The following is a 56665-nucleotide window of genomic DNA, read 5'->3' as shown; positions in this document are numbered from 1 at the left end:
ACGATGGCGATGTCGATGTCCGGCGCCGGGCCTTCGGCAGCCGTGGTCACGATGCGCTCGCCGGGCAGCTCGGCCCGCAGCGCGCGGAGCCACGCCTCTTGCTCGTGTTCGTCGAAGCGGGCGGCGAGCAGGGCGGTCATGAGGGCCGTGCTGCGTCGAGCAGGCGCTGCAGGGCCTGCTCGACCGTCTGCCGGCGCACCGCGGCGCGATCGCCGTGCAGCTGAAGCCGCCGGGCCTCGGTGGGTTGCCCCTTGGTGGTGATGGCGAGCCACACGGTGCCCACCGGCTTGTCCGGCGAGCCGCCGGTGGGCCCGGCAATGCCGGTCACCGCCACCGCCAGGTCGGCATGCGAGCGGGCCAGCGCGCCTTCGGCCATGGCCAGCACGACCGCGCGGCTCACCGCGCCGTGCGCCGCGATGGTGGCAGCCGGCACGCCCAGCAGCTCGGTCTTGGCCTCGTTGCTGTAGGTCACGAAGCCGCGCTCGAACCAGTCGCTCGAGCCGGACACGGCGGTGCAGGCCGCGGCGATGAGGCCGCCGGTGCAGCTTTCGGCGGCGGCGAGCTTCCAGCCGCGCGCGCGCAGCGCGTCGGCGAGCGAGAGCACCTCCGCTTCGAGTTCGCTCATGCTGTCGAGCATCGGGGTTTCCTCCTCAAGCCAGGCGCTGCCACAGCGCCATGACCAGCAGCGCGCACAGCGCCGCGACCAGGTCGTCGAACAGGATGCCGAAACCCTGGCTCCAGCTGATGCCGGGGCGGCGCGAGCGCTTGAACAACCGGTCGGCCCAGGCCACCGGCCCCGGCTTGGCGGCATCGAAGAAGCGGAACAGCACGAAGGCGGCGACCTGCGGCAGCAGCATCTCGTGCAGCACCACGCTCCAGCCGGCGTCGAGCTGTGCTCCCGAGGGCGTGACCAGCAGCAGCATGGCCCAGAACGCGAGGATCTCGTCCCACACGATGGAGCCGGGGTCGGCCACCGCCATGTGCTGCGCGGTGCGGGTGCAGGCCCACCAGCCCACCGGCAGGCCGGCGGCTAGCAGCAGGGCCCATTGCAGGTCGCCGAGGGCCACGTCGAGCACCACGAAGCTCAGCCAGGCCCACAGCGTGCCGATGGTGCCGGGCGCCTTGGGGCTCAGGCCGCTGCCGAAGCCGAGGGCCAGCAGGTGCGCCGGGTGCTTCAGCATGAAGCGCACGGTCGGCTTGTAGATCGGTGCCGCGGGCATGGCGGTGGCGCTCACGTCGCGTTCCTCAGGTGCGGAAGTGGTCAAACGAGCTCCAGATGTTGTCCACCGGCTGGCCGCGATGGCTGAGCAGCTGGAGGTCGCGGCGCGCGTCGATGCGGCCGATGCAGGCCACGCCGGTACCTGCCTGCCGGCCGGCTTCGAGCACCTGCTGGTGCGCCGCCGCGGGCGCGGTGAACACGAGTTCGTAGTCGTCGCCGCCGGCCAGCGTGCACTCGCGCTGCACGGCCAGCGGCTGGGCCGCGAGCACGGGGCTGCGCGGCACCGCATCGACGTCGATCGCCGCACCCACTCCCGAGCGTCGCAGCAGGTGGGACAGGTCGCCCAGCAGCCCATCGGACACGTCCACCGCCGCGCTGGCCACGCCGCGCAGCGCGAGGCCCAGCGCCACGCGCGGCTGCGGCAGCTCCATCGCGCGGCGCACCTGTTCAAAAGCCGCGCCGTCGAGCGCAATGCGCCCGCGGAACACCTCGAGCGCCAGCCGCGCGTCGCCCACGCCGCCCTCGGCCGGGTAGCTCACCCAGACCTCGTCGCCCGGCCGTGCGCCGCTGCGCAGCAGCGCGCCGCCGGCCGGCGTTTCGCCGAACACGGTGATGCAGACATTGAGCGGGCCGGCGGTCGTGTCGCCGCCCACGAGCTCGCAGCCGTGGGCATCGGCCAGGGCGTGCAGTCCGCGCGAGAAGCCTTCGAGCCAGTCGGCATCGGCGCGCGGCATCGACAGGGCCAACGTGTAGGCCACCGGCCGTGCGCCGCACGCGGCGAGGTCGCTCAGGTTGACCGCCAGGGCCTTGTGCCCCAGGCGCTCGGGCGCCACCGTGGACAGGAAGTGCCGGCCCTCGACCAGCATGTCGCACGAGATCGCCAGTTGCATGCCGGGCCTTGGCGCCAGCAGCGCGCAGTCGTCGCCCGGCCCCATCACCGCATTGGGGGTGGGGCGGCGGAAGTAGCGCTCGATCAGTTCGAATTCGCCGAGGGATGCAGCACTCATGGCGGCCATTGTGGCGCGATCGCCGGCGGTGTCGCGTTGTCCTGCGGCTACCATGGCGGGCTTCCGTTTCGGGCCCTGCACATGCACCGACACCCACGACCCGCCCTGTGGCTGGCCTCGAGCCTGCTCGCCGCCGCCGCGGCCACCAACCCGGCCCGCGCGCAGGACGTCGACTCGATGAACGAGCGCCGCGACGACGACGGCAAGGCCGTCTGGTCGCTGGGCCTGGGCGTGGTGGCGATGCGCCTGCCCGACTACCGCGGCTCCGACGAGAGCCGCAACCGCGTGCTGCCGTTCCCGGCGTTCTTCTACCGCGGCCCGCGGGTGCAGGCCACGCGCGAGGGCATCCGTGCCGAGCTGTTCGAGGGCAGCCGCTTCGAGCTCGACTTGAGCCTCGCCGGCAGCCTGCCGGTGCGCAGCGAAGGCAACCGCGCGCGCGCAGGCATGCCCGACCTCGATCCGACGGTGGAGTTCGGCCCGTCGCTCAATGCCTGGCTGTGGCGCAGCGAAGCGGGCGACAGCGAGCTCAGCCTGCGCATGCCGTTGCGCGCGGCGATGAACGTCGACCGCGACGGCCTGCACATGCGCGGCTGGCAGTTCGGGCCGCGGCTGCAATGGCGCACGCGCTCGCTGCCCGGGCTCGAGGGCTGGCGCATCGGCGTGTCGGGCGGGCCGCTGTGGGGGTCGCGCCGCTGGCATGCCTACTTCTATGAGGTGGCGCCGCAATACGCGCGCACCGACCGGCCGGCCTACGAAGCGCACGGCGGCTACGCAGGGCTGCAAGCCACGCTGTCGGCCTCGCGCAGCTTCGGGCCGTGGAGCGTGTTCGGCTTCGTGCGCGCCGACAGCCTGTCGGGCGCGGCCTTCGAGGACAGCCCGCTGGTGAAGCAGCGCAGCAACACCGCGGTCGGCTTCGGTGTGAGCCGCAGCTTCTGGGGGTCGTCGGACGCGAGGCCCTAGGTGAGCCCGCGCAGCAGGTTGGCCAGCTCCACCGCGGAGCGCACGTCCATCTTCTCGAACACGCGGGCGCGGTGGACCTCGACGGTGCGCACGCTGATGTTCAGCTCGTCGGCGATGAGCTTGTTGGGCCGGCCCTCGATGACCAGGCGCATCACGTCGCGCTCGCGGTCGGTGAGCTCGGACAGCCGCTGGCGCACCGCGTCCTGCTGGCGCTGCGCCAGCAGGACCTCGGCGCTGCGCGCCAGTGCCTGCTCGACCCGGTCGACCAGCGCGTTGTCGGAGAACGGCTTCTCGAAGAAGTCGAACGCGCCGCGCTTGACCGCGGCCACCGCGGTGGGCACGTCGCCGTGGCCGGTGAGGAAGATCACCGGCATCAGGTCGACCAGCTTGCGCTCGATGAGCCGCTCGAAGAACTGGATGCCGCTCATGCCGGGCATGCGCACGTCGAGCAGCAGGCAGCACGGGGCGTTGGGCTTGAACAGGCGCGCGCCTGCCGGGCCGGTGCTGCGCGACTCGAGCATGGCCTCGAACGCCTCGGCCGACGCATAACCCTCGGACAGCAGGCGGCGCGAGCGCAGCAGCCAGGCCAGCGCGTCGCGCACGACGTCCTCGTCGTCGACGAGGTAGACGGTGGGCAGACCGAGGGAAGCGGAGGTGCTCATCGCATCAGGGCCTAAGGTGGTGGTGGAGCTTCGGTCGCGGCGCTCGGGGCGGCGGCGCCGGCCGGGTCGTCGGCCGGTGACAGGGCCGCCGGTAGGGTAAACCGAAACTCGGTGCCCGCGACCTGCCCGCCCGCGCCGGCGAGGCTCTCGAACACCAGCGCGCCGCCGTGCTGCTCGATCACGGTGCGGCACAGGCTCAGGCCCAGGCCCATGCCTTCCGACTTGGTGGTGAAGAACGGCGTGAACAGCCGCTGTGCCACCTCCTGCGGAATGCCGGGTCCGCGGTCGCGCACCGCAATGCTGACCCAGCGCGACTCATGACCCGAAGCGGCCACCGCCCGCACCTGCAGCGTCAGCACCCGGTCTTCGAGCGGCGTGGCCACTTCCATCGCCTGGATGGCGTTGCGGGTGAGGTTGAGCAGCACCTGCTCGACCATCGTGCGGTCGCAGGTCACGCGCGGGACCGGCTGCGGCAGGTCGAGCTCGATGCGGGTGCCGCTCTTGCGGGCCTGCAGGCGCACCAGCGGCAGCACCGCGTCGATCAGGTGGTCGGCTCGCAGCGACTCGCGCAGCTGTTCGCGCCGCCGCACGAAGTTGTGCACGCTCTTGATGACGCGCCCGGCACGCTCGGCCTGCTCGGCGATGCGGCCGGTGGCCTGCCGGATCAGGGCCAGGGTCTCGTCCGCTGGGCTGGTCGGGATCAGGTTCAGCGTGCCTGTGGCATAGCTCGCGATGGCTGCGAGCGGCTGGTTCAGTTCGTGGCTCAGCAGCGAGGCCATTTCGCCCACCGTGGCCAGCCTCGCGGTGGCCTGCAGCTTTTCCTGCTGCTGGCGCGACAGCTCTTCGGCGCGGCGCTGCGCGCGGATGTCGAGCGCAGCGCTCATCCAGCCGCTCTGCCTGCCGTCGGCGTCCACCAGCGGCGCCTCGTAGATCATCACCGGGAACCGTTCGCCGTTGCGGTGCATGAAGACGGTTTCGAAGCCTTCGCGCGGCGGCGCGTTGCCCGACAGGCGCACCCGCTGGCGGCGGGTGTATTCATCCACCATCTCGGGCGGCCAGTAGGGCGGGATGGTGCTGCCCAGCAGCTCCCTGGAAGAAAACCCCACCATCTCGCAGAACGCCGGGTTCACGTACGTGATGCGGCCCTGCAGGTCGCGCGCGCGCAGGCCGGCCACCAGCGAGTCTTCCATGGCACGGCGCAGTGCGAGTGCCTCGGCCAGCCGGCGTTCGGCGGCGGCGCGCTTGCGCACGTCGCGCACCAGCAGCCACACCAGTCCCGACAGCGCCAGCGACAGGCCGAGCACCAGCGCGGTGGCGAGGTTGGGAATGAGCCGAGGGCCGCCGGTGGCGCTGTCGACCCGAAGCGCCAGCGTGAGGCCGGGCAGGTCGACCAGGCGCTCGGCCACGTACACGCCCGCCCCGCGCGGCAGCCCGGCTCGCGCGAGCCGGGTGCCGTCGCCCTCGACGAACGAGATCTCGTGCGTGCGGGTGAAGCTGGGGTTGGTCATGTGCTCGAGCGCCACGCCGAGCGAGATGGTCGCGATCATGGTGCCGCCCGGGGCGCCGTTGTGCAGCACAGGCAGGCACACGTCGGTGACTTCCATGCCCAGCCCGCCCGGCAGCGGCACGAAGTAGCTGCGCGAGAACGTCGGCCCCGCCAGGCGCCGCGCGCCGGTGCAGGCGACCTCGGCTTCGAGGTCGAGGTCCTCGCGCGAGATCGTCGAGAACAGCGGCGGGTGGTAGGGCGAATCGACCGCCTCCTGGATCGCGAAGCGCATGTCGCGCCGCTCCAGCCGCATGAGTTCGCGGCGGTTGCGCATCAGCGTGGAGGCGTCTTCGCGCCACTGCGGCAGCGAGGGGTCGTTCCACAGCAGCGCCTGCAGGCTCTGCACGTCGCCGGCCAGCGCCTGGCGCACGTCGGCAGCCGCATTGGCCGCCACCAGTTCGACCTCTTCCTGGGCTCGGGTCTGTTCGTAGTTGGCCGTCAGCCACAGCAGCAGGACCTGGGCGACCAGCAGCAGCGCCACCAGCAGCACCCATGGCCAGGTGCGCCGCCAGCGACGCCAGCGCACCGCGGCCGGCCGCGGCTCCGCCGGGGGGGCGGGGGGCGGTGGAGGGGGCAACAGGGGCTCGGTGGACAAGGCGGTGCTCGCGCGGCGTGCGTCACGCCCTGGAGCCAGTATTGCGGACCGCTGCACAAAACAGATACGCAATTTCGCGCATGGCTGGCCAGGCCGGCTTGCGAAACACTGCGGTCCGGCCCAGCAGGGGGAGCGCGCCGACCGGGTGTGCCGGCCATGCATGGCGTGATGCCGAAACGGCTGTCAATGAGCTGTCCTGGCGCCCGGGCGCCTTCCTACAATGGTTCTCCCCGCTTGACGGGGCGGCTCCTGCCGGCGCCAAGTAGAGCGCGGCCCACAACAGACACGAGACATTTGCGATGCCCACTCCTGAAGAAAAACGCGCAGAACTGCGCCGTGCCGCCCTCGAATATCACGAGTTCCCCACGCCCGGCAAGGTGGCCATCGCGCCGACCAAGCAGCTCATCAACCAGCGCGACCTGGCCCTGGCCTACTCGCCCGGCGTGGCGGCGGCCTGCGAAGAGATCGTGGCCGACCCGGCGAACGCCTTCCGCTACACCTCGCGCGGCAACCTCGTCGCGGTGGTGACCAACGGCACCGCGGTGCTCGGCCTGGGCGACATCGGCCCGCTGGCCTCGAAGCCGGTGATGGAAGGCAAGGGCGTGCTGTTCAAGAAGTTCGCCGGCATCGACGTGTTCGACATCGAGGTCAACGAGAAGGACAACCTCGACAAGCTGGTGGACATCATCGCCGCGCTCGAGCCCACCTTCGGCGGCATCAACCTCGAGGACATCAAGGCGCCGGACTGCTTCTACGTGGAGCGCAAGCTGCGCGAGCGCATGAAGATCCCGGTCTTCCACGACGACCAGCACGGCACGGCCATCGTCGTCGGCTCGGCCATCATCAACGGCCTCAAGGTGGTGGGCAAGGACCTGAAGAAGGTCAAGCTGGTCACCTCCGGCGCGGGCGCCGCGGCGCTGGCCTGCCTGAACCTGCTGGTGAAGCTCGGCATCCCGCGCGAGAACATCTGGGCAACCGACCTCGCCGGCGTGGTCTACAAGGGCCGCACAGAGCTGATGGATCCCGACAAGGCGGAGTTCGCGCAGGAGACCTCGCTGCGCACCCTGGCCGAGGTGATCGAAGGTGCGGACATCTTCCTGGGCCTGTCCGCTGCCGGCGTGCTCAAGAAGGACATGGTCGCCAGGATGGCCAAGAACCCGCTGATCCTGGCGCTGGCCAATCCCAACCCGGAGATCACGCCCGAAGAAGTGAAGACGGTGCGCGACGACGCCATCATGGCCACCGGTCGCACCGACTACCCGAACCAGGTCAACAACGTCCTGTGCTTCCCGTACATCTTCCGCGGCGCGCTCGACTCGGGCGCCACCACGATCACCGACGAGATGGAGATCGCCGCGGTGCATGCGATCGCCGAGCTGGCGCAGGCCGAGCAGAGCGAAGTGGTGGCGGCTGCCTATGCCGGCGCGACGCTGAGCTTCGGGCCCGAATACCTGATCCCGAAGCCGTTCGATCCGCGGCTGATGATCAAGATCGCGCCGGCGGTGGCCCAGGCCGCCGCCGACTCCGGCGTGGCGCTGCGTCCCATCGCCGACCTCGACGCCTACCGCGAGAAGCTGCAGACCTTCGTCTATGCCTCGGGCACGACGATGAAGCCCATCTTTGCCGTCGCCAAGCGCGCCGCCAACAAGCGGGTCGCGTACTGCGAAGGCGAAGAGGAGCGCGTGCTGCGTGCGGTGCAGGTGGTGGTCGACGAGAACCTGGCCCGCCCGACGCTCATCGGCCGGCCTGCCGTGATCGCCCAGCGCTGCGAACGCTTCGGCCTGCGGCTGCAGGCCGGCCGCGACTACGAGGTGGTCAACACCGAATACGACGAGCGCTACCGCGACTACTGGCAGACCTACCACCGCATGACCGCGCGCAAGGGCGTCACCGCCCAGCTCGCCAAGATCGAGATGCGGCGCCGCCTCACGCTGATCGGCGCGATGCTGCTGCACAAGGGCGAGGTGGACGGCATGCTGTGCGGCACCTGGGGCACCACCGCGATGCACCTGCCCTACATCGACCAGGTCATCGGCCGCCGGGCCGGCGTCAACACCTACGCCTGCATGAACGGGCTGATCCTGCCCGGTCGCCAGGTCATGCTGGTGGACACCCACGTCAACTACGACCCGAGCGCCGAGCAGATCGCCGAGATCACCGTGATGGCGGCCGAGGAGATGAAGCGGTTCGGCCTGCGCCCGAAGGCGGCCCTGCTGTCGCATTCGAACTTCGGCTCCAGCAACCAGCCGTCGGCCGTGAAGATGCGCGAGGCGCTGGCGCTCGTGCAGCGCCTGGCTCCCTGGCTCGAGGTGGACGGCGAGATGCACGGCGACGCCGCGATCGACGCTTCCTACCGCAGCGAGCTCATGCCCAACAGCACGCTGTCGGGCGAAGCCAATCTGCTGGTGCTGCCGAACATCGACGCCGCGAACATCAGCTACAACCTGCTGAAGCAGGCCGCCGGCGGCGGCATCGCCATCGGCCCGGTGCTGCTGGGCGCAGCAAAGCCGGTGCACATCCTCACGCCGTCGGCCACCGTGCGCCGCATCGTCAACATGACGGCCCTGACCGTGGCCGACGCCAACGCGGCGCGCTGACACGGGGCGGTAACAAGCACGGCGATGCGCCAAAAACGGGCCGGTGGGCGACCACCGGCCCGTTTTGCATTGCACGATGACGGCGGCCCCGTGACGGAGGGACGCAAGCCCCGGCAGAGCCTTCGATGCGATGGAAGTGTGCGATCGCAAACTTGGGGCAAAAGCCCGACATTGCTGCCGCAAATTGTGGCAAACCCTTGAGCTTCCCGCCCCATTTCGATACCATGTCGGGCTTCAGGATTCAGGGAAAACCCCGTGCTGTTCTTTGGTCGGCCACCGTCGTGGCAGTCACTCCGGTCGTTCGGAGGACTCGTCGCCCTGGCGGGAAGCCTGGCACTGGCGCCGGTCGGCGCTTCGGCCAAGGAAGCTGCCCAGACAACGGACACGACGGTTTCGCTGCAGACACTGCCCCCCGAAGCGCAGGCGACACATCGGTTGATCCATGCCGGCGGTCCGTTCCCTCACGCAAAGGACGGGTCCGTGTTCGGCAACCGCGAACGCCTGCTCCCACGGAACCGTCGCGGTTACTACCGCGAGTACACGGTCAAGACGCCGGGGGCCAGGAACCGGGGTGCCCGGCGCATCGTCTGTGGTGGGGAGCAACCCCGAGCCCCTGAAGCTTGTTACTACACCCAGGACCACTACGCGAGTTTCCTCCGCATCGCGCCCTGAGTGGTCGGAGCTTTGAACCAGGAGGATCGTGACCATCATGCTGTTGCAGACAGTCCGTCCGAACATCGTCCAGGCCATCCGCGCCTTTCGCGTGGAAGACCTGGCGCAGGCCGCCCAGGACACCGGCCAACACTTCCTCTACGCCAACCTGGGCAACGCCCAGTCCAAGCAGGAGGTGATGGAGTCCATCGCCGAGGCCTTCCTGTTTCCGCAGCACTTCGGCAAGAACCTCGATGCGCTGTACGACTGCATGACCGACCTCGTCAACAAGGCCGGCAGCCAGCCGGGCTTCGTGGTCGTGCTCGAGCAGCTGCCCGACAACGCCAAATTCGACCGCGAAGCACGCGAGCAGCTGCTCGACGTGTTCCGCGACGCGGCCGACTTCTGGGCTGAGAGGCGAATACCGTTCAGGTGTTTCTATTCTTTTCAGTAGCCCGTTCCCAGGACAATGGCCAGTGGGAACGGGCGACGGAAACGGCCCAGAACGAAGAACCGGTGGCTCCGGCAAAAACCTCCAAGAACGCCAAGCCGCAAGCGCCGAGCTTCGGCGCCAACATGCCGCTGATGAGCAGCGCGTTCGACACCGCCATGTGGCTGGCAGCCGCCTGACGGCGTCTGCCTCGGGCAACGCGCACCACGAACAGGCGACCGGCAGGTCGCCTGTTTTGCTTTCAGGCTGCAGTTGCGAGTTCGGTGGCCAACGCGACGAACTCGGCCACCGGCACTTCCTCGGCGCGCCGCTGCAGGTCGAAGCGGCCGCCGTAGCCGCGGGCCTCGAGCCATCGGCCGAGGCTGTGGCGCAGCAGCTTGCGCCGTTGTGAAAAGGCGCTCGTCACCAGCTCGCCCAGCAGTGCGGGGTCGACCGCCACGACCGCCGGCAGCGGCAGCATCCGCACGACGGCCGAGTCCACCCGGGGCGGCGGGTCGAAGGCTTCGGGCGGCACGTCGATCAGCGACTCGATGTCGTAGCGCCACTGCAGCATCACCGACAGGCGCCCGTAGTCCTTGCCGCCGGGTGCGGCCGCCATGCGGTCCACCACTTCCTTCTGCAGCATGAAGTGCTGGTCGATCACCTGCTCCACCTGTTCGAGCAGGTGGAACAGGATGGGCGTGGAAATGTTGTAAGGCAGGTTGCCCACCACACGCAGCTTCTGGCCGGACTGCTGTGCGAGCGCGGCGAAGTCCACCGTCAGCACATCGGCCTCGACGACGTTCAGCTCGGGCCGCTTGCGCAAGCGCGCGGCGAGATCGCGGTCGAGCTCCACCACCGTGAGGCGCTCGCAGCGTGCCACCAGCGGATCGGTCATTGCGCCGAGCCCCGGGCCGATCTCGACCAGCGCCTGTCCCGGTCGCGGGTCGATCGCACGCACGATCGCGTCGATCACCGCGCTGTCGGACAGGAAGTGCTGGCCGAACCGCTTGCGGGCCTGGTGCTTCACGAGTGCTGCGCCCCCTGCAGGTTCACTGCGGCGGCTCCCGCATCTCGACATAGGCGCGGGCGCGGATGTCGCGGGCCCACTCGTTGTAGGCCTCCTCGGACTTCTGCTCGCGGATCGCGTTGCGTGCCACGTCGCGTTGCTGCTTCGGATCGAGGGTGACCGAGCGCCGGTCCATCAGCTGGATCAGGTGGACGCCGAACCGCGACACCACCGGGTCGGCGATCTGTCCCGGCTGCAGGCGGTTCATCGCCTCTTCGTACTCGGGCACGAACTGGCCCGGCGACACCCAGCCCAGGTCACCGCCCTGTGCGGCACTGCCGTCGTCCGAGTTCTCTCGCGCCAGCTGCGGGAAGCTCGCCCGGCCTTCGATGATCTGCCGCTTGAAGTCGGCCAGGCGCTGGATGGCCTGTTCCTGGCTGACTTGCGGCGAGGGCCGCAGCAGGATGTGGCGGGTGCGGGTCTGGACGATGGTGAGGCCGTCGTTGGCCCGCTTCTCCACCAGCTTGAGCACGTGGAAGCCGGCGCCCGAGCGCAACACCTGCGGCACCACGTCGCCGGCGTTGAGCGAGCGCACGGCGTTGACGAACAGGTCGGGCAGGCGGTCGGCGGGCCGCAGGCCGAGCTGGCCGCCCTGCTCCTTGGAGCCGTTCGACAGCTCGCGTACCAGCGCGTCGAATGCCTCGCCGCCCTGGGCCCGCTGGAGCGCCTGTTCGGCCCGCTCCCTGGCCTGCGTGGCTTGCGCAATGCTGGCGCTCTCGGGCACGGCGATCAGGATCTGGGCGATGTTGTATTCGGCGGCCGAGGCCGCGCTGCTGCGCTGCTTGTCGAGCCAGGCGTCGATCTCGGCATCGCTCGCCTTGATGCGCCCCTGCACCTCGCGGTCGCGGATGCGCTCGAGCATCAGCTGGTCGCGCAGCGTCTGGCGAAACCGGGTGATGTCGATGCCGTCCTTGCGCAGGCGCTCGGCCAGCTCCGTCACCGACACCTTGTTGTTGGCGGCCACGCTGGCGACCGCACGGTCCAGCTCGGCTTCATCGACCCGCACGCCGTTCTCGCGCGCATAGGTGAGCTGCGCACGTTCGTCGATCAGCGCGTCGACCACCTGGCGGCGCAGTTCGTCGCGAGGGGGCAGGCGCTGGCCGGCACGTGTGGCTTCCTGCTGGATGCGCGCGAGCCGCTGCTGCACTTCGGCGTTGGTGACCAGCTCCCGGTTGACGATGGCCACGATGTAGTCGACCGTGCGGGGCGCATTGCCGGACGGCTGCTGGGCCAGCGCCGGCGCGGCGCTCGCGGCCACCAGGCCGGCCAGCAACAGGCGCTGCAACGACAGAAGGGGGCGGCGAAAGACGGAAGCTGTGGTGTGGGTCATTGGGGGACGGGTGCTCAGTGCGCGGTGCTGGCTCGCGGGCTATTCGCGCAGCAGCTGGTAGCCGGGGACATTGTCCTTCAACACCTGCAAGGGGTTGGAGCCGAGGTTCAGCCGCGACAGGCCGACCAGTTCGAGCTGGAACGACAGCCGCGTGGTGGCTTCGGCGCGGCCGGTGGACAGGCGCGTGGCGACCACGCGGCCGATCCAGCAGCCTGCGTCGTACTCGAAGCCGACCAGCGAATCGGTGACGCGGCTGTCCTTCATGCTGTAGTTGACACGCCCGACGCTGTACCAGGTTCCTTGGCAGGTGTTACCGCCGGCAGCAGCCGCGCGCTGCAGCAGCGTGGGCGCCTCGTCGCTGCTCGGCGGCGGCGAACGCAGCGGCGGCCGGGCCGACGGCCCGGGTCCGTAGATCGGCCACTGCCAGCCGAGTTCGACCTGCTCGCTCAGGTCGCGCGCATAACGGTAGGTGGCACTGACGGTGCGAAACGGCCCTGGCGAATAACGAGCGCTGACGATGGAGCGCACCGCGCGGTCGATCTCGGGGCTGTACTGCACCGTGGCATCGAAGTTCCAGTTCGGCACCAGCGAGGTCGAGCCGAGCAGCAGCACGTCAGAGAAGCGCCGGGTGAACGGCTCGCCGTCGCCCGGGGTGACGCGCTGGTCGCGGAACAGGTAGCGCTGCACCAGGCCCAGCCGGAGCGTTTCGGCACCGGTTGCGGTGTCGAGGAAACGCGTGGTGAGGCCGGCGGCGAGCTGGTGGGCGTCGGACACGCGGTCGACGCCGGAGAAGGCGTTCTCGGTGTAGACGCTGGTGATGTTGAAGTCGTTGGCGGCGCTGTCGAAGTTGGGCAGGTGGTCCTGCCGCCGGAACGGCGTGTTGACGTACAGCAGCCTCGGCTCCAGGGTCTGCGTCACGTCGCGGTCGAACAGGCGGGCCGGCCGCTCGAACACCCAGCCGCTGTCCAGGCTGGCGGTGGGAATCACCCGCGACGCCTGGCGACGGCCCTCGGTGTCGGCAGGGCTCAGCCGCAGGGGCTGCGCCACCTGGTAGCTGGCCGCGTTGAGGCTCAGCTTGGGAGTGAGCGTCCAGCCGCGCTCACCCAGCGGACGCGCCACCGAGGCCAGCAGGTGCATGCGGTCGCCGTGCTGGCGGGTCGGGTCCTCGTGGGTGAAGCGGTTGAACTCGGTCTGCCAGTTCCATTGCCAGCCGGCCGCCTCGCCGCGCTGGCGCAGGCCGATCTGCGGCTCACGCCGGTAGGGCGGGTCGATCAGGCTGGCCGGGTCGGCGTCCTGCAGCACCTGCCAGTGCCGCACGGCCGCGTAGGCGGTGGTGTCGCCGAAGTCGTGCTGCCAGTGGCGCTGCACCTGCGCGTTGGACCCCAGCAGGCGCGGCATCAGGCTGGGCATGCGGCCGGCGAAATCCTTCCAGTAGCTGTCGTCGGAGACCCGGCGCCAGTCCCAGTCGTAGTGCGCATCGTTCGGCAGTTCGCCGTCCTGCTTCCAAAGGCCGGCCCAGCGATTGCGGTCAGCCACCCGGTCGTTGGGCAGCAGGCTCAGGTCGAGCTGCCCCTTCCAGCGCGGCTGCAGGTAGCGGAACTCGCTGTCCAGCCCCACGCCGCGGCGGCTGAAGACCACCGGCGTGAGCGTGGCATCGCGGTTGGGCGCGATGTTCCAGTAGTACGGCACGCCGAACTCGAGCCCGCTCTTGCTGTCGAGGCTGATGATGGGCGGCAGCCAGCCGGACTTGCGCTCTTCGGTGAGCGGGAAGCTCAGCACCGGCGCGCCGAGGATGGGCACGCCGTAGAAGCGGATCACCGCTCCCTCGGCGATGCCTTCGTTGGCCTCGAGGTCCAGCTTCACCCGGCCGGTGGTCAGCACCCAGGCCGGCGTGCCGTCGTCGTCGACCGGGCAGCTGGTGTAGCTGGCGCCGTAGGCGATCGAGCGGTGGCTGTCGAGGAAGTCGATGCGCTGTGCTTCGCCCCCGGCCTGGGTGGCGACGAAGTAGTAGCTCGGGTTCTGGAAGTAGCCTTCGTAGCGCTGCAGCTTGAGCTGCAGCTCCGGGCCGCTGTAGACGTTGCCGTCGCGCGAGATGCGCACGTTGCCGGTGGCGCGCGCGAGGTCCTGCGGCACGACGTACTCGACCCGGTCGGCGTTGATCTGCAGGCCGCCGCGCTGGATCTTCACCTTGCCTTCGAGCACGGTTTCCAGGTCGGGCCGCCCGCTCAGCTTGTCGGCCTCGAACTGCACCGGCAGGTCACGGTCGTCCTGCGGTGCCGAGGCGGCGCCGGCCGGGGTGAGCGCGGCAGCCGGCTGCGCAAGAACGACGCCGGGCCACTCGGCCAGTGCCGCTGCCACGGCCAAAGGCAGGACCTTGCGATACAAGGCCGGCGCGCGAGGCGGCGGCAGGGAGGGCGAGCGAGCAGGCAAGTGCGCTGGCCGCGGCGCTGCCGCGGGGGGCGGTTTGTAGAATCGGGCGATTATTTCACGCACCCCGCGCGCGTCCTGCTGCGCGATGACGATGCCCGCCAACGCCCCCGACACGATCCATTGGGTCGACCCCGCCCGGCGCGAAGCCTTCGAGCGCTGGCTCGCTTCGCTGGCCGGCCGCCACGGGCTCGACACCACCAGCGCGCGCCCGGCCAGCGCCGATGCGAGCTTCCGGCGCTACTTCAGGGTGGACGGCCAGCCGCATTCGTGCATCGTGATGGACGCGCCGCCCTCGCACGAGGACTGCCGTCCATTCGTCCAGGTGGCGCAGCTGCTGCGCGGCGCGGGCCTCAATGCTCCCGAGGTGCTGGCATGGGACGAACCGCAGGGCTTCATGCTGCTGGGCGACCTGGGCAGCACCACCTACCTGTCGCAGCTCGATCCGCAGAAGCCGCACGACACGAACACCCGCCAGCTCTACATCGACGCCGCCGAGGCGCTGGTGCGGCTGCAGGGCATCGCCGCCGAGGGCCAGGTGCCGGCCTATGACCGCGAGCTGCTCACCCGCGAGCTGACACTGCTGCCCGACTGGTACATCGCGCGCTATCGCAACGTCACGCTCGGCAACGAGCAGAAAAACGTCTTGCAGGCGAGTTTCGAACTCATCCTGGCCAACAACCTCGCGCAGCCCAGGGTGCTGGTGCACCGCGACTACCACTCGCGCAACCTGATGGTCTGCCCGCCCCTGGGCGAAGGCGGCCCCAACCCCGGCATCCTCGACTTCCAGGACGCGGTGTGGGGCCCGGTGACCTACGACCTCGTCTCGCTGCTGCGCGATGCCTACATCGAGTGGGACGAAGACGTCCAGCTCGACTACGTCGTGCGCTACTGGGAACGCGCCCGCAAGGCCGGCGTGCCGGTCGATGCCGACTTCGGTAACTTCTGGCGGGACTTCGAATGGATGGGCCTGCAGCGCCACATCAAGGTGCTGGGCATCTTCTGCCGGCTGTGCTATCGCGACGGCAAGACCGGCTACCTCAAGGACCTGCCGCTGGTGTGGCGCTATGCGCACCGCGTGTGCACCCGCTACAACGGCCTCGGGCCGCTGGCGCGGCTGCTCGAAGACATCGAGGGCACCGAGCGGCAGGCCGGATATACCTTCTAGCCGGAGCCCCTCGCCGGGCCGCCCCGAGCAAGGCCCGCCCCCCTCTCGGAGGGGTGGCCGGCGTACCCGCCGGTCGGGGTGTTGTCATCCCTAGGCTGCTGCGCGCACGGGGGTCGTCTCGCAGCCGGCGGCGGCCAGCCACGGGTCGCTGTCCTGGCCGCCGAACACTTCCACGAGAAAGTCGATGAACACGCGGGTGCGTGCCGGCAGGTGCTTGCGGGTGGGCATGGCGGCGTAGATGCGGTAGTCCATCAGCGACCAGTGCGGCAGCACCCGCTCCAGCGCCCCTTCGAGCAGGGCGTCTTCGACCATGAACGACGGCAGGCCCACGATGCCCAGCCCCGCCAGCGCGGCGGCATAGAGGGTGTCGATGTGATGGGTGCTGAGCGCGGCCTGCGGCTGCACCACGGCGCTTTCGCCGCCGCTGTGGAACAGCCATTCGCGCGGCACGTTGGGCAGCACCGGCACCAGCGCCTGGTGATCGTGCAGATCGGTCGGGTGGCTCGGGCGGCCGCAGCGGTCGAGGTAGCTGGGCGCGGCGCAGGTCACCACTTCCGTGCGGGCCAGCTGGCGCGCCACGAAGTCGCCGCGTTCCAGTTCCCGGGTGATGATGATGGAGACGTCCACCCCTTCATCGGCCGTGTCGATCGGGCCGCGCACCTCGAGGTCGATCGTGACCTTGGGGTAGCGCTCGCGGAAGGTCGGCAGGTGCTTGGCCAGCTGGTGCACGGCAAAGGCCGGCGGCATCAGCAGGCGCAGATGCCCGCGCGGCTCGCGCGTGGCGGCGCCGGCCAGCGCCTCGGCCTCGTCCACCTCGGTGAGGATCTGGCGCACCCGCTCGAGGTAGGCCTCGCCCACGTCGGTGAGCGCGAGCCGGCGCGTGGTGCGGTTGATGAGTCGCGCGCCCAGGTGGTCTTCGAGTTCGGCCACCAGCCGTGTCACCACGGCGGGCGCCATGTCCATGGCGCGGGCGGCCTGCGCGAAACTGCCTTCGTCGATGACGCGGGCGAACACCCGCATGGGCTCTCAGCTGGTCCATGGCGGGCGATTATCCCGGAGGGGCATGCCCCCGCTTGAACAGCAGCAGGCCCGCCATGGCGGCGCCGCTCATCGCCCCCGCCGCATGCGCGAGCGGCGCGACCGCGATGTCCCAGCCCTCGGGAAAGATGAGCGGCCCGCGCCAGGGCGCTTCGCTCAGCACCTTGCCGACGAGCGCGATGCCGATGGCCAGCGCCAGCGCGCGCTGTGCACGGCTGCCGTGCAGCGCCAGGTGCACCGCCACCACCGCCGCGCCGGCATGCAGCACGCCGGACAGTCCGCCGTAGCTGGCGAGCTGCGGCTGCAGCAGCAAGGCGAGGTGGGTCAGCGGCCAGGCCAGCGCCCAGGCCAGCATGGCGCGGGCCGGTACCCGTGCCGCCCAGCCGAGGGCCAGCACGAGCCCGGTGCCGGCCAGGTTGGCCAGCAGGTGCATCCGGCTCAGGTGCACCCAGGCCGCGCTCCACCAGCGCCAGGGTTCGGAAAGAGCTCGCTGCGGCTGCCAGTCGAGCATCGGCGCCTGGCCGGGGCCTTGCCACCACACGGCCACGGCGGGCAGCGCCAGCAGCAGGCACAAGGCAGCCCAGCGCCACGGGGCCGCCGCGGGTGCTGCCCCGGGTATCAGCCGAACACCGTGCGCCACAGGGTCAGCACGGCATCGCGCTGCGCGGCCAGCGCGCCGAGTTTGCTTTCGGCGATCTGGGTGGCGGCCTCGTCGAGCCGCGCCCGGTGCTGGGCGCGGCGCAGCTCGCGGTAGGCGTCGGCTGCTGCATGGCCCACGCCGCCGGGCAGCAGCCCGGCGCTTTCGGCGCGCTGCAGCAGCGCGATGTTGCCGGCGTCGTCCCGCAGCTCCACATGCTGCGCGCTGTACGCGAGCACCAGGTACTGCACCGCGAACTCCACGTCCATCATGCCGCCGCGGCTGTGCTTCACGTCGAAGCAGCCGTCCTTCACCGCATGCGCCTGGCGCACGCGTTCACGCATGGTCTGGATCTCGCCGCGCAGCGCCTGCGCATCGCGCTGTGCGGTGAGCACCGCGCGGCGCACGGCCTCGATGCGCGGCGCCATCGCGGTGTCGCCGGCACACCAGCGGGCCCGGGTGATGGCCTGATGCTCCCAGGTCCAGGCGGTGTTGCTGCCGCGCTGCTGCTGGTAGCGCTCGAACGCCGCCAGCGAGGTGACCAGCAATCCGGAGTTGCCGTTGGGCCGCAGCGCGGTGTCGATCTCGAACAGCTCGCCGGCCGCGGTGCGCAGCGTGAGCCAGGTGATCAGCTTGCGCGCGAAGGCGGCGTACACCTCCGGCGCGCGTTCGTCGTCGTCGTCGAACACGAACACCACGTCGAGGTCGCTGCCGTAGCCGAGTTCCTTGCCGCCCAGCTTGCCGTAGGCGATGACGGCGAAGCCGGGCATGTCGCGGTGCCGGTTGCGCAGGTGCTGCCAGGCCCAGCGGATGGTGCAGTCGAGCGTGGCGTCGGCCAGCGCCGACAGGTCGTCGGCCACCTGCTCGACGGTGAGCTGGCCTTCGACGTCGCGCACCAGCGTGCGGAACATCTCGGCATGGTGGGCGCGGCGCAGCGTGTCGAGCAGCGACTCCTCGTCGGCCTGCCCGCCGCGCGTCCAGGCGCCATGGCGTTCGCCCAGGTCCTTCAGGAAGGCGTCGCGCTCGAAGCGGCCGTGCATCAGGCGCGGGTCGGCCAGCTCGTCGATCACGCCCGGGTGGCGCATCAGGTAGCGCATCGGCCAGCGGGCCAGGCCCAGCAGCCGCAGCAGGCGGGTCAGCACCTCCTGCCGCTCGATCAGCAGCGCCAGGTAGCTCTCGCGCCGCAGCAGCGGCTCGACCCAGTCGACGAAGCGCAGCACCGCGTCCTCGCGGATGTGCACGTCGTCGATCGCGCTCGCGGCGCGGCCGATCAGCTTGGCCAGGCGCCGGCGGGTTTCATCGCGCAGCATGGCCACCCTCGGCCGCGCGGCAAAGGCCTTCACGCGTTCTGCGAGCTGCGGCGGCAGGCGCTCGAGGAACGCCTCGCTGTCCATCTGCAGCGGGGCGCCCGAGCACACCTTGCCCTTGCAGCCGTGGCCGGGCCCGGGGGCGCGGCCGTCATGCAGCAGCGCGTCGAACTCGGTGGCGACGAATTCCCGGTAGGTGCACAGCCGGTCGAGCAGCTCGCAGGCATCGCTGCCGCACGACAGGCCCATCGACTGGGCGATCCAGGTGAGGTCGCCGTCGCCGGTGGGCAGCACATGGGTCTGCTGGTCGTCGAGGTACTGGATGCGGTGCTCGACGCGCCGCAGGAACACGTAGGCTTCGGCCAGCTGCTGCGCGGTGTCGGGCTTCATCACGCCGACGGCCACCAGGCGCTGCAGGGCGGTGAGCGTGGGGCGGGTGCGGATCTCGGGAAAGTGCCCGCCGCGCACCACCTGCAGCAGCTGCACGGTGAATTCGATCTCGCGGATGCCGCCGCGCGAGAGCTTCACGTCGTTGGCGCGTTCCGGGCGGCCGGCCGCGCGGCGGCTGGCTTCGTCGCGGATCTTCGAATGCAGCTGGCGCAGCCCTTCGAACACGCCGTAGTCGAGATAGCGCCGGAACACGAAGGGCACGACCACGTCGCGCAGCTGGCGGGCATTGCCCGATTCGAGCTCGGCACGCGGCGCCACCACGCGGCTCTTGAGCCAGGCGAAACGTTCCCATTCGCGGCCCTGCACGAGGAAGTACTCCTCCAGCATCGCGAGGCTCACCACCGGCGGACCCGAGTTGCCGTTCGGCCGCAGCGCGAGGTCCACCCGGAACACGAAGCCGTCCTCGGTGACGTCGCCGATCAGGGCATACAGGCTGCGCGCCACCTGGCTGAAGTACTCGTGCGCGCTGATCGCGCCGGTGCCGTCGGCGCTGCCGGCGGTCTGGCCGTCTTCTTCGTAGACGTAGATGAGATCGATGTCGGACGAGACGTTGAGCTCGCGCGCGCCCAGCTTGCCCATGCCCACGACCCAGAAGCCGATGCGCCGCCCCTGCGCCGACATCGGTGCGCCGTGGCGTGCGTCCTGCTCGGCGAACGCGTGGGTCAGCGCATGGTCGAGCGTGCACTCGGCCAGCAGCGTCATGGTCTGGGTCACGTCGTCGAGCGAGGCGTTGTGCTCGACGTCGAGCGCGGCGAGCCGCTCGAGCACGAGCTGGCGGGTCACGCGCAAGGCGGCCGGCAAGGCGCGGCCGCCGCGCAGCAGTTCTCCGATCAGCGCGTCGATGTGCTCGCGCGTCGGCACGCCGGGCGGCAGCAACAAAAGCTCACCGGCGTAGCGCCTGCGCACCCGCTGCACGAATCGGGAATGGTCGGCGCGAGCCGCACCTGCTGCGTTGTTCGTGGTGGCGGCCGAGGCCGCGGATGCGGTGGTTGGCGTGAAACCCATCAAACTGCTCCGGGTCTATGCTAGGGTCGCCAGCCCGGCGGCGTCTGTGCCAAAAAACACGCAGCCGGCTCTTGCAGAACCCGCAGCCTGCTGGCGTCCCAGTCGTTTCATGCCATCCATCCCATCCCAAGACGCCACGGCGCCGGCAGAGCCTTGTGATCGCCGCACGCGCCGATTGACGGTGGTGCTGCGCTGGACCCTCGGTCTGCTTCTTGCCGCGTGGAGTGTGCTGCTCGCGGCGTGGCTGATCCTCCAGTGGGGGATTTTGCCCCGGATCGAAACGTGGCGACCCCAGCTCGAGGCGCGTGCCTCGCAGGCCCTGGGCCTCACCGTGCGCGTGGGTCGCGTCAGCGTGCAGTCGGGCGGCTGGATGCCCACCATCGAACTGCGCGACGTGGTGCTGCTCGACCCGCAGGATCCGCAAGGGCGCGAGGCCCTGCGCCTGCCGAAGGTGGTGGCGGTGCTGTCGGCGCGCACGATGCTGCACTGGCGGCCCCACTTCGAGCAGCTGCACATCGAAGGCCCGCGCCTCGAAGTGCGGCGCGACACGGAAGGCCGCCTTTTCGTGGCGGGGCTTCGCTTCGGCTCGCCGGTGCGCGACGAAGCCGACGACGGCGCGGTGGCCGACTGGTTCTTCGCCCAGCCCGAGTTCGTGATCCGCGGCGGTTCTCTGCGCTGGATCGACGACAAGCGCGGCCTGCCGCCGATGGAGCTGCAGCAGGTCGACCTGGTGGTGCGCAACCGCCCGGGCCTCGGCAGGCGCCATCACGAGCTGCGGCTCGACGCGACCCCGCCGGCCGAATGGGGCGAGCGCCTGTCCTTGCGCGGCCGGTTCACGCAGCCGCTGGTGAGCCGCCATGGCCTGGTGTCGCACGGCCAGTGGCGCACCTGGCGCGGCACGGTGTACGCCGAGTTGCCCGCGGCCGACGTGCAGTCGCTCAAGCGCCATGTGGACCTGCCCTTCCCGCTGGCCAGCGGCCATGGCGCGCTGCGGGCCTGGGTCGAGGTGCGCAACGGTGAGCCTCGCTCGGTTGTGGCGGACGTGGCCCTGCGCGACGTGGAGGCCACGCTGGCGGGCGACCTGCAGCCGCTGCGCTTCGAGCGGGTCGATGGCCGCGTGAGCGGCGAGCGCCTCAACGACACCTTCGCCGTGGCCGGGCGCGGCCTCGGCTTCACCACCGGGGACGGCGTCGTGTGGCCGTCGGGCGACTTCAGCCTGCGCTGGCGCCACGACGATGCCGGCGCCATGCTCGGCGGCGAGCTGTCGGCGCAGCGGCTCGACCTCGCCGTGCTGGCCCAGATCGCCTCGCGCGTGCCGCTGGGCGAGCCGCTGCGCCGCAGCCTGCAGCAGCTGCAGCCGAGCGGGGTGGCCGGGCCGCTGTCGGCGCGCTGGGACGGGCCGCTCGACGCGCCGCAGCGCTATCGCGTGCAGGGCCGTGTCGCCGGCCTGAGCTTGGCCGCGCAGGGCATGCCGCCCGAGTGGGACGGCAGCGTGGCGCCGATCGACCTGCCGGCCAGCGCGCCGCGGCCCGGTCACTGGGCCGGGCGTCCGGGGCTGCGCAATGCCGACATCGAGTTCACCGCCACCGAGCAGGGCGGCGATGCCCGCCTGAGCCTGGCCGACGGCGCGCTCGAATTCCCCGGCGTGTTCGAGCTGCCGGTGGTGGCGCTCGACCGGCTCTCCACGTCGGTGAGCTGGCGCCTGAGCCAGCCCCGGCGCGACGCGGCACGGCAGGTGGAAGTGAACGTGAAGGGCCTGCGCTTCGCCAACGCAGACGCGGAAGGCGAGTTCGATGCCGCCTGGCGCAGCGGCGCGGGCAGCGGCCATGGCCGCGGGCAGCGTCTGCCCGGCCTGCTCGACCTCAACGGCAAGCTCACGCGTGCCCGCGCCACCGCCATCGCCCGCTACCTGCCGCTGGGCATTCCGGAGTCGACCCGCCACTACGTGGCGCGCGCGGTGCAGGGCGGCACGGCCAGTGCCGTGCTGTTCCGCGTCAAGGGCGACCTGGCGGACTTCCCCTTCGGCCAGCCGGCAGGGGCGGTGCCGGGTGCAGCGCCGCCAGCGCCCCTGCCGGGTGAGTTCCGCATCGCTGCGCGCATCGAGAACGCCCGCCTTGCCTACATGCCCGGCGAGCCCAACCAGCCGCCGGGCGGCGAGCATGGGGCCTGGCCGGCGTTCGATCAGCTGCGCGGCGAGTTGATCTTCGATCGCCGCTCGATGGAGATCCGCAATGCCTCGGCGCGGCTGGGCGACGTGGGCAGCGGCGGCTTCGAGCTGCACAAGGTGAGCGGCGGCATCCGCCAGCTCGACCACGACGCGACGCTGTCCATCGGCGGCCAGGGCCGCGGCCCGCTGGCCGATGCATTGCGCTATGTGCAGCTCACACCGGTCGCCCACTGGATCGGCGGCGCGCTCGACAGCGCCACCGGCAGCGGCGCCACCGAGCTGCAGCTGTCGCTCAACATCCCGCTTTCGCGCGGCCACGACACCACCGTGGCGGGCCGGCTGCAGCTGGCCGGCAACGACGTGCGCCTGCGGCCCGACGTGCCGCTGATGGCGGCGGCACGTGCGCGCATCGACTTCACCCAGCAGAGCTTTGCCATCACGGGCGGCGGCGCCCGCGTGCTGGGCGGCGACCTGCAGTTCGAGGGCGGGCAGCCGGCAGGCGGCGTGCTGAGGTTGACCGGCCAGGGCAGCGTGACGGCCGAAGGCCTGCGCCGGGCCACCGAGCTCGGGCCGCTGGCGCGGCTGGCCACGCAGATGAGCGGCCAGACCAGCTACCGCCTCGGCATCGCATTCCCGCAGGGGCGCCCGCAGGTGGACCTCAGCAGCTCGCTGGCCGGCCTTGCGCTCGACCTGCCTGCGCCGCTGCGCAAGCCGGCCGAACAGGCGCTGCCGCTGGAGCTGCATGCGGTGCCGCTGGCCGATGCGCAGGCCGGCGGCCGCGACCAGCTGCGGTTCAGCCTCGGCCAGCTCGTGCAGGCCCACTACCTGCGCGACGTCTCCGGCAGCACGCCGGCGGTGCTGCGCGGCGGCGTGGGCATCGGCGAGGCGGCGCCCTCGCCGGCGACGGGCGTGCAGGCGGCGGTGCAGCTGCCCAGCCTCGATATCGACGCCTGGCAGGCGCTGCTCGACAAGGTGCAGGGAGGCAGCGCCCCGGCTGCCGGCGGCGATGCCGCATCGGCCGGCTCGTACAACAACCCCTACCTGCCGGTGCAGATCGCGCTGCGCACGCAGGACCTCAAGGCCGGCGGCCGCCGGCTCACCCGGGTGGTGGCGGGGCTGTCGGAGCAGGACGGCGTGTGGCGGGCCAATGTCGAGGCCGACCAGCTCAGCGGTCACGCCGAATACACGCCGCCGGGCCGCCTGGGCGGCGAGGCCGGGCGCGTGTATGCGCGGCTGGCGCGGCTGTCGCTGCCGCGCAGCGAGGTCGAGGCGGTGGAGTCGCTGCTCGACCCGTCGCCCAGCAGCATGCCGGCGCTCGACATCGTGGTCGACGACTTCGAGCTGCGCGGCAAGCGCCTGGGGCGAGTCGAGGTCGAGGCATCGAACCGCGCTGCCGCCAGCGGCGCCGACGGCGCGCGCGAATGGCGCCTGACCAAGCTCAACCTCATCGCACCCGAGGCGCGGCTCACCGCGACCGGCCAGTGGGGCATGTCGGCCGAGGCCGGCGGCGCAGCAGCGCGCGCGGCCGCGCCGGCCCGCCGCCGTGCGGTGATGGACTTCAAGCTCGACCTCGCTGACAGCGGCGCCTTCCTGACGCGGCTGCAACTGCCCGGCACGCTGCGTGGCGGCAAGGGCAAGCTGTCGGGTCAGGTGTCCTGGCTGGGTTCGCCGCTCTCGCCCGACTACGCGAGCCTGGCCGGCAGCGTGCAGATCGCCATCGACGAAGGCCAGTTCCTCAAGGCCGATGCCGGCGCAGCCAAGCTACTGTCGGTGCTGAGCCTGCAGTCGCTGCCGCGGCGTTTCCTGCTGGACTTCCGCGACGTGTTCCAGGAAGGTTTCAGCTTCGACAACGTCTCCGGCCACGTCAACATCGCCAACGGCGTGGCGCGCACCAACAACCTGCGCATGCGGGGCGTGCAGGCGGTGGTGCTGATGGAAGGCGAGGCCGACATCGGCCGCGAGACCCAGGACCTGCGGGTGTGGGTGGTGCCCGAGATCAACGCGGGCGCCGCATCGCTGGCCTATGCCGTCATCAACCCCGCCATCGGCCTGGGCACCTTCCTCGGCCAGCTGTTCCTGCGCCGCCCGCTCATCGAGGCGGGCACGCGCGAATTCAGGGTCACCGGCTCCTGGAGCGACCCCAAGGTCGATCGTGTCGAGCGCAAGGCGGGCGATGCGGTACCGTCGCTGGAGCCGCCGCCGGCCGCCTCGTCGCCGGCGCGTTGATTCGCAGGAGCCAGAGCCATGAAGATTGCCGCCTTGCAGATGGTTGCCACGCCGCGGGTGGACGACAACCTCGACACCGCCCGCACGCTCATCGCGCAGGCCGCCGGCCAGGGGGCCGAACTGGTGGCGCTGCCCGAGTACTTCTGCCTCATGGGCCACAAGGACCGCGACAAGCTCGCGATGGCCGAGGCCGACGGTGACGGGCCGATCCAGGGCATGCTGTCAGCGGCGGCGCGCGAGCACGGCGTCTGGCTGGTGGGCGGGACCCTGCCGCTGCGGCTCGACGGCGTTGCCCACGACAGCACGGCCGCCGACTGCCGGGCGCTCAACACGACGCTCGTCTACGGCCCCGACGGCGAGCGCGCCGCGCGCTACGACAAGGTGCACCTGTTCTGCTTCGACGACGGCGAGCGCCGCTACGACGAGGCAGCCACCCTGCGCGCAGGAAGCGAGCCGCGAGCCTTCGAGGCGCATGCGCGTGACGGCGAACGCTACCGCACGGGCCTGTCGGTCTGCTACGACCTGCGCTTTCCCGAGCTGTACCGCGCGCTGATGCGCCCCGACCCGTGCGACCTCATCGTCGTGCCCGCGGCCTTCACCTACCCGACCGGGCAGGCGCACTGGGAGCTGCTGCTACGCGCCCGCGCGGTCGAGAACCAGTGCTACGTGCTCGCACCCGCCCAGGGCGGACGCCACGAGAACGGCCGGCGCACCTGGGGCCACTCGATGCTGGTGGATCCGTGGGGCGAGGTGCTGGCCGTGCAGGCCGAGGGCCCGGGCGTGGTGATGGGCGAGATGACGCGCCAGCGGCTCACACAGGTCCGCAGTCAGCTCCCCGCGCTCGCGCACCGGGTGCTGTAGGCGCGAGGGGCGTCAGCGCCATCCGAACATCATCTGTCGCGCCAGGCGCGACTTCACCGGCCCGAGCCGCTGCAGCGCGGCGAGACCCAGCCCGCGTGCCGTCGACAAGCCCGGCAGCTGCCAGGTGAAGCTGCGCGCCAGGAAGTCGGTCGCCGCGATCAGCGTCCAGCGGTCGGGGCCGCGCTGCCATTCCACCTTGCGCAGTGCGGCGTCGACCGACGACGCGCGCCGCAGCGCATGGACCAGCTCGTGCACGTCGCGCAGCCCCAGGTTCAGGCCCTGTCCGGCCACCGGGTGCAGGGTCTGCGCCGCATTGCCGATGCGCACGGTGCGGCCTTGCACCAGGGTGCGCTCGGCATTGAGCCCGAGCGGAAACGCCTTCAGCGCCGACACGCCGGTGAGCAGCCCGACCCTTTCGTGGAACAGGCTGTTGAGCACCACCAGGCGCTGCGCGTCGTCGAGCTCGCGCACCGGGTCGTCGTCGCTGTCCACGCACCACACCAGCGCGGCACGATGCTGCTGCTCCTTGCGCGGCAGCGGCAGCAGCGCGGCCGGGCCCTGGGTGGTGAAGCGCTCGAAGGCGCAGCCGCCATGCGGCGCGGCCAGCGTGACCTGCCCCACCCAGGCGGTCTGGTGGTAGTCGCGGCTGAGCGCCTTGCGGACCTGGTCGGTGAAGACGCCGCCCTCGGCCACCACCGCGAGGTCGAAGCGTTCGGCGATGCCGGCATCCACCTCCACGCCATCGGCCAGAGGCTTGAGTGCCGACACCTTGGCCCCGAAGCGGCTGCGCAGGCGCTCCGGCTCGCGCCCGGCTGCGGCGAGCCAGGCCGCCTGCAGCGGCGCCACGATGGCGCCGTAGGTGGCCACCGCACCCAGCTGCGGCACGGCTTCGTCGACGGCACGGATCAGCACCTCGGGCTCGGGCGCCAGCCCCATCAGTGCCGGCTGCTGCTGCGACACGTGCACCGCGGCAATGGCCTCGCTCGCGGGGGCGATGGACGGCCACACGCCCAGGCGCTCGAGCTCCTGCACGCTGCCCAGCGACAGCGCCAGCGTGCGCGGGTCGCCCGAGATGTCGTGTTCCGCGGGCCGGGCATCGAACAGCGTGATCTGCGCGCCCGGCAGGCTGCGCGCGGCATGCAGGGCGAGGGCCAGGCCCACCGGGCCGGCACCGACAACTGCTATTTGCAGGGATGAAGCGATAGGGTTCATGAGGCCTCTGTGCGATGTTCGGATCGACTTCCCGGGTTAACCCGGGGCTCCGCGGGGCCGACACCCCCATTTCCATGCGCCACACCCCCGAAGCACGGGGTGGTTGAACTAGGGGGTCTGGCGACAAACTGAAACAACTTCGAGCCGTCACGCTCGTGGACCATAAACCCCAGGAGTTGTCCCATGCGTATCAAACCCATCGTCGCCGCACTCTCCACTGCGTTGCTGGCATTGGCTGCCGCATCACCCGCATCGGCCAAGACGGAGGCCCTGGGACCACTGACGGATCGGGCTGCCTATTTTGGCAACGTGTTCCTCACTCCGGTGTCGAGCTTCACCGACTACTACACCTTCTCGCTGAGTCAGGCGCGTGACGTGGTGGGCGGCACGCTGACGCTGGACTTCGGTCCGTGGTTCGACGTGAACATCTTCTCCGTGGGACTGTCCGGCAGCGGCATCAGCGGCTGGCTGACCGACAACGTCGCCTCCGACGGCTTCGCCTTCGCCAACATCTCTTCGGGCAACTACACGCTGGCCATCAACGGCAACGTGACCGGCATGTTCGGCGGCGCCTATTCGGGCGTGATCGCCGGTGCGGTGCCCGAGCCCGAGACCTACGCCATGATGCTGCTCGGCCTGGGCGCCGTGGGCTGGGCGGCGCGCCGCCGCAAGCAGAAACAGCAGCCGAAGCGCTGATCGCCCCGGCGCTCTCACGCACGAACAGAAGCGGGCTCCAGGGCCCGCTTTCTTTTTGTCCGCTGCGCAGGGCGTGGCACATGTCACGTTCCTGCCCGACGCATGCGCGCCGCCCCCCGTATGGGGAGTGCCCGCGCCGCAGGCGGCGGCTACGCTGGTGTTTGGTGGTCAACGAGGCGCTTGCATCCATGTCGAGTCACGGTTCTCTTGCGGTTCGATCCCGCGCTCGCAACCTGCTGCTGTCTTCTGCCGCGGCGGCCCTGATGGTCGTGCTGTCGGGCTGCAACAAGGAAGCGCCCAAGGCTGCATCGCAGGTGGCCGTCAAGGTCAACGACGGCGAGATCTCGCTGCACCAGGTCGACCTGCTGCTGGGCCGGCAGCAGGCCGTGCCGCCCGAGCAGGCCGAGGCGCAGAAGCAGCGCCTGCTCGACACGCTGGTCGAGCAGGAACTCGCCGCGCAGGCGGCACGCCAGCATGGCCTCGACCAGGACCCTCGGGTCGTGCAGGCCATCGAGATGGCCCGGCGCGAAGTGCTCGCACGGGCCTACCAGGACAGCCTGGCCGAAAAGGCCGGGCAGCCCAGCACCGACGAGATCGAGCGCTACTTCGACGCCAACCCGGCGCTGTTTGCCCAGCGCAAGCTCTACACCGTGCAGGAGCTGGGCGTGGAGGCCACCGAGGCGCAACTGGCCGAGGTGCAGCCGAAGCTGAAGGCTGCCGAGGGTGCCGCTCAGCCGGCGGAGATCCTGCGCGCGGCCGGGCTGCGCTTCGGTGCGCGCCAGGCCACGCTGGCGGCCGAGAGCCTGCCGCTGCCGGTGCTGGCCGCACTGTCCGATCTGAACCCCGGGCAAAACCTCGTGATCCCCACGCCGGGCGGTGCCCGCGTGCTCACGGTGCTGCAGGCGCAGCCCGCCCCGGTGGACCGTGAAACCGCCAAGCGCGCGATCCAGGGGCACCTGGTGCTCGAGCGCAAGCGTGAGCTGGTGAAGCAGGGCATGAAGGCCGTGCGAGACGCCGCCCGCATCGAATACGTCGGCAACTTCGCGCCGGCCGGGGCGGCCTCTGCTGCTTCTCGCTGAGCGCACACGCGATGAGCGCCGCCACCGGGCCCGATTCCACATTGCCTGCGCAAGGCCAGCCGTTCGCCGCGGTGTCCCCGTGGCTGCCGGGCGGCGTGGACCGCCTCGCGCTGTTCGTGGTGCTGCTCGGGCTCGGCCTGCTGTACCTGCCCACCTACTGGGACTTCCTCGCCGGCAGCAAGGCCGCCGACAGCCAGGGGCATGAGCCGCTGATCGCCGGCGTGGCGGTCTGGCTGGTGTGGCGCCGCCGTGAAGCCCTGGCACGCCTGCCGCCGGCGCCCGCGCCCTGGGCCGCGGGGTCGCTGCTGGTGGTGGGCCTGCTGCTGTATGTGTTCGGCCGCTCGCAGCACTTCCTGCGGCTGGAGCTCGTGTCGCAGCTGCTGGTGTTCGCCTCGGTGCTGCTCGCCTTCAAGGGCTGGGCGGCGGTGCGCCTGGTGTGGTTCGCGCTGTTCTTCCTGCTGTTCGTGATTCCGCTGCCCTACACCGTGGTGCAGACGCTCACCGGTCCCATGAAGGAGGCCGTGTCGGCGGTGGCCACGACGCTGCTGTACTGGAGCGGCTACACGATCGGACGCACCGGGGTCGTCATCACCATCGGCCAGTACCAGCTGCTGGTGGCCGAGGCCTGCGCCGGGCTGCACACCATGTTCACGCTCGAGGCGCTGGGGTTGCTGTACACCCAGCTGCTCGACTACCGCGCCTGGCAGCGCAGCGCGGCGCTGGCGCTGCTGGTGGTGCCGGTGTCCTTCTGCGCGAACGTCGTGCGGGTGATCACGCTGGTGCTCATCACCTACTACTTCGGCGACGAGGCCGGCCAGGGCTTCGTGCACAGCTTCGCCGGCCTGCTGCTGTTCTTCGTGGCGCTGCTGCTGATCTTCTCGGTGGACCGGCTGCTCGGCCTGGTGCTGCCCGCGAGGTGGCGCGAATGACGCTCGATGCCACGCGACGCAAGGCGCTGGCGCTGGTGGCCGGCATGGCCGGGGCCGCGGTGCTGGCCGAGGTGGCCAAGCCCAGGCGTTCGGCGGCCGAGGCGGCGGCGCTGGCCATCCGGCTGGAAGACGTGTTCCCGCGGGCCATGGGCGGCTGGCAGGTCGACGCGGCACGCGACATGTTCGTGCGGCCGGCCGACCAGGCGGGCAAGGTCTACGGCTTCTACGACCAGGTGCTCGAGCGGGTGTACCTGGGCCCCGAGGGCGAGCAGGTGATGCTGTCCATCGCCTATGGCGCCGAACAGTCGGCCTCGCTGCAGCTTCACCGCCCGGAGATCTGCTACGCGGGCGGCGGCTTCAAGGTGCAGGGCCTGCACCGGGTGGCGCTGGCGCTCGCCGGGCAGGACGTGAGCGCGACGCGGCTGCATGCCACGCGGCCGGGCCGGTCGGAGCCCATCACCTACTGGACGGTGCTGGGCAGCGAAGCGGTGCAGGACGGCGGCAGCTTCCGCCTGCGCCAGCTCGCCCACGGCCTGCGCGGGCACATGCTCGACGGCATGCTGGTGCGCATCTCCAGCATCGACCCGGACGCGCAGCGCGCCTACCGCGTGCACGAGCGCTTCGCGCAGGCGCTGGCCGCGGCCGTCGAGCCGGCGATGAGGCCGCGCGTCATCGGCCGCGCCGCGCGCGCGGGCTGAGCGGCATCACACTTGTTGGGGGGTGGGTGGCCCGGGGGGCTGCCCTATCATCGCGCTCGCCATTTCCTCGAAAGGAGTACGCCATGGCCCTGATGGATTTCATCAAGAAGCAGTTCATCGACATCCTCGAATGGGTCGAGGAGGGCGACGGCACGCTGGCCTGGCGTTTCCCGGTGGCCGACCGCGAAATCCAGTACGGCGGCTCGCTCACCGTGCGCGAGTCGCAGATGGCGGTGTTCGTCAACGAGGGCAAGGTGGCCGACGTCTTCGGCCCCGGCCGCTACACGCTCACCACGCAGACGCTGCCGGTGCTCACCTACCTGCAGAACTGGGACAAGCTGTTCAAGTCGCCGTTCAAGAGCGATGTCTACTTCTTCAGCACCCGCCAGCAGGTCGACCAGCGCTGGGGCACCACGCAGCCGGTCACCATCCGCGACAAGGACTTCGGCGCCGTGCGGCTGCGCGCCTTCGGCAACTACAGCTACCGCGTGGCCGACCCGAAGCTGTTCCACACCGAGATCTCCGGCACGCGCGAGCGCTACACCGTGGCCGAACTCGACGGCCAGCTGCGCGCGCTCATGCTGCAGCACATCTCCGATGCAGTGGCCTCCAGCGGCGTCCCGTTCCTCGACCTCGCGGCCAACCAGGTCGAGTTCGCGGAGCAGCTGAAGAACGTCACCGCGCCGGCGTTCGAGAAACTCGGCCTGAAGCTCGAAGGCGTGACGGTGCAGAACGTCTCGCTGCCCGAAGAGCTGCAGAAGATCCTCGACCAGAAGATCGGCATGGGCATGGTCGGCGGCGACATGGGCAAGTTCATGCAGTACCAGACGGCCCAGGCCATTCCGAAGTTCGCCGAAGGCGCGGCCGCGGGCGGCGGGGGCAGCGGCATTGCCGGCGACGCGATGGGACTGGGCGCCGGCGTGGCGCTCGGCCAGGTGCTGGCGCAGAACCTCGCGCAAGGCCTGCAGGGCGGCAATGCCGTGCCGCCGGCACAGGCCGCGGCGGCCGCGGCCTCGGTGGGGGTGAAGCCCGAAGACGTGATGGCCACGCTCGAAAAGCTGGGCGACCTGAAGGCCAAGGGCATCCTCACGCAGGAAGAATTCGACGCCAAGAAGGCCGAGCTGCTGAAGAAGCTCGTTTGAGGGAACGCGGGCCGCCTGCGATCCAGCGCGGCCCCTCGCACAAGGCGCACGCACGCCCCGGGGGAGCAACACGATGCAAGGCAGCTGCCGCTGCACGATGACGCATGGCGACTGACGCGCCGGGTTCGCCCCAGCGCGCCTACCGCGCCGCCTGCCCGAACTGCGGCGCACCGGTCGAGTTCCGCTCGGCGGCCTCGCCCATGGCGGTGTGCAGCTTCTGCCGCAGCACGCTGGTGCGCGACGGCGAGGCGCTCCAGCGCATCGGTACCAGCGCAGAGCTGTTCGATGACCACAGCCCGCTGCAGCTCGGCGTGGGCGGCAGGTACCAGGGTGCCGCCTTCACGCTGGCCGGCCGCCTGCAGATGCGCTATGCCGGCGGCACCTGGAACGAATGGCATGCCGTCTTCGACAACGGCAGGAGCGGCTGGCTGAGCGAAGACAACGGGCAGTACGTCTTCAGCTTCGAGGCGCCCGCGCCCGGGCCGCTGCCCGCCGCCGAAACACTGCGCCCCGGCACGCAGCAGGTGATCGGCAACCAGGGCTGGTCGGTCGCCTCGGTGAGCGCGGTGAAGGTGGGCGCCGCCGAAGGCGAACTGCCCTTCGTGCCGGAGCTGGCCCGCGGCTACGTGGTGGCCGACCTGCGCAACACGCAGGGCGAGGTGGCCACGCTCGACTACAGCGACACGCCGCCGCGCTGGTACGTCGGCCGCGGCCTGCGGCTCGAAGACCTGGCGGCCAGCGGGCTCAAGACCGACTCGGCGCGCGAGCTCAAGGGCCGCAGCCTCGAATGCCCGAACTGCGGCGCCGCGCTCGAGGTGAAGCTCGGCACCACGCAGTCCATCACCTGTCACCAGTGCCATGCGGTGGTCGACGTGTCGCAGGGCGTCGGCGCGGAGCTTGCGCACTACACGCAGCGCAACAGCGGCGAAAGCGGGCTGGAGCCGCAGCTGCCGCTGGGCAGCACCGGCACGCTGTCGCTCGGCGGTGCCAAGGCGGTGTCGTGGCAGGTGGTGGGCTATGTCGAGCGCTGCGAAATCCCCGAAGACCCGGAGGACGAGCAGGTGTTCTGGCGCGAATACCTGCTGTACCACCGCACCGAAGGATTCGCCTTCCTGGTCGACACCGAAGAAGGCTGGAGCTGGACGCGGCCGATCACCGGCGTTCCGAAGACGCTGGGCGCCGACCGCGTATCGCTCGAGGGCGTGACCTATCGCAGGAAATACAGCTACAGCGCCAAGATCACCTGGGTGCTGGGCGAGTTCTACTGGCACCTCGAACGCGAGCAGCGCACCTTCAACACCGACTACGAAGGCACTGGCGCCAGCGCGCGCAAGCAGCTCAACCGCGAGCAGGCCGGCGACGAAGTCACCTGGTCGGCGGGGCAGACGATCCCGGTGGACACGGTGCTGAAGGCCTTCCGCATCGCGCCGGAGGCCGCTGGGGCCTTGCAGCGCGACGCGGGGCCAGTGTCCGCCAGCAAGTCGAGCGCGCTGGCCTACATCTTCCTGGGCATGCTGATCCTGCTGGTGCTGGTGGCGGCGGTGCGCTGCGGCAGCGACGATTGCGACGACGTGCGCCGCAACTTCGGCGAATACAGCAACGAGTACCAGCAGTGCAAACGATCCGGCGGCAGCGGCGTCGGTTCACGCGGCGGCTCGTGGGGCGGCTTCAGCAGCGGAGGCGGCGGCCACAAGTAGCGGCCGCGCCAGGTTCACCATACACACACGTACGGCAACGAAAGGCACACCATGATGGGACTCGAATGGCTCCGGCCCGCGGCATTCTTCGGTTCGCTGATCTATGCGCTGGTCGGCGTCGTCATCTTCTGGGTGAGCTTCGTCATCATCGACAAGCTCACCCCCTACGACCTGTGGGCCGAGATCTGCGAGAAGAAGAACCTTGCGCTGGCCATCGTGGTGGCGGCCATGTGCCTGGGCATATCGGTGATCGTGGCTGCCGCCATCCACGGGTAGTAGGGTCCCAGCTTCCGGGTCGCGGCCGGTGAAGGGCGCGACATGGGCTGCTGCCACTGATTCCATGACCCAGGACGCCACCCTTTCCGAAGGCCCTTCGCCGGCCGTGCGCCCTGCCGAAGTCGCGCTGCTGGCCTCGGTGTTCGTGGTCGCCGCCTGCGGCCTCGTCTACGAGCTGGCCGCCGGCGCGCTGGCGAGCTACCTGCTCGGCGACTCGGTGCTGCAGTTCTCCACCATCATCGGCAGCTACCTGTTCGCCATGGGCGTGGGCTCCTGGCTGTCGCGCTACCTCGAGCGCCAGCTGATCGCGCATTTCCTGCGCATCGAGCTGCTGGTCGGCCTGGTGGGCGGGCTGATGCCGGCCGCGCTGTTCGTGGCGCACAGCTACCTGCCGGCCAGTGCCGGGGCACCGTTTCGCGTGCTGCTGTATGCGATGGTGCTGCTGGTGGGCACGCTGGTGGGGCTGGAGATCCCGCTGGTGATGCGCATCCTGAAGCACCACTTCCGCGAGCGTTATGCGCTGAAGGAGCTGGTGTCGCAGGTGCTCACCTTCGACTACCTGGGCGCGCTTGCCGTGTCGGTGGCATTTCCGCTGCTGCTGGTGCCGCAGCTGGGGCTGGTGCGCACCGGGCTCTTCTTCGGCCTGCTCAACGTGGCGGTGGCGGTGTGGGCGCTGTGGCTGTTCCGCGCCGAGCTGCGCCGTCTCGGCGCGCATGCCGCCGCCTGCCTGGCGGCGGTGGTCCTGCTGCTCGTTGCCTTCGCAGGCGCCGACCGGCTCACCACCTGGGCCGACGACCGCTTCTACGGCGATGCCATCGTCTTCAACGAAACCACGCCCTACCAGCGCATCGTGGTCACCTCGCATGCGGCCGGCGTGCGCCTGTTCCTCAACGGCAACCTGCAGTTCAACTCGAAGGACGAGTACCGCTACCACGAAGCCCTGGTGCACCCGGCCATGGCCGCGCACGGAGCGCCGCGGCGCGTGCTGGTGCTGGGCGGCGGCGACGGCATGGCGGTGCGCGAGGTGCTGCGGCATGCGAGCGTCGAGCAGGTCACGCTGGTCGAGCTCGACCCGGCGATGACGCGCCTGTTCGCCACGCAGCCGCTGCTGATGGCGCTCAACGGCGGCGCGCTGTCGTCGCCCAAGCTGCGCATCGTGAACCAGGACGCCTATGCCTGGCTCGACCGGCACCCCGACGAAGTGTTCGACGTGATCGTGGTCGACTTTCCCGACCCGACCAACTTCTCGATCGGCAAGCTCTACACCACCTCCTTCTATGCGCTGCTCGACCGGCACCTCGCGGCCAGCGGCTTTGCCGCGGTGCAGACCACCTCGCCGCTCGTCGCCCGCAAGAGCTACTGGACGGTGGTGGCCACGCTCGAGGCGGTGGGCCTGGCCACGCGGCCCTATCACGCGCACGTGCCGAGCTTCGGCGAGTGGGGCTTCGTGCTGGCCTCGAGGCGGCCGTGGTCGCCGCCGCGGGCCCTGCCCGAGGGCCTGCGCTTCCTGACCGTCGAAGGCCTGCCCGGCCTGTTCGACTTTCCGCCCGACATGGCCCGTGTCAGCGCCGAACCCAACCGCCTGAGCCACCAGAACCTCGTGCACACCTTCGAAGAAGAGTGGGGACGTGTTCGATGACCCACCCCCGTAGCGCTTCGCGGCGTCCGCGGGATGCCGCTGGTGACGTGACGTTGCCCGTGCTCAATCGCCGCTCCTTGTTCGCACTGTCGGCAGCGGGGACCCTGGGCCTGGCCGGCTGCGGCAGGGAGAGGCCGTTGCAAGGCGGCTGGGTCGGCGCTTCACACGAGCGCGGCCATGCCTGGCGCGACGGCCGTCTTCCGCGCGCCGATGCGGGCAGTGCCCGGCATGTGGACGTGGCCATCGTCGGCGCCGGTGTGGCGGGCCTGTCGGCGGCACGTGCGCTGCGCCGCGCGGGCATCGAGGACCTGCGCCTCTTCGAACTCGAAGACCATGCCGGCGGCAACAGCCGCGGCCACCGGATGGGCGGCATGGCCTGTCCGCTCGGCGCGCACTACCTGCCCACACCCGGTCCGCATGCCCAGGCGGTGAGCGAATGGCTGTTCGAGATCGGCGTGGCGCGCCACGAGCTGGGCCGCACCGTCTACGACGAGCGCCACCTGTGCCATGCCCCGCAGGAGCGACTGTTCATCGGCGGCCAGTGGCAGGAAGGCCTGCTGCCGCTGTCGGGCGCCTCGGCCGACACGCTGGCGCAGTACCGGCGTTTCGCGCGGACGGTGCGCGAGCTGCAGGCTGCGCACCCGTTCCGCCTGCCCACCGCGCTGGCGCCGTGGACGCCCGGCCTGGCGGCGCTCGACGCCGAGCCCTTCGGCCAGTGGCTGCAGTCGCAAGGCTTCGGCGACCCCTGGCTGCGCGGCTACCTCGACTACTGCTGCCGCGACGACTACGGCGCCGGGCTCGAACAGGTCTCGGCCTGGGCCGGCCTGCACTACTTCGCCAGCCGACATGGTTTCCACGCCCCCGGCGAAGACGATGCGCAGGCCGAACGCGATGCGGTGCTCACCTGGCCCCAGGGCAATGCCTGGCTCACCGAGCGCCTGGCCGCCGGGCTGGGCGAGCGCCTGCAGACGGGCGCCGTGCTCACCCGGGTGTCGCCGGCGCGAGAGGCCGTGACGCTGGAGCTGTGGAACGCGACCCGGCAGCAGCCCGAGCGCTGGCTGGCGAAGCAGGTGGTGATGTGCGTGCCGCTGTTCATCGCGGCGCGGCTGGTCGATGCGCCGCCGGCGGCCCTGCGTCACGCCGCTGCGGGCCTGCGCTATGCACCCTGGCTGGTGAGCAACCTGCAGCTGGCCGAGCCGCTGCTCGACCGCCTGGGCGTACCGCCCGCCTGGGACAACGTGGTGCACGGCAGCGCGACGCTCGGTTATGTGGACGCGCAGCACCAGAGCCTGCGGCCTGTGCGCGGCGCCACCGTGCTGACCCACTACTGGGCGCTGGGCGGCCGCTCGCCCGAGGAGCTGAAGGCCCAGCGGCAGCGCCTGCTCGCCGAGCCGTGGCAGCGCTGGGCGCGGGCCGTGATCGACGAGCTGTCGCTGGTGCACCCGGACCTGCCGCGGAAGCTGGAGCGCATCGACCTGATGCGCTATGGCCATGCGATGAGCATCCCCGTGCCCGGCCAGCGCAGCCATGCCGCGCTGGCAGCGCTGGCGCGGCCGCAGGGGCGGCTGCACTTCGCACACGCCGACCTGTCGGGCTATTCGGTGTTCGAGGAGGCGTTCACCTGGGGCGCGGTGGCGGGCGCCCGGGTGGCGGCGGGCTGGCGCTGAGCCGCTAGGCCAGCCGCTTGGCCATGAACAGGCTCAGCGGATCTTCCTTGTAGTCGCCGAAGGGCCCGCGCCTTTCGTAGCCGCAGCGCTTGTACAGGCCGATCGCCTCGTCCTGCAGGATGCCGGTTTCCAGCTGGAGCAGCGTGCAGCCTCGCTCGCGCGCCGCGGTTTCCAGGAACGCGAGCAGCGCCTTCGCGACGCCCTGGCCGCGCAGCCGCGGGTGCACGTACATCCGCTTGATCTCGCCATGGTCGGGCCCCAGCACGATGGCCCCGCAGGCGCCGGCAGCGCCATCGCTGCCGCGGGCCACAGCGAACAGCACGCCGGGCTGCGCGAGGGTGGCGATGTCGACGAAATGGTTGCTTTCGGGCGGATACAGCGCGCTCTGGTAGCGGTCGAGTTCGGTGATGAGTTCGACGACGTCGGGCTGGTCGGGCGATTCGAGGGCGATGTTCATGCAGTCAGGGGAACGAGCGCGGAGCGCACCATGATGTGATCGGACTGGCGGTCGGAGCCGACCCAGAAGTCGGCGCTGCCGGCGATGGCAAAGCCGTGCCTGGCATAGAAGGCCACCGCGCGCGGATTTTCGGTCCACACGCTCAGCCACAGCGAAGCCGCGCCCAGCGTCTGGTGGGCGGCGGCCAGTGTGGCCTGCATCAGCTGGCCGGCAACGCCGCTGCCGTGCCAGCGGCCGTCGACATAGAAGCGGCGCAGCTCCGCGGGGCGGGCCGCGGTCACGCAGGGCGGTGCCGGCTGCCGGCGCAACTGGGCATAGCCGGCCGGTTCGTCCCCTGCCGTCAAGGCCAGCAGCGTCACGTAGTCGGGGTGCTGCAGTTCCTGCGTCTGCTGCGCGACGCCGAAGGACTTGGCCAGGTGGGCGGCCAGGTCCTCGGGGTCGTTCTGCGCGCCGAAAGCCTGCTCGAAGCAGCGGGCGGCAAAGGGGGCGAGCACGGCAGCGTCGGCGGGGCTGGCTCGGCGGATGGTCATGGGGGTCATGTCGGGCAGATCGTCCGGTTCAGGCAACGCGCAGGCTGGTGCTCACCACCGACCCCGCGGCCGCCAGCAGCGCCACGCCGGCCAGGGCATCGAGCATGCGCCGCCCGGCGGGGCCTTGCAACCACTGGCGGGCTCTCGAGGCGGCCAGGCTGTAGGCCAGCAGCACCGGGTATTCGATCACGATGGCCAGCAGCCCCAGCATCACGATGCGCAGCGGCGCACCGTCGGCCGAGCCGGCGAAGGTGGGCAGCAGCGCGCAGAAGAACACCACCGACTTGGGGTTCGCGCCCTGCAGCAGGAAGCTCTGGCGGTACAGCGACCAAGCCGGCGCGGGCGGCGGCAGGGTCGCCGCGGCCCCGGCAACCGGATCGGCCCAGGCGCCCTTCAGGCTCTTCAGGCCCAGCCACGCCAGGTAGGCCATGCCGCACCACTTGATGGCCTCGAACAGTTGCGGCACCGCGAGGATCAGCGCACCCAGGCCGAGCGCGGCCAGCGCCATGTACATCGCATTGGCGCTCAGGATGCCCGCGATGCTGGCCTGGCCGGAGCGGGCGCCGTTGACCATGCTGTGCCCCACCACCTGCATCACCGCCGGGCCGGGCGTGATGTTGAGCAGCGTGCTGGTGGTCACGAAGGCGGCAAGCCAGGCGCTGCTGATGCCGAAGAAGGTGAGGTGGGCGGGGGTGGCGGTGTCCATGACCCGCATCGTGCGAGGCAATGGCATGAGCCGGATGAGTGCATGGATGAGCGTTTTGGATGGATGGCGGTTTCGGTGTCTGGATAGGAGCGTCGCTGGCCGGCAGCCGGTGTTCAAACCTAGATGAACTCCATCATTGAGGCGCTCGGCCTAACGCGTATCCAGCCAAGCAACGCGAGGTTGCGCACAGCTTCTGCCACTGCTTGCGTCTTCGCAGGCTCTCGCCAAGCCTTCTTCCACTCGAGGATGTAGTCGAAGATCTCCTGCTCCTCGACGTCAGCGTTCTTGTCACCTTTCTTCACTTGGCGACTTGCGAACAGCACTGTGAGTACCTCTTCTGCCTGCTCGGTGTCTTTGATGCGACTGAACAAATCGACGGTCTTGTCGATTGACTTCCGGTAGCGCGCGATCTCTCCCGCGAACTTGCTGCGCTCCTTTGAGAATTGCTCTCCTACATGGAGGGCGACCATGCGCCCAAGTGGCTTCTCTTGGAGCCAGTTCCTGTTGGCAAAGTCGTGCAGCACTGGCTTCACATCGGCCGAGAACGGGCCATAGCTTCCCTTTCCGAACTCAAAGCCCGTTGGCACTCCCAGCTCGGTGACGACATAGCAGATCTTCTGAAAGATCGTTCGTCCCACAGGGGGGGCGTAGGGCTGCTCCTCCAGTTCCTTTAGGACTTCGATGAGAGCAACCCATCCAGGGTTCATCTTCTCCAGTCGTCGTCCCTTGCCCTCCAGCGAAAGCTGTGCTGGCTTTTCAAGGAACTCTGTTCTCAGCTCGGCAGTCGGTGTCCCGTACGGGGCGAAGACTTCGACGTCGATAGGAAGCCGATGAAGCTTCTGATAGATCAAGGGCCCCACTTCGGACCAGTCGAGGCCCCCGTTGCCGCATCCCAGAGGAGGCATGGACATGCTTTTGATGCCCCACTGCTCGTAGTGCTCAATCAGATACGTGAGGCCATCTGCGATGTCGCTGAGACGTGAGGATGATCGCCAGTGGTCTTTGGTAGGGAAGTTAAGAATCTTGACGCCACTCTTGTCTTCGTAGACGTACGGCTCGCCTAACTTCACTGCTTTGCGGTCGCACCGACGGACATAGTCCTCATACATTTCAGGGAAGCGCTTCTTGAACTCAAGCGCAATCCCCTTGCCCATGACGCCGACGCAGTTCACGGTGTTTACCAGCGTCTGAGCGTCGCTGCAAAACATGTTTCCGATGAGTGCCTTCAACTTGCTCATGTGTTACCTAAAGAAGAAGTCTGGGGTGACCTCGATCGGCAGGTCGAACCCGCTTTGAACCATTCTCCCGCGGGCCCCTGTGTCAGCAACGTAGGCGCCAACGATCATGTCCGCGGGCACCCTCCTCGGAACAAGCACTTCGGCGCACTTGCGCGACTTGTGTCTGTAGTAGCGATAGAGGTCATCTGGGTGACGCCAGTCCCGTGCGAAGATGTCCTCGAAGTCCAGTAGCCGCCATTGCGATGGTGCGAGGAAGCGAACGTAGTCGCTCGCGGCGTTCTGGTCCGAAATGACTGCGCCGTTGATTTGGAATACGCCGGTCGACAGTCGCAGTACGCACACGTCCTCGCTCCTGCGCTTAAACAGCATAGGGTTGCGCGCATGGAAATACAGGTTCGCGTACTGGTGAAGCCTAAGCCCTCCAGGTACCGATTTCTGGTCCCTTTTGTCCTGGATGACGCGCATCGCCACGCTGGAGTGATGCAGCTTGGCAGCCATCTCGTACGAAAGCACTCCGTGCTGAATCACCGATGCGACGTTGTCAATCGGCATGATGCAGTGCAGATCAGTGACTCGAGGATCCATCGTTCCAGTGGTCTTGCACCATCTAAGCGACCAACGCCACAAAGGCAGTCAGCTGCTACGGCTGGTACTGCAAGGGTTCCATTTTCCTACGCAACATAGCGCCCATTGTCACCGCCGTGTTCATAGAGGCGCGAAGCATCTGCTTGGGCGTGAAGGCGTCGCGGCGTGCAGCGTTTCATCCTTAGCTGGCCCGAGGCGCATCGTGATGTCTCCAAACAGGTCGCCCTACAACCCCGCCCGCGCCTGCCCCAGCAACCAGTCCCTGAACGACCGCAGCGCGGCGCTGTAGCGCACCTCGGGCTTGTGCACGAGGTAGTAGCCGCCGGGCAGCCGTACGCGGCGCTCGATCACCGTGACCAGCGTGCCGCGCTCGAGCGCGCGTGCCGCCACGAACCGCGGCAGCGCGGCCACGCCCAGGCCGCGCTCGGCGGCTTCGAGCACCTGCGAATACAGGTTGAACGACAGCGCGTGTTCCGTGCCGGTGAAGGCGATCTGCGCCTCGGCCGCCACCTGACGCCAGGCCTCGGGCACTTCCACATGGTCGAGCAGCTGGGAGCGATCGACCCTGCCGCGGGCGAAGGCCTTGATGGCCGGGTGCCTGGGCGCGGCCACCACCACCAGCTCGTTGCCGCCCAGCAGCACGCTCTCGGCGTTGGGCCAGCTGCCGTCGCCCCACAGGATGGCGGCGTCCACCTCGGTGACGATGTCCTCGTATTCGAGGAAGTGGCGGGCGAAGGTGAAGGCGATGCCTGCATGGCGCGACTGCCAGACCGGCAGGCGGTCGATCAGGAAGTAGGACGCGAACGACGGGATCACCAGCAGCTTCAGCTCCACCTCGGTGGCCGAACGCCGCGCCAGGGCGGCCAGGCCGTCGATGTCGGCCAGCGCCGACTGCACCCGCGGCAGCAGCGTCTCGCCGGTGGGCGTGAGCTTGCAGGCCCGCGACGTGCGTAGGAACAGCCTGGCCGCCAGCGACTTCTCGAGCTGGCCGATGGCATGGCTCAGGGCGCTTTGCGAAACACCCAGCGACCGGGCCGCCGCCGAGAAGCTGCCGTAGCGCGCCGCCGCCGCAAAGGCGCGCAGCTGCGGCAGCGAAGGCGACGCGGCGCTCATCCCTTGCGGCGGTTGTGTCGCCCGTCGGCGTAGTAGGCCTTCTTCGACACGTACATCTGCTGGTCGGCGCGGTTCACCGTGGCTTCCAGCCGGTCGCCCGACTGGCAGGTGGCCGCGCCGAGCGCGAACGAAAGCTCCGGTCCGCCGTAGAACTGGTTGTTGAGCTCCACCAGCTCGCCGATGCGCTCGATCACCTGCTCGCCGCCGCGTTCATCGGTGGCCGGCAACAGCAGCGCGAACTCGTCGCCGCCGATGCGCGCCGCGCAGGCCGGCTTGTCCACCGACTTGCCCAGCACTTCGCCGGCGCGACGCAGCAGTGCATCGCCGGCCGCATGGCCGAGTTCGTCATTGGCGAACTTCAGGCCGTTGAGGTCGCCCACGATCACCGTCACCGGGAACGGGCCCTTGCGTTCCAGCCGGTTGAGCTCGTCGGCGAAGAACGAGCGGTTGCGCAGCTTGGTCAGCACGTCATGCTTGCCGAGGAATTCGAGGTAGGCCTCGGCCTGCTTGCGGGCGGTGATGTCGGTGAGCGACACCAGCACCAGGTCCCAGTGCTGCTCGTGGCCGGGGAACACCGAGAACTGCAGCAGCACGTGCAGCTTGTCGCCCGACAGCGCGTAGTTCACCACCTCGCGCTGCTGGAACAGCTTGCCCTGCCACAGCTCCACCAGCTGCTCGGTGAAGCTCGCGCGCATGTCGTCGCGGAACACCAGGTTCAGCGACCTGAGCAGCTCGTGGCGGTCGCGCGCGGCAAACATCCTGAGCGTCTGCTGGTTCACGTCGACCACCCGGATCTCGGCCATGCAGCGGTCCACGAACTCCGGGTGCACGTCGGTGAAGGTGCGGAAGTCGCTGATGCCCTGCTCCCGCGCGTCGTCGAGCAGGCGCTTGACCGATGAGAAGTCCTCGACCCACAGCGACACCGGCGAATGCTCGAACAGCCCGCGCGCATACAGCTCGCTCATCGACAGGCGCTGCTGCGCCTGCACCCGTTCGGTCACGTCCTCGATGGCCAGCAGCACGCGGCCCCAGTCGCCTTCATGGCCGGGCAGGACGTGGGCATTGAGCAGGATGTCGAGCCGCCGGCCGGCCAGGCTGTAGTTGACCGTCTGGCTGGAGAAGCGGGTGCGGCCTTCCCACAACTGGGCCAGCTCCTCGACGTGCTGGTCGAGCATGTCGTCGCGGAACACGCGGGGCAGCCCGTCGACGAGCGCCTCCATGCTGGCCGCGGCGTACAGCTCCAGCGTGCGGCGGTTCACCCGCAGCACGCGGATGCAGCGCGAGCATTCGGCCACCCGCTGCCGGTCGGCGCGCAGGTGGCTGCGCAGGTCGTTCACGCCTTCGGCGCGCCAGCGCTCGAACAGGGACTTGAGCGCGCTGTAGTCCTCGAGCCAGAGCGACACCGGCGCCAGCTCGAACATGTCGGCATATTCGTGGTCGGTCATCGTGCATCCCGCATCAGCGCTTCGATCTCGTCGGCGCGCACCGGCGCGCCGCGCGACATCAGCTCGCAGCCTTCTGCCGTGACCACCGCGTCGTCCTCGATGCGGATGCCGATGTGCCACCAGCGTTCGGGCACGTCGGGCGCCGGCCGCACGTACAGGCCCGGCTCGATGGTGAGCACCATGCCCGGCAGCAGCAGCCGCGACGGCTTGGAGGTGCGGCGCCCGCCCATTCCGTCGGGCTGGTCCACCGGCGCTTCGGCCTGCGACAGGTAGTCGCCCGCGTCATGCACGTCCAGGCCCAGCCAATGGCCGGTGCCGTGCATGTAGTAGCGGCGGTAGGCCGCGCGCTCGATCACGTCGTCGAGGCTGCCGTGCGCGTCGCGCGACAGCAGGCCCGTGTCGAGCAGGCCCTGGCTCAGCACCCGCACCGCGGCCCAGTGGCCGTCCTGCTTGCGAGCGCCCGGGCGGGTGGCGGCCACGGCGGCTTCCTGCGCGGCCACCACCAGGTCGTACAGCTCGCGCTGCGGGCCGCTGAAGCGACCGTTCACCGGGAAGGTGCGGGTGATGTCGCTCGCGTAGCTGCCGTATTCGCAGCCGGCGTCGATGAGGCACAGCTCGCCGGCCTGCAGCGGCGCATCGCCGGCTTCGTAGTGCAGCACGCAGGCGTTGCGGCCGGCCGCGACGATGCTGCCGTAGGCGGGGCCGCTGGCGCCCTGGCGGCGGAACTCGTGCAGCAGCTCGGCTTCGACCTCGTATTCGCGGCAGCCCGGCCGCGCGAAGCGCATCGCACGCACATGCGCCTGCGCGCTGATCTGCGCGGCACGGCGCATCAGCGCGAGTTCGTGCTCGTCCTTGAACAGCCGCATCTCGTCGACCAGGCTGTTCAGGTCGCGCTGCTGGGTCGGCATGATCCAGCCCATGCGTTCGTGCGAGCGCACGGTGTCGAGCCATTGGGTCACTCGCCTGGGCACCTCCTGCGAGCCGCCGAACGGGAACCACACGCCGGGCTGGCCGTTGAGCAGCGGCGGCAGCTCGTCGTCGAGCCGGCTGATGGGATGGGCTTCGTCCACGCCCAGCTCGCCCGGGGCGGCCTCCGGCCCCAGGCGGTAGCCGTCCCACAGCTCGCGTTCGGCATCGCGCGGGCGGCAGAAGAGCAGGGAGCGCCCGGTGCTGGTGAGCACCAGCCAGGACTCCGGCTCGGCGAAGCCGCTCAGGTAGTAGAAGCTGCTGTCGTGCCGGAACGGGTGGTGGTTGTCGGCATTGCGCTGGCGCTCGGGCGCGGTGGCCAGCACGGCGACGCCGCCGCCGGCGGCTCGCAGCGCCTCGATCACGCGCGTGCGGCGGGCGGCGTACATGGAGTGGTCCATGGGGTTAAACGCTTCTCGTTAGGCTTCGGGGCCTTTGCAGTCTATCGCCGGCCCTGCCGGCACCGATTCAACATTTCTTCTGCTGGAGACAACAAATGCAATACCGCCGTCTGGGCCGATCGGGCCTGCAGGTGAGCGAGCTGTCGCTGGGCTCATGGGTGACGTACGGCAACCAGGTCGACACCGGGGCGGCGCGCGAGATGCTGGCCGCCGCCATGGATGCCGGCGTCAACTTCTTCGACAACGCCGAGGCCTATGCCGGCGGGCAGAGCGAGGTGGTGATGGGCGAGGCGCTGCGGCAGCTGGGCCGCCCGCGGCTGAACTACGTGGTGTCGACCAAGTTCTTCTGGGGGCTCGACCGGGCCAAGGCCGGCCAGCCGCGCCTGCCCAACCGCCAGGACACCCTCAACCGCAAGTACCTGATGCAGGCGATCGACGGCTCGCTGAAGCGCCTGCAGCTCGACTTCGTGGACCTGGTGTTCTGCCACCGGCCCGACCCGTTCACGCCGATCGAGGAAACGGTCTGGGCCATGAGCGACATGATCCGGCAGGGCAAGGCGCTGTACTGGGGCACCAGCGAGTGGTCGGCCGACGAGATCCGCGCGGCCCATGAGGTGGCCGAGCGCCACCACCTGCACAAGCCGGTGATGGAGCAGCCGCAGTACCACCTGTTCCACCGCAAGCGGGTCGAGCAGGAATACGCGCGGCTCTACGACGACATCGGCCTCGGTCTCACCACCTGGAGCCCGCTGGCCAGCGGCCTGCTCACCGGCAAGTACCGCGGCGGCCTGCCCGAAGGCAGCCGCGGCGCGATGGAGAACATGGCCTTCCTGCGCGACAACCTGCTGAGCCCGGAGAAGAACGCGGCGGTCGAGAAGCTCGAGGCGATCGCCCGCGACCTGGGCGGCACGGTGGCCCAGCTGGCCATCGCCTGGGTGAACAGCAACCCGCGGGTGAGCACGGTGATCCTGGGGGCCAGCAAGCTCGAGCAGCTGCAGAGCAACCTGGGCGCGCTGGACCTGGCACCGAAGCTGACGCCCGAGGTGCTGGCGAAGATCGACGAGATCACCAAGCCGCTGGCCGCCTGAGGCGCAAGCACGCCGCAGCGCGTGCGGGGGCGGCTACTTCGGCGGCAGCCTCGGCACCGGCTTGCGCAGCGGCGGCGTGATGGTGAGCAGCGGCGGGATCAGCGCGCCGGTGGTGGCTTCGGCACCCAGCAGCGCTTCTTCCTCGTCGGCCTGGTCGCGCGGCGGGGTGCCGCCGTAGAACCACAAGCGGACTTCGTTCACCCACGTATCCCTGTGGTCCATGGCCGTCTCCTTGCGCTGTTTGCCGTGTCCAGGTGCTGGCGTGCATCTTCACGCAAGCACCGGCTGCCGGCTGTCGGTGCGGCTGGGCCGTGCTTGTCAGCCTGGGCTGACAGGCCGTTTCAAGGCGTTCATGACACGGCGGGGCGCATTACCTTTCTTTACCCGCGCTTGAAAGCGCCGGTGACGTGCGGGCAACAGACTCGCATGCAAGAGCCCGCACGCCTTCCGATTCATGAACCAGCACCACACCGCCCCGCCGCCTTCCGAAAGCGTTCGCCGAAGCTGGCATTCGCGCCGCTCGTTGCGCTATGCGGCCGGGCTGCTGGCGCTCGCGGCGCTGGCCGCTGCCGGCTGGTTCGGCTGGCAGAAGTTCCACGGCGGCAAGAACGTGCGCGACCAGTACGTCCTGGCCACCGTACAGCGCGGTGACATCGAGGACCTCGTCAGCGCCACCGGCACGGTGCAGCCGCGCGACTACGTGGACGTGGGCGCGCAGGTGTCGGGCCAGCTGAAGAAGATCCATGTGGAGGTCGGCAGCGTCGTCAACACCGGCGACCTGCTGGCCGAGATCGACGCCACCGTGCTGGCCGCCAACGTGGATGCGCGGCGCGCGTCGCTGCGCAACCTGCAGGCCACCATGAAGGACCGCGAGGCGCAGCTCGCGCTCGCGCAGCTGCAGTTCCAGCGCCAGCAGAACCTGATGGCCGAGGACGCCACCACCGCCGAAGCCCTGCAGCAGGCCGAAGCCGCGCTGCGCTCGGCGCGCGCACAGCTGGAGGCCGTGAAGGCGCAGATCGACCAGACCGACTCGTCGCTGCGCGCCGACGAGGCCAACCTCAACTACACCAGGATCTATGCGCCGATGGCCGGCACGGTGGTGTCGATCACCGCGCGCCAGGGCCAGACCATCAATGCCAACCAGTCGGCGCCGATCATCATGCGCATCGCCGACCTGTCGACGATGACGGTGCAGACGCAGGTGTCCGAAGCCGACGTCGGCAAGCTGCGCCAGGGCATGGACGTGTACTTCACCACGCTGGGCAGCCAGGGCCGGCGCTGGAGCGGCCAGCTGCGCAAGGTGGAGCCCACACCCACGGTGACCAACAACGTGGTGCTCTACAACGCGCTGTTCGACGTGCCGAACGTGAACCGCAGCCTGATGACGCAGATGACCGCGCAGGTGTTCTTCATTGCCGCGCGTGCCGGGGACACGCTGCTGATCCCCGCGTCGGCGCTGCAGGGCGGCGCCGGGCGAGCGGACCGCCCGCGACGCGAGCGCAGCGGCGAGGCGGCGCCTGCTGCGCCGCAAGCCAGCCACCGGCCGCGCCGCGCGACGGTGAAGGTGATCGACGCCGACGGCCACATCGAGGAGCGCCAGGTCGAGACCGGCGTCACCAACCGGGTGCAGGTGCAGGTGCTGTCCGGCCTGACCGAGGGCGACCAGGTCATCGCCGGCGTGCGCCCGCCGCCGTCGCAGAACAGCGCCCAGCGCCCGCCGCAGCAGGGCGGCCTGCAGCAAGGGCCGATGGGCATGCCGCCCGGCGGGGCCGGCGGCGGCAGGGGGCGCTGATGCAGCGCGACCCGACGCCGGCACTCGCGGGCGACGCGCAGCCTGCGGCGCAGGTGCCGCTGATCGAGCTGCGCGGCATCACCAAGACCTACCGCAACGGCGAGCTCGCGGTCGAGGTGCTGCACGGCATCGACCTCAGCATCCACGCCGGCGAGTTCGTCGCGATCATGGGGGCGTCGGGTTCGGGCAAGTCCACGCTGATGAACATCCTCGGCTGCCTGGACCGCCCCACCACCGGCAGCTACCGGTTCATGGGCCGAGACGTCTCGAACTTCTCGCGCGACGAGCTGGCGCAGCTGCGGCGCGAGGACTTCGGCTTCATCTTCCAGAGCTACCACCTCATTGCGGCCGCCAACGCGACCGAGAACGTCGAGGTGCCGGCCATGTATTCGGGCCTGCCCACCGAGCAGCGCCGCGCACGCGCACAGGCGCTGCTCGCCGAACTCGGCCTGGGCGAGCGGCTGGAGCACCGGCCGAACCAGCTGTCGGGCGGGCAGCAGCAGCGCGTGTCGATCGCGCGTGCGCTGATGAACGGCGGCCGCATCATCCTGGCCGACGAACCCACCGGCGCGCTCGACAGCAGGAGCGGCGCCGACGTGATGCGCATGCTCTCGGAGCTGTCGGCTCGCGGGCACACGGTGATCCTGATCACGCATGCCCGCGAGGTGGCCGAACATGCGCACCGCCAGATCGAGATCAAGGACGGCAACATCGTGTCCGACAGCGGCCGCGAGGCGGCGGCCGAGGCGCCCCTGCCGCAGGCCGACTTCCAGCCGGCCTTCGCCAGCGACGGCGGCTCGCACCTGGCCGACGTGCTGGAAGCCGCCCGCACCGCGCTGCGGGCGCTGCGGGCCAACATCTTCCGCTCGGTGCTCACCCTGCTGGGCATCGTGATCGGCGTGGGTTCGGTGATCGCGATGCTGGCCATCGGCGACGGTGCCAAGCAGGCGGTCATCGACCGCATCAGCGCCATGGGCACCAACCTGATGCTGGTGCGCCCGGGCGCGCCCAACCAGCGCGGCTTCAACAGCACCGCCACGCTGGTGGTGGGCGACGTCGATGCGATCGACACCCTGCCCAACGTGCTGGGCGCCATACCCGAGCAGAACAGCAGCGTCACGCTGCGCTACGGCGGCTCGGACTACAGCAGCAGCATCAACGGCACCTCGGCGAAGTTTCCGCAGGTGCGGCAGTGGCCGGTGGCCCAGGGCACCTTCTTCACCGAGGAGGACTCGGCCACCTATGCGACGGTCGCGGTGCTGGGGCAGACCGTGGCCAGGGCGCTGTTCCCCGGCGGCGAGAGCCCGCTGGGCAGGCACGTGCTGGTCAACAACATCATCTTCCAGGTGATCGGCGTGATGAGCGAGCGCGGCGCCTCGCCGATGGGCAGCGACCAGGACGACGTGGTGTTCGTGCCCTATGCGACCAGCAGCCTGCGGCTGTCGGGCCAGCGCTTCCTGCGCAACGTGACGGTCGCGGTGCAGGACGTCTCGCGCATCGACGACACGCAGGCCGCGGTGGAGTCGCTGCTGCTCGAGCGCCACGGCGTGGTGGACTTCCAGATCCGCAACATGGCCTCGCTGATCGAAAGCACCGAGGAGACGCAGAACACGATGACCATCCTGCTGGGCTCCATCGCGGCGATCTCGCTGCTGGTGGGCGGCATCGGCGTGATGAACATCATGCTGGTGTCGGTGACCGAGCGAACCCGCGAGATCGGCATCCGCATGGCCACCGGCGCACGCGAGCGCAACATCATGCAGCAGTTCCTCATCGAGGCGGTGGTGGTGTCGGCACTCGGCGGCGCCATCGGCGTGGTGGGCGGGCTGGCCACGGCCGCCGTCATCGGCGCCTTCGGCACGCCGGTGCAGTACTCGCTCGCACCGGTGCTGCTGGCCTTCGGCTGCGCCTTTGCCACCGGCCTGGTGTTCGGCTTCCTGCCCGCGCGCAAGGCCGCGCAGCTCGACCCGGTGGTGGCCCTGAGTTCCGAATGAAGATGACCCGCCTTCCCTCTTGCGCGACCGCACTGGCGCTCGCCGCGCTGCTGGCCTTGGGCGCCTGTGCCCACCGCGTCGAAACCGGGCCGCGGCCCGAACTCGCGATGCCCCAGGCATGGGGCGAAAGCAGCGCCGCCACCGAAGCCCTTGCGGCGCAGTGGTGGCAGTCCTTCGGCTCGGTCGAGCTCGCGCAGCTGATCGACGCAGCCCAGGCCGCAAGCCCCGACCTGCGCACCGCGGCCGAGCGGGTGCAACAGGCCGAGATCGCGGTGAACGCCGCGGGCGCATCGCTGTTCCCGTCGGTGAGCGTCTCCGGCAGCACCGGCTCGCGGCGCAGCGATGCGAGCGGCGCGCCGGCCTCCGCCAGCGAAACGTCGAGCCTGTCGCTGGGCGTGAGCTACGAGATCGACCTGTGGGGCAGGCTGGCCGCCGGCCGGCAGGGCGCCGAAGCTTCGCTGCGGGCCAGCCGCTACGACCTGGAGACCGCCCGCCTCTCGCTCACCACCGGCGTGGCCAATGCCTACTTCCAGGTGATCGCGACGCGGGTGCGGTTGGCGGTGGCGCGCGAGAACCTCGCGATCGCCGAGCGCGTGCTGCGGGTGGTGGAGGCGCGCCGCCGCAACGGCGTGGCCACCGAACTCGACCTGAGCCGCCAGCGCTCGACCGTGCTGTCGGCCCGGGCTGCGCTGCTGCCGCTCGAGACGCAGGAGCGGCAGACGCTGTCGGCGCTGGCCCTGCTGCTGGGCCGTGCGCCGACCGGTCCCAACGGCGAAAGCATGGACGTGGCGGCCACCGTGCTGGACGCGCTGACGGTGCCGCAGGTGTCGCCCGGCCTGCCCGCGCAGCTGCTGGCGCGCCGGCCGGATCTCGCCAGTGCCGAGGCGCAGCTCGCCGCGGCCGATGCCGACGTGGCCGCGGCCCGCGCGGCGCTGCTGCCCGGCATCACGCTGTCGGGCTCCGGCGGGCTGGCGACCACGGCGCTGCTGTCGCTCGCCAATCCGACGGCCAGCGTGGGCCTCACCGCGTCGGTGGTGCAGACGCTGTTCGACGGCGGCCGGCTGCGCGGCCAGGTGCGCCTCGGCGAGTCGCAGCGCCGGGTGCTGATCGAGACCTACCGGCAGGCGGTGTACACCGCGCTGAAGGAGGTGAACGACGCGCTCGGCAATGCCGAACGCAACCGCCGGCAGGAGGAGGTGCAGCTGGCGGTGCGCGACGAGAACCAGCGTGCGCTGCGCCTGGCCGAGACCCGCTACCGGGAGGGCGCCGACGACCTGCTCACCGTGCTCGACGCGCAGCGCAGCCTGTTCGCGGCGCAGGACTCGCTGGCACAGCTGCGGCTGGCCCGGCTCACCTCGGCGCTCGACCTGTTCAAGGCCCTGGGCGGGGGCTGGCAGCTGCCGGCGTAGCGCTGCCGCAACCGAGCGCGCGGCGTCTGCTGGCGCCCGCTCAACCGCGCAGTTGCTGCCAGTGGTTGTCGATCTGCAGGCCGCCCTGCAGCGGCAGCGTGGCCGCCTGCAGCACCGCGGTGGTGCCGGCCACCGACACCACGCCCTGCCGGCCGGCAGCCAGCGCATAGGCGCCTTCGAGCGGCAGCAGGTCGTGCTGAGCCACGCTGCCGTCGGGCGCGAGGCGCCAGCGCACCGCACGATCTCGGCGCGGGCAGCTCACCACGAAGCCTTCGCGCCAGGCGGCAATGTCGCCGCCATAGCCGCCGGTCGCGCCGTCCGAGGGCGCGACGCGCAGGCCGCGGCGGGCGTCCCACACTGCCAGCACCGGCGCGGCGGCACGCGCCTGCGGATCGTCATGCTCGGCCTGCATCGCGATGCCGAGGTGGCCGTGCGGGCCGAAGGCGAGGTGGCGCAGGCTCAGGCGCCGGTCGTCGAGCCGCCACTGGCCGCGCGGCTGGCCGGACGCGGCGTCCAGGCACACCAGCGACGAATCCATGCGTTCGAGGTCGTGCTTGCGGCGGCCGGTTTCGGGCCGGGTATCGATGCCGCCGTTGGCCACCCACAGGCTGCCATCGGCTCCGACCAGCAACTGGTGCGGGTCGCGCCCGCCGCTGTCCCAGCGGTGCAGCGGCGCCAGCGTGCGCGCGTCGTGGACGCCGATGCGGCCTTCACCGGTTTCACGGTCGGTCTGGGTCGTGTAGAGAAGGCGGCCGTCGCGCGACGGCACGGCATGGCCGTTGAACTGGGCGTCGGCGTCGATCCAGTGCCACTGCAACGCGCGGCCGCTGCGGATGTCGAAGCGTACGAGCCAGTCGCCGGGCCGGCGCGCCACGGCCAGCGCGGTGCGGCCGTGCGGCTCGACCAGCAGGCCATGCGCCCGGGTGGGCACTTCAAGGGTGGCCTGCGGCTGCACGCGTGCAGCCACGAGGCCGAGGCGGCCGACATGGTGGTGTTGCGAGCTGTCCCAGGCGGCCAGCCATTCGGGCGCATCGGCGCGTGCCCATGCCGCCGCCGGCAGCAGCGCGAGTACCCCGGCACCCTGCAGCCACTGCCGCCGCGCAGGGTCAGTCGCCATCGGCATCGGAAAAGCCGAGCGTCACCTCGAGGGTGGGCGCGACCTCGGCCTGCAGGGTGCGCTTGAGCGCATCGAGCGCCTGCACCGCCGACTTCATGGCGGCGTTGCCGGGCAGGCCCTGCGACTTGCCGCGCCACAGCGGCTGCAGGGCGCGGTCGGCGCGCAGCACCGCGCGCTTCCAGGTGTCGGCTTGCGGGTTGTTGCCGCGGCCGCGGAGGTAGGCCTCGATCGTCACCACCCCCGGTGGCACCGCGGGGGCCGGGCCGAAGCCGTCGTTCGGTGCAGGCCCCACGGCCAGCGACGACAGGGTGCCCCAGTGGGCACGCCAGGTTTCGGTGGTGCTGCCGCTGGCCACGCGCGGAAATTCGTCGCGCCTGCCGGCGGCCAGCGGCTTGCCCAGCATGCGCCAGCGCAGCTGCTCCAGGCCGCCGAGCCACTGGTTGATGGCCTCCGAGGCGAAGGCCGACGCGGCTTCGCCTTCTTCCTTCCAGTCACGCCCGGCCTGCTGCGAAAAGCCATGCGCCAGGGCGTCGGCCTCGCGGGCCACGTCGGAGGCCAGCAGCGCGGCATAGCGGCAGGCGGCCTCGCTGCGGGCGGCTTCGCCCGGCCACAGCAGCCACTCGAGCGCCGGCAGCCCCTTGGCCGGGGCGCCGATGCGCTCGAGCGCCTGCAGGTCGCCCGGTGCGCTGTCGATGGCGCGTCGGATCGACTGCGGCCGTGCCGGCCAGAAGTCGATGCTGCGCGCGCTGCGCTGCTCGACGGTGGGCCCCACCGCTACCGCGTACAGCGCGTCCCAGGCCGAGGTGGCGGCGCGCCACTGCTCTCGCGCGGCGGCGAGCGCGGTCTTGTCGGTGCGTTGCTCGCACAGGCGCTGCAGCGCCTGCTGCAAGGCGGCCGACTCGCGCTGCAACGCGAGGGCGCGCGGCAGTTCGCCGTGCGCGAGCAGGGCCGCGGTGTAGGCCGGCGCGTCGTAGTACGGCACGGCCACCACCTGCGCGCGCAGCGCGGGCGCGTTCAGGCCCAGCGCCAAGGCCGCCAGCGCCAGCAGGACGTGACGCCGCAGGGAAGCTGCCGCCATCACAGCGACTCCACGAAGCGGACCAGCGCGTCGCGCTCGTCCTTGCTGAGCCTGAGCACGGCGTCGCGGCTGGCCGCTGCTTCGCCGCCGTGCCACAGCACGGCTTCGAGCACGCCGCGGGCCCGGCCGTCGTGCAGCAGGCGCTGGTGGCCGTTCACGTCCGGAATGAGCCCGATGCCCCACAGCGGCGGCGTCTTCCATTGACGGCCGTTGGCCTCGAAGTCGGGCCGGCCGTCGGCGAGGCCTTCCCCCATGTCGTGCAGCAGCAGGTCGGTGTAGGGCCAGATGCGCTGGCCGGCCAGCTTCGCGCTGCTGAACTCGGGCAGCGGCGGTGCCCCGGTGACGTAGCTCGGCCGATGGCAGGCGGCGCATTGCGCGGCATGGAAGATCTGCTCGCCGCGCTGCACCACCGGATGCTCCGGCCGGCGGCGCGCCGGCGGCGCCAGCGTGGCTTCGTAGAACACCACGTTGGCCAGCGTGGTGTCGTCGATGTTGGGCTGGCCGCCGCGGGGCGCGGCCAGGCAGTCCTTCTGCGACGGCGTGCAGGCTTCGTCCGGGAAGCGCGACGAGGTGATGCCGATGTCGCCCAGGAAGGCACCGGCGGTCTGGTGCGCCAGCGTCGCCACGTTGGCCTTCCAGCCGAAGCGGCCGGTCATCTGGCGCTGCGCGAAGGCGTCCCACACCCGGTTGGGCCGGCCCTTGATGGGGCCCGCAGCGGCAGCCTGCCGCTGCGCGTTGCGCTCGATCTCGGCCTCGGGGATCGCTTCGAGCAGGCCCATGCCGATCATCTGCGGCGCGATGCGCGGGCTGAGCATCGTGTCCGGCCGCATCGGGCCGTAGCCCAGCCGGGCGAAGCCGTAGTGCGGCTTCTGCAGCGTGTAGGGCGTGCCGTCGGCAAACCGGCCGTGAACCTGGGTGTGGCGCAGGGTGACCTGGCCTTCCGGCTTCACGCCGGTGACGGCGGCGTTGTCGAACTGGTCGCCATACACCGGCTCGGGCACCGGCCCGCCATGTGCGTTGCGCCCGGGCACCGACAGGCGGATCAGCAGGGCCACCGCCGGCTCGCCGGCGCCAGGCGGGGCGCCGCGACCGTCCTGCAGGTGGCAGGCGCCGCAGGAGCGGGCGATGAAATGCGGCCCGAGCCCGTCGCGCGCGGTGGTGGACGACGGCGCCTCGACCCAGTTGCGGCGGAAGAACGAGTTGCCGACGGCGAAGCGCGCCCGCTCCTCGTCGGACAGGTTGGCGGCCGGGAAGCTGAAGGCATTGCGGCCGTCCGCCTCCACCGTGGCGGCGCCGCCCACCGGCGAGTCGCCCTGCGGCTCGAACGCGGCCTGCAGCGCGAGGGCGCCGAGCGCCAGGCACGCGCCCACGGCCAGCAGCGCCGGCCGGGCGATCCGCTGCAACCGGCTCACGGGTTCACCAGCGTCAGCTTGGTGATGCCCACCGCGTTGGCCGCGTTCACGAGGTCGCGGGCCTGGGCGTTCAGGCTGGCCACCAAGGCCTGCACCCGCAGGCGGCCGGGGGCGTCCTTGCCGCCGCGGATCTCCTGGTCGAAGGGCGCCTGCAGCTTGCCGGCCAGCTCGACGCTGGCGGTGATGTCGCGGCTGGTCTGCTCGGCGACGGCCGCGTCGCGCGCGGCCACCAGGTCGCGCAGCGAGGGGCCCTGCAGCACGCTGCCGTCGGCGCGCTGGTGGCGGCCGAACCACACGTTGGCAATGCCGGTGGCATTGGCCACCACGTCGCGGTGGGTGTTGTCCGAGAAGCAGGAGTGCTCGTCTTCCTGCTCCTGGCTGGCCAGCGCCACTTCCAGGCGTTCGCCGGCGAGTTCGCCGCGCGACAGCGAACCCAGGCCGACGAAGATCTTGCGCAGGGCTTCGCCGCCCTGCTGCTCGAAGCGGGCGCGGTAGTTGTTCTTCACGTTCGGCGCCCAGGCACGCACGAGGAAGCCGAGGTCGTCGACCAGCAGCTCGGTGACCACGGTGAGGTACTGGCGGCGGCGGTCGGCATTGGGCGCCTTGCCGTCGACGAAGTCCTCGAACGAGCGGTTGCCCGGGCCGCTGTCGCTGAAGTCCTGGCCCCACAGCAGGAACTCGACGGCATGCCAGCCGGTGGCGATGTTCTCTTCGCCGCCGCGCTCGTTCTGCCGGGACAGCGAGGCCTTGGTGATGGCGAACCTGCGGTTGTTGACGAGGCCGGCATTGGGCTTGTCCTTGACGCTGTCGACGAAGGACTCGTCCATCGGCCAGGCGTTGATGCGGCCTTCGGGACCCTTGGCATCGTCGATCGGCCCGCCATAGAAGCGGAAGGCTTCGGTCTGGCCATAGAACTCGCGTGCGGCGAGCCAGGCACGGCGCGCCTCGTCCAGCGTGGCCTGCGACGGCGCGGCGGTGAAGGCCGCCACCTTGGCCTGCATCGAGCCGGCGGCGGCCAGGGTGTCTTCGTAGCTGGCGTGGACCAGCGCCGCGTAGTGGCGGGCCACCTCGGTGGGCTGCGCCGCGGCGGTCACTGAAGCCGTGGCGGCGTTCTGCGCGAGGACGGAAGCCGGGAGGCAGGCGAAGGCGGCAACGAGCGCGGCCGCAAGGGACAGGTGTTTCATGGGCAGCTTGCGTGGGAGTTCAGGGCGAACCACCCAGGCGGTCGCCAGCCGCGCAGGATACCGCATCAATGCGAATCGTTCTCGTTTGCTTTGGCGTCGAAGCTCACGCCTCGGGCGTGCCGCGCCCGGCCGCCTGGCGGCGCAGCTTGATGAGCTCCTTGCGCAGGTCGCGCTCCTCGTCTGGCGAGGGCTTGCCCGCGCGGCGCGCCTCGGCGCGCTTCTCCGCCGCCACCCGCTTGCGGGTGTCTTCGACCATCTGCATCTGCAGGCGCACGAAGTTGGCCACGTTCTCGACCCGCTCGAGACCGCCGATCACCGCCGTGCGCGGCAGCTTGATGGCCTTGCCGTCGGCCATTTCGAGGGCGATGTAGCAGGCCGCGATGCGCACCCGGGCAAAACCCAGCGGCACCACGCTTTCCTTTTCGACCACGTGCAGCTGATGCACCTGGGACACCGGCACCCGGCGCGTGGAGTGCTGCCAGCCGCGGCGCCAGGACACGAACTTCACGCTCGCGGCCACCCGCTCCCAGGTCCAGACGTCCCACGCCAGGGCACCCAGCCAGGCCAGCAGGCCGAGCGCGACGAGCCAGCCGCTGTCGTAGGCGGCGCCCAGCCACCACAGCAGCCCGGCCGCGACGAGCCCGCCCCACACCCCGAGCAGGGCACGTTCACCGGGAGTGAACAGCGAGCGCTGGTAGGTGACCGAGTCGGTCTCGTCGCCCGACAGCGGCGCATACGACAGGCAGGCCGCGGTGGCCACGCGCACCACCAGCACTTCGAGTGCCACCGAAACGATCAACGCGGCGATCAGCCACCACACGGACACCGTCATCTCGTCGTCTAGCCGTTGTTGTTCAGGGGGCGGGCGCCGTGCGCTCCGCGGGTTCAGGCGTTGAGGTTTGCCAGCTGTTCAGGCGTGCCGACATTTTCCCAGTGCCCGCCGTAGATGGTGGCACTGATGCTGCCTTTGGACATGCCTTGATACAAAAGCGGCCCCAGCTTGGCGTGGGTGCCGGGCGTGATGTGGCGGGTGAGCGACGGACGCACCAGGGCGAGATTGCTGTAGGTCCAGCGCCGGCCGTCCGGGCCGGCTTCGGCCAGCGCGAGGCCGGTGCCTGCGTCGAAACCGAAGTCGCCTTGCGGGTGGAACGGCGGGTTGGGCACCAGCCACAGGTGGGCCTCCTGCCGGCTGCGCAGGAAGCGCTCGGCCTGCGCAGCCTCGAAGAGGAAATCCGGCACGTGGATGTCGCCCGAGACGACCCAGAACGCTTCGGCGCCACCCTCGATGAGCCAGGGCATCGCCTTGGCGATGCCGCCGGCGGTCTCGAGCGCGCCGCCGTGGTCGCGGCCTTCCATCGAGTAGCGGATGCGCAGGCCCCAGCGGGAACCGTCGCCCAGCGTCGCCGGGAACTGCTCCTCGAGCCAGGCGGTGTTGATGACCACGTCGCGCACACCGTCGCGGGCGAGCGCTTCGAGGTGCCATTCGATCAGCGGCTTGCCGCGCACCGGCAGCAGCGGCTTGGGCGTGCGGTCGGTGAGCGGCCGCATGCGTTCGCCGCGGCCGGCGGCGAGGATGAGCGCAGGTAGTTGCGGGGTCATGTCTGCCCCTCGTGCGGCGGGTACGCCGCCCGATCCCCCAAGGGGATGCGGGCCGGCTTGGGAGCGGCCCGGCGCTCGGCCCGCAAGGATGACTGCCCCTCGACCGGCGGGTACGCCGGCCGATCCCCCGGGGGGATGCGGGCCGGCTTGGGAGCGGCCCGGCG

At 70.5% G+C, this 56665-nt stretch carries 48 protein-coding genes (1 of these 48 cut by a window edge); 20 read left to right on the top strand and 28 right to left on the bottom strand.

Annotated features, from left to right (window positions below; genetic code table 11):
* The 4 genes in view from E8D38_RS19680 to thiL are tightly spaced (at most 25 nt apart) and all read right to left on the bottom strand, a layout consistent with a single transcriptional unit that may run on beyond the window.
* On the bottom strand, positions 1 to 140 hold the 5' end (the start) of the coding sequence (locus E8D38_RS19680; RefSeq protein ID WP_140634670.1) for a 2-hydroxyacid dehydrogenase. It extends 796 nt beyond the left edge of the window; 140 of the gene's 936 nt are visible here — the first part of the coding sequence; it begins with the start codon at positions 138 to 140; its stop codon lies off the left edge, out of view.
* Complete coding sequence (locus E8D38_RS19675; protein WP_140634668.1) at positions 137 to 637, bottom strand: CinA family protein; 501 nt, start codon at positions 635 to 637, stop codon at positions 137 to 139. Before E8D38_RS19675 ends, E8D38_RS19680 begins: the two co-directional genes overlap by 4 nt.
* A gap of 13 nt (positions 638 to 650) precedes the next feature.
* Positions 651 to 1220, bottom strand: coding sequence for a phosphatidylglycerophosphatase A family protein (locus E8D38_RS19670; RefSeq protein ID WP_140634714.1), 570 nt, complete (start codon positions 1218 to 1220; stop codon positions 651 to 653).
* A gap of 25 nt (positions 1221 to 1245) precedes the next feature.
* The gene (gene thiL, locus E8D38_RS19665; RefSeq protein ID WP_140634666.1) at positions 1246 to 2226 is read right to left on the bottom strand and encodes a thiamine-phosphate kinase; all 981 of its coding nucleotides are present in this window, start codon (positions 2224 to 2226) and stop codon (positions 1246 to 1248) included.
* An 81-nt stretch (positions 2227 to 2307) separates the two neighbouring features.
* Between thiL and E8D38_RS19660 the strand changes: the two genes are divergently transcribed.
* Entirely contained in the window at positions 2308 to 3186 is an 879-nt protein-coding gene (locus E8D38_RS19660; RefSeq protein WP_140634664.1) for a MipA/OmpV family protein, read from the top strand.
* Here E8D38_RS19660 and E8D38_RS19655 read toward each other — a convergent pair.
* A complete protein-coding gene (locus tag E8D38_RS19655) occupies positions 3183 to 3848 on the bottom strand; it encodes a response regulator transcription factor (RefSeq protein ID WP_140634662.1) in 666 nt (221 codons plus the stop codon). The two genes, E8D38_RS19660 and E8D38_RS19655, sit on opposite strands and share 4 nt — an antisense overlap.
* Positions 3849 to 3859: 11 nt before the next feature.
* The gene (locus E8D38_RS19650) at positions 3860 to 5971 is read right to left on the bottom strand and encodes a sensor histidine kinase (protein WP_425462799.1); all 2112 of its coding nucleotides are present in this window, start codon (positions 5969 to 5971) and stop codon (positions 3860 to 3862) included.
* Positions 5972 to 6288: 317 nt separating this feature from the next.
* On the opposite strand from E8D38_RS19650, the gene E8D38_RS19645 reads away from it, so the two are divergent.
* The 3 genes from E8D38_RS19645 to E8D38_RS19635 all read left to right on the top strand — a co-directional run bounded on the left by E8D38_RS19645 (position 6289) and on the right by E8D38_RS19635 (position 9691).
* Complete coding sequence (locus tag E8D38_RS19645) at positions 6289 to 8586, top strand: NADP-dependent malic enzyme (RefSeq protein WP_140634658.1); 2298 nt, start codon at positions 6289 to 6291, stop codon at positions 8584 to 8586.
* Positions 8587 to 8922: 336 nt separating this feature from the next.
* On the top strand, positions 8923 to 9258 hold the full coding sequence (locus E8D38_RS19640; RefSeq protein WP_425462798.1) for a guanyl-specific ribonuclease: 336 nt from the start codon (positions 8923 to 8925) through the stop codon (positions 9256 to 9258).
* Positions 9259 to 9295: 37 nt separating this feature from the next.
* Entirely contained in the window at positions 9296 to 9691 is a 396-nt protein-coding gene (locus E8D38_RS19635) for a barstar family protein (protein WP_140634656.1), read from the top strand.
* 238 nt (positions 9692 to 9929) lie between these two features.
* On the opposite strand, the gene rsmA is transcribed toward E8D38_RS19635, so the two are convergent.
* From rsmA to E8D38_RS19620, 3 genes are read right to left on the bottom strand one after another with little or no spacing between them, the layout of a single operon-like run.
* On the bottom strand, positions 9930 to 10697 hold the full coding sequence (rsmA, locus tag E8D38_RS19630; protein WP_140634654.1) for a 16S rRNA (adenine(1518)-N(6)/adenine(1519)-N(6))-dimethyltransferase RsmA: 768 nt from the start codon (positions 10695 to 10697) through the stop codon (positions 9930 to 9932).
* Positions 10698 to 10719: 22 nt separating this feature from the next.
* Positions 10720 to 12066, bottom strand: coding sequence for a peptidylprolyl isomerase (locus E8D38_RS19625; RefSeq protein ID WP_140634652.1), 1347 nt, complete (start codon positions 12064 to 12066; stop codon positions 10720 to 10722).
* Between the two features lie 39 nt (positions 12067 to 12105).
* Complete coding sequence (locus E8D38_RS19620) at positions 12106 to 14451, bottom strand: LPS-assembly protein LptD (RefSeq protein WP_246099573.1); 2346 nt, start codon at positions 14449 to 14451, stop codon at positions 12106 to 12108.
* A gap of 130 nt (positions 14452 to 14581) precedes the next feature.
* Between E8D38_RS19620 and E8D38_RS19615 the strand changes: the two genes are divergently transcribed.
* Complete coding sequence (locus tag E8D38_RS19615; protein ID WP_425462797.1) at positions 14582 to 15661, top strand: aminoglycoside phosphotransferase family protein; 1080 nt, start codon at positions 14582 to 14584, stop codon at positions 15659 to 15661.
* 90 nt (positions 15662 to 15751) lie between these two features.
* Here E8D38_RS19615 and E8D38_RS19610 read toward each other — a convergent pair whose 3' ends face one another.
* The 3 genes from E8D38_RS19610 to glnE are packed head-to-tail and all read right to left on the bottom strand — an operon-like array spanning position 15752 to position 20098.
* Positions 15752 to 16681 (bottom strand): LysR family transcriptional regulator, encoded by a 930-nt coding sequence (locus tag E8D38_RS19610; protein WP_140634648.1) that lies wholly within the window; start codon positions 16679 to 16681, stop codon positions 15752 to 15754.
* A gap of 28 nt (positions 16682 to 16709) precedes the next feature.
* On the bottom strand, positions 16710 to 17273 hold the full coding sequence (gene rrtA, locus E8D38_RS19605) for a rhombosortase (RefSeq protein WP_140634646.1): 564 nt from the start codon (positions 17271 to 17273) through the stop codon (positions 16710 to 16712).
* A 44-nt stretch (positions 17274 to 17317) separates the two neighbouring features.
* On the bottom strand, positions 17318 to 20098 hold the full coding sequence (glnE, locus tag E8D38_RS19600; protein WP_140634644.1) for a bifunctional [glutamate--ammonia ligase]-adenylyl-L-tyrosine phosphorylase/[glutamate--ammonia-ligase] adenylyltransferase: 2781 nt from the start codon (positions 20096 to 20098) through the stop codon (positions 17318 to 17320).
* A 181-nt stretch (positions 20099 to 20279) separates the two neighbouring features.
* Here glnE and E8D38_RS19595 point away from each other — a divergent pair, with 181 nt between their 5' ends.
* A complete protein-coding gene (locus E8D38_RS19595; RefSeq protein ID WP_484209127.1) occupies positions 20280 to 24491 on the top strand; it encodes a YhdP family protein in 4212 nt (1403 codons plus the stop codon).
* An 18-nt stretch (positions 24492 to 24509) separates the two neighbouring features.
* Entirely contained in the window at positions 24510 to 25352 is an 843-nt protein-coding gene (locus E8D38_RS19590) for a carbon-nitrogen hydrolase family protein (RefSeq protein ID WP_140634640.1), read from the top strand.
* A gap of 12 nt (positions 25353 to 25364) precedes the next feature.
* Here the strand turns inward: E8D38_RS19590 and E8D38_RS19585 are convergent, their stop codons facing one another.
* Positions 25365 to 26564, bottom strand: a complete 1200-nt coding sequence (locus E8D38_RS19585) for an FAD-dependent monooxygenase (protein ID WP_140634638.1) — start codon at positions 26562 to 26564, stop codon at positions 25365 to 25367.
* Between the two features lie 183 nt (positions 26565 to 26747).
* Between E8D38_RS19585 and E8D38_RS19580 the strand changes: the two genes are divergently transcribed.
* From E8D38_RS19580 to E8D38_RS19540, 9 genes are all read left to right on the top strand, one after another.
* Positions 26748 to 27260: an FxDxF family PEP-CTERM protein gene (locus E8D38_RS19580; RefSeq protein ID WP_140634636.1), complete on the top strand. Its 513-nt coding sequence runs from the start codon at positions 26748 to 26750 to the stop codon at positions 27258 to 27260.
* Between the two features lie 188 nt (positions 27261 to 27448).
* Positions 27449 to 28339, top strand: coding sequence for an EpsD family peptidyl-prolyl cis-trans isomerase (locus E8D38_RS19575; RefSeq protein ID WP_181179271.1), 891 nt, complete (start codon positions 27449 to 27451; stop codon positions 28337 to 28339).
* Positions 28340 to 28350: 11 nt separating this feature from the next.
* Entirely contained in the window at positions 28351 to 29268 is a 918-nt protein-coding gene (gene xrtB, locus E8D38_RS19570) for an exosortase B (RefSeq protein WP_140634631.1), read from the top strand.
* The gene (gene epsI, locus E8D38_RS19565) at positions 29265 to 29966 is read left to right on the top strand and encodes an exosortase-associated protein EpsI, B-type (RefSeq protein WP_140634629.1); all 702 of its coding nucleotides are present in this window, start codon (positions 29265 to 29267) and stop codon (positions 29964 to 29966) included. Before xrtB ends, epsI begins: the two co-directional genes overlap by 4 nt.
* Before the next feature lie 83 nt (positions 29967 to 30049).
* Positions 30050 to 31108 (top strand): SPFH domain-containing protein, encoded by a 1059-nt coding sequence (locus E8D38_RS19560; RefSeq protein ID WP_140634627.1) that lies wholly within the window; start codon positions 30050 to 30052, stop codon positions 31106 to 31108.
* Between the two features lie 104 nt (positions 31109 to 31212).
* Positions 31213 to 32805 (top strand): DUF4178 domain-containing protein, encoded by a 1593-nt coding sequence (locus tag E8D38_RS19555; RefSeq protein ID WP_140634625.1) that lies wholly within the window; start codon positions 31213 to 31215, stop codon positions 32803 to 32805.
* Positions 32806 to 32856: 51 nt separating this feature from the next.
* Positions 32857 to 33081, top strand: a complete 225-nt coding sequence (locus E8D38_RS19550; protein WP_140634623.1) for a DUF350 domain-containing protein — start codon at positions 32857 to 32859, stop codon at positions 33079 to 33081.
* A gap of 64 nt (positions 33082 to 33145) precedes the next feature.
* The gene (locus tag E8D38_RS19545; protein WP_140634621.1) at positions 33146 to 34720 is read left to right on the top strand and encodes a polyamine aminopropyltransferase; all 1575 of its coding nucleotides are present in this window, start codon (positions 33146 to 33148) and stop codon (positions 34718 to 34720) included.
* On the top strand, positions 34717 to 36387 hold the full coding sequence (locus E8D38_RS19540; RefSeq protein WP_140634619.1) for a flavin monoamine oxidase family protein: 1671 nt from the start codon (positions 34717 to 34719) through the stop codon (positions 36385 to 36387). The genes E8D38_RS19545 and E8D38_RS19540 overlap by 4 nt, the downstream gene beginning before the upstream one ends.
* A 4-nt stretch (positions 36388 to 36391) precedes the next feature.
* Here E8D38_RS19540 and E8D38_RS19535 read toward each other — a convergent pair whose 3' ends face one another.
* The 8 genes from E8D38_RS19535 to E8D38_RS19500 all read right to left on the bottom strand — a co-directional run bounded on the left by E8D38_RS19535 (position 36392) and on the right by E8D38_RS19500 (position 43828).
* Positions 36392 to 36844: a GNAT family N-acetyltransferase gene (locus tag E8D38_RS19535; RefSeq protein ID WP_140634617.1), complete on the bottom strand. Its 453-nt coding sequence runs from the start codon at positions 36842 to 36844 to the stop codon at positions 36392 to 36394.
* The gene (locus E8D38_RS19530) at positions 36841 to 37383 is read right to left on the bottom strand and encodes a GNAT family N-acetyltransferase (RefSeq protein ID WP_140634615.1); all 543 of its coding nucleotides are present in this window, start codon (positions 37381 to 37383) and stop codon (positions 36841 to 36843) included. The genes E8D38_RS19535 and E8D38_RS19530 overlap by 4 nt, the downstream gene beginning before the upstream one ends.
* A 19-nt stretch (positions 37384 to 37402) precedes the next feature.
* Entirely contained in the window at positions 37403 to 38080 is a 678-nt protein-coding gene (locus tag E8D38_RS19525) for a LysE family translocator (RefSeq protein WP_181179269.1), read from the bottom strand.
* 119 nt (positions 38081 to 38199) lie between these two features.
* Positions 38200 to 39318 carry a type II toxin-antitoxin system antitoxin DNA ADP-ribosyl glycohydrolase DarG gene (gene darG, locus E8D38_RS19520; RefSeq protein ID WP_140634611.1) on the bottom strand — a complete coding sequence of 373 codons (1119 nt, stop codon included), beginning with the start codon at positions 39316 to 39318 and terminating at the stop codon, positions 38200 to 38202.
* A gap of 3 nt (positions 39319 to 39321) precedes the next feature.
* A complete protein-coding gene (locus E8D38_RS19515; RefSeq protein WP_181179267.1) occupies positions 39322 to 39870 on the bottom strand; it encodes a DUF4433 domain-containing protein in 549 nt (182 codons plus the stop codon).
* A 258-nt stretch (positions 39871 to 40128) separates the two neighbouring features.
* Positions 40129 to 41016, bottom strand: a complete 888-nt coding sequence (locus E8D38_RS19510; RefSeq protein WP_140634606.1) for a LysR family transcriptional regulator — start codon at positions 41014 to 41016, stop codon at positions 40129 to 40131.
* On the bottom strand, positions 41013 to 42461 hold the full coding sequence (locus E8D38_RS19505) for a sensor domain-containing diguanylate cyclase (RefSeq protein ID WP_246099571.1): 1449 nt from the start codon (positions 42459 to 42461) through the stop codon (positions 41013 to 41015). Before E8D38_RS19505 ends, E8D38_RS19510 begins: the two co-directional genes overlap by 4 nt.
* Entirely contained in the window at positions 42458 to 43828 is a 1371-nt protein-coding gene (locus E8D38_RS19500) for an aminopeptidase P N-terminal domain-containing protein (protein ID WP_140634604.1), read from the bottom strand. The genes E8D38_RS19505 and E8D38_RS19500 overlap by 4 nt, the downstream gene beginning before the upstream one ends.
* A 95-nt stretch (positions 43829 to 43923) precedes the next feature.
* On the opposite strand from E8D38_RS19500, the gene E8D38_RS19495 reads away from it, so the two are divergent.
* Positions 43924 to 44916, top strand: a complete 993-nt coding sequence (locus E8D38_RS19495; RefSeq protein ID WP_140634602.1) for a potassium channel beta subunit family protein — start codon at positions 43924 to 43926, stop codon at positions 44914 to 44916.
* Between the two features lie 33 nt (positions 44917 to 44949).
* Here E8D38_RS19495 and E8D38_RS19490 read toward each other — a convergent pair whose 3' ends face one another.
* Positions 44950 to 45138 carry a hypothetical protein gene (locus tag E8D38_RS19490; protein WP_140634600.1) on the bottom strand — a complete coding sequence of 63 codons (189 nt, stop codon included), beginning with the start codon at positions 45136 to 45138 and terminating at the stop codon, positions 44950 to 44952.
* Positions 45139 to 45370: 232 nt separating this feature from the next.
* On the opposite strand from E8D38_RS19490, the gene E8D38_RS19485 reads away from it, so the two are divergent.
* From E8D38_RS19485 to E8D38_RS19475, 3 genes are read left to right on the top strand one after another with little or no spacing between them, the layout of a single operon-like run.
* The gene (locus E8D38_RS19485; RefSeq protein WP_140634598.1) at positions 45371 to 46708 is read left to right on the top strand and encodes an efflux RND transporter periplasmic adaptor subunit; all 1338 of its coding nucleotides are present in this window, start codon (positions 45371 to 45373) and stop codon (positions 46706 to 46708) included.
* Positions 46708 to 48702 (top strand): MacB family efflux pump subunit, encoded by a 1995-nt coding sequence (locus tag E8D38_RS19480; protein ID WP_140634596.1) that lies wholly within the window; start codon positions 46708 to 46710, stop codon positions 48700 to 48702. Before E8D38_RS19485 ends, E8D38_RS19480 begins: the two co-directional genes overlap by 1 nt.
* Entirely contained in the window at positions 48699 to 50111 is a 1413-nt protein-coding gene (locus E8D38_RS19475; protein WP_219851805.1) for an efflux transporter outer membrane subunit, read from the top strand. The genes E8D38_RS19480 and E8D38_RS19475 overlap by 4 nt, the downstream gene beginning before the upstream one ends.
* Before the next feature lie 40 nt (positions 50112 to 50151).
* Here E8D38_RS19475 and E8D38_RS19470 read toward each other — a convergent pair whose 3' ends face one another.
* The 6 genes from E8D38_RS19470 to murU form a co-directional block, all read right to left on the bottom strand.
* Complete coding sequence (locus E8D38_RS19470) at positions 50152 to 51228, bottom strand: DUF1513 domain-containing protein (protein WP_246099570.1); 1077 nt, start codon at positions 51226 to 51228, stop codon at positions 50152 to 50154.
* Positions 51218 to 52306, bottom strand: coding sequence for an imelysin family protein (locus E8D38_RS19465; protein WP_140634591.1), 1089 nt, complete (start codon positions 52304 to 52306; stop codon positions 51218 to 51220). Before E8D38_RS19465 ends, E8D38_RS19470 begins: the two co-directional genes overlap by 11 nt.
* On the bottom strand, positions 52306 to 53718 hold the full coding sequence (locus tag E8D38_RS19460) for a di-heme oxidoreductase family protein (protein ID WP_425462796.1): 1413 nt from the start codon (positions 53716 to 53718) through the stop codon (positions 52306 to 52308). The genes E8D38_RS19465 and E8D38_RS19460 overlap by 1 nt, the downstream gene beginning before the upstream one ends.
* Positions 53715 to 54902: an imelysin family protein gene (locus E8D38_RS19455; RefSeq protein WP_140634589.1), complete on the bottom strand. Its 1188-nt coding sequence runs from the start codon at positions 54900 to 54902 to the stop codon at positions 53715 to 53717. The genes E8D38_RS19460 and E8D38_RS19455 overlap by 4 nt, the downstream gene beginning before the upstream one ends.
* 103 nt (positions 54903 to 55005) lie before the next feature.
* Complete coding sequence (locus tag E8D38_RS19450) at positions 55006 to 55734, bottom strand: hypothetical protein (protein ID WP_140634587.1); 729 nt, start codon at positions 55732 to 55734, stop codon at positions 55006 to 55008.
* Between the two features lie 53 nt (positions 55735 to 55787).
* The gene (gene murU / locus E8D38_RS19445; protein WP_140634585.1) at positions 55788 to 56501 is read right to left on the bottom strand and encodes an N-acetylmuramate alpha-1-phosphate uridylyltransferase MurU; all 714 of its coding nucleotides are present in this window, start codon (positions 56499 to 56501) and stop codon (positions 55788 to 55790) included.
* Positions 56502 to 56665: the final 164 nt, after the last annotated feature.

It is taken from the genome of Methylibium rhizosphaerae (assembly GCF_006386545.1).
Classification (GTDB): domain Bacteria; phylum Pseudomonadota; class Gammaproteobacteria; order Burkholderiales; family Burkholderiaceae_C; genus Pseudorivibacter; species Pseudorivibacter rhizosphaerae.
The sequence above is the reverse complement of the archived record's forward strand: the minus strand, read 5'-3'. Positions and strand labels throughout refer to the sequence as shown.

Excerpts from the sequence above, each read along its gene's own strand:
- E8D38_RS19540 (WP_140634619.1), top strand. The coding sequence starts at position 34,717 with ATGACCCACCCCCGTAGCGCTTCGCGGCGTCCGCGGGATGCCGCTGGT.
- E8D38_RS19645 (WP_140634658.1), top strand. The coding sequence starts at position 6,289 with ATGCCCACTCCTGAAGAAAAACGCGCAGAACTGCGCCGTGCCGCCCTC.
- glnE (WP_140634644.1), bottom strand. The coding sequence starts at position 20,098 with ATGGGTTTCACGCCAACCACCGCATCCGCGGCCTCGGCCGCCACCACG.
- E8D38_RS19535 (WP_140634617.1), bottom strand. The coding sequence starts at position 36,844 with ATGAACATCGCCCTCGAATCGCCCGACCAGCCCGACGTCGTCGAACTC.
- E8D38_RS19550 (WP_140634623.1), top strand. The coding sequence starts at position 32,857 with ATGATGGGACTCGAATGGCTCCGGCCCGCGGCATTCTTCGGTTCGCTG.
- E8D38_RS19455 (WP_140634589.1), bottom strand. The coding sequence starts at position 54,902 with ATGAAACACCTGTCCCTTGCGGCCGCGCTCGTTGCCGCCTTCGCCTGC.
- epsI (WP_140634629.1), top strand. The coding sequence starts at position 29,265 with ATGACGCTCGATGCCACGCGACGCAAGGCGCTGGCGCTGGTGGCCGGC.
- E8D38_RS19615 (WP_425462797.1), top strand. The coding sequence starts at position 14,582 with ATGACGATGCCCGCCAACGCCCCCGACACGATCCATTGGGTCGACCCC.
- E8D38_RS19655 (WP_140634662.1), bottom strand. The coding sequence starts at position 3,848 with ATGAGCACCTCCGCTTCCCTCGGTCTGCCCACCGTCTACCTCGTCGAC.
- E8D38_RS19465 (WP_140634591.1), bottom strand. The coding sequence starts at position 52,306 with ATGGCGGCAGCTTCCCTGCGGCGTCACGTCCTGCTGGCGCTGGCGGCC.
- thiL (WP_140634666.1), bottom strand. The coding sequence starts at position 2,226 with ATGAGTGCTGCATCCCTCGGCGAATTCGAACTGATCGAGCGCTACTTC.
- xrtB (WP_140634631.1), top strand. The coding sequence starts at position 28,351 with ATGAGCGCCGCCACCGGGCCCGATTCCACATTGCCTGCGCAAGGCCAG.
- darG (WP_140634611.1), bottom strand. The coding sequence starts at position 39,318 with ATGAGCAAGTTGAAGGCACTCATCGGAAACATGTTTTGCAGCGACGCT.
- E8D38_RS19575 (WP_181179271.1), top strand. The coding sequence starts at position 27,449 with ATGTCGAGTCACGGTTCTCTTGCGGTTCGATCCCGCGCTCGCAACCTG.
- E8D38_RS19500 (WP_140634604.1), bottom strand. The coding sequence starts at position 43,828 with ATGGACCACTCCATGTACGCCGCCCGCCGCACGCGCGTGATCGAGGCG.
- E8D38_RS19675 (WP_140634668.1), bottom strand. The coding sequence starts at position 637 with ATGCTCGACAGCATGAGCGAACTCGAAGCGGAGGTGCTCTCGCTCGCC.
- murU (WP_140634585.1), bottom strand. The coding sequence starts at position 56,501 with ATGACCCCGCAACTACCTGCGCTCATCCTCGCCGCCGGCCGCGGCGAA.
- E8D38_RS19490 (WP_140634600.1), bottom strand. The coding sequence starts at position 45,138 with ATGGACCACAGGGATACGTGGGTGAACGAAGTCCGCTTGTGGTTCTAC.
- E8D38_RS19515 (WP_181179267.1), bottom strand. The coding sequence starts at position 39,870 with ATGCCGATTGACAACGTCGCATCGGTGATTCAGCACGGAGTGCTTTCG.
- E8D38_RS19505 (WP_246099571.1), bottom strand. The coding sequence starts at position 42,461 with ATGACCGACCACGAATATGCCGACATGTTCGAGCTGGCGCCGGTGTCG.
- E8D38_RS19475 (WP_219851805.1), top strand. The coding sequence starts at position 48,699 with ATGAAGATGACCCGCCTTCCCTCTTGCGCGACCGCACTGGCGCTCGCC.
- E8D38_RS19660 (WP_140634664.1), top strand. The coding sequence starts at position 2,308 with ATGCACCGACACCCACGACCCGCCCTGTGGCTGGCCTCGAGCCTGCTC.
- E8D38_RS19635 (WP_140634656.1), top strand. The coding sequence starts at position 9,296 with ATGCTGTTGCAGACAGTCCGTCCGAACATCGTCCAGGCCATCCGCGCC.
- E8D38_RS19590 (WP_140634640.1), top strand. The coding sequence starts at position 24,510 with ATGAAGATTGCCGCCTTGCAGATGGTTGCCACGCCGCGGGTGGACGAC.
- E8D38_RS19525 (WP_181179269.1), bottom strand. The coding sequence starts at position 38,080 with ATGGACACCGCCACCCCCGCCCACCTCACCTTCTTCGGCATCAGCAGC.
- E8D38_RS19510 (WP_140634606.1), bottom strand. The coding sequence starts at position 41,016 with ATGAGCGCCGCGTCGCCTTCGCTGCCGCAGCTGCGCGCCTTTGCGGCG.
- E8D38_RS19470 (WP_246099570.1), bottom strand. The coding sequence starts at position 51,228 with ATGGCGACTGACCCTGCGCGGCGGCAGTGGCTGCAGGGTGCCGGGGTA.
- E8D38_RS19625 (WP_140634652.1), bottom strand. The coding sequence starts at position 12,066 with ATGACCCACACCACAGCTTCCGTCTTTCGCCGCCCCCTTCTGTCGTTG.
- E8D38_RS19555 (WP_140634625.1), top strand. The coding sequence starts at position 31,213 with ATGGCGACTGACGCGCCGGGTTCGCCCCAGCGCGCCTACCGCGCCGCC.
- E8D38_RS19480 (WP_140634596.1), top strand. The coding sequence starts at position 46,708 with ATGCAGCGCGACCCGACGCCGGCACTCGCGGGCGACGCGCAGCCTGCG.
- E8D38_RS19545 (WP_140634621.1), top strand. The coding sequence starts at position 33,146 with ATGACCCAGGACGCCACCCTTTCCGAAGGCCCTTCGCCGGCCGTGCGC.
- E8D38_RS19495 (WP_140634602.1), top strand. The coding sequence starts at position 43,924 with ATGCAATACCGCCGTCTGGGCCGATCGGGCCTGCAGGTGAGCGAGCTG.
- E8D38_RS19485 (WP_140634598.1), top strand. The coding sequence starts at position 45,371 with ATGAACCAGCACCACACCGCCCCGCCGCCTTCCGAAAGCGTTCGCCGA.
- E8D38_RS19530 (WP_140634615.1), bottom strand. The coding sequence starts at position 37,383 with ATGACCCCCATGACCATCCGCCGAGCCAGCCCCGCCGACGCTGCCGTG.
- E8D38_RS19560 (WP_140634627.1), top strand. The coding sequence starts at position 30,050 with ATGGCCCTGATGGATTTCATCAAGAAGCAGTTCATCGACATCCTCGAA.
- E8D38_RS19450 (WP_140634587.1), bottom strand. The coding sequence starts at position 55,734 with ATGACGGTGTCCGTGTGGTGGCTGATCGCCGCGTTGATCGTTTCGGTG.
- E8D38_RS19585 (WP_140634638.1), bottom strand. The coding sequence starts at position 26,564 with ATGAACCCTATCGCTTCATCCCTGCAAATAGCAGTTGTCGGTGCCGGC.
- E8D38_RS19610 (WP_140634648.1), bottom strand. The coding sequence starts at position 16,681 with ATGCGGGTGTTCGCCCGCGTCATCGACGAAGGCAGTTTCGCGCAGGCC.
- E8D38_RS19670 (WP_140634714.1), bottom strand. The coding sequence starts at position 1,220 with ATGCCCGCGGCACCGATCTACAAGCCGACCGTGCGCTTCATGCTGAAG.
- E8D38_RS19580 (WP_140634636.1), top strand. The coding sequence starts at position 26,748 with ATGCGTATCAAACCCATCGTCGCCGCACTCTCCACTGCGTTGCTGGCA.